Here is a 57,671-nt window from a genome sequence, read left to right as displayed (position 1 = left end):
TCATCACAAAACCTTACAGAATTATTTCTGTGAGCCGGTTTCGCTTTTTCCTTATCTTCTTCATGCTTTTAAAAAATTCAATCAACTATTCATGAAATTTATTCCTGTTCTTGTGGTAGCTATTGCGGCTATCTCATGCACTTCTACCCCTGATAAAAAACCATATAACCCTGAAGCTGACACCCTGAAATATGCTCAGGAAGTACATCTTCGCAATGTTCAACAGTTAACTTTTGGTGGGGATAATGCCGAAGCTTACTGGAGCTACGACAGCGATAAGTTGATTTTTCAATCCAACAATCCGGAGTGGGGCGTGGAATGCGACCAGATCTTTTACATGGATATTTCTGAAAAAGAGCCCGGCTTTGAACCGCCTATGATCAGTACAGGAAATGGCCGAACCACCTGTGCCTATTTTCTGCCCGGCGATTCTACCTTTGTGTACTCATCCACTCACGCTGAGCAAATGGAATGTCCCGCTACCCCTGAGCGTGGAGCGGGCGGTGCGTACGTTTGGCCCATTTACGACAGTTACGACATTTACAAAGCCGACCTGAACGGAAACATCATCGCCAAACTTACCGATGAACCCGGTTATGATGCCGAACCCACCGTTTCTCCGAAAGGTGACAAAATTGTATTCACTTCCACCCGAACCGGTGATCTGGAGTTATTCATAATGGATACCGATGGTTCAAATGTAATTCAGATTACGGATGAACTTGGTTATGACGGCGGGGCTTTTTTCTCGCCCGATGGCAGCCAACTGATTTTCCGGGCTTCCCGACCCGAGACGGAGGAAGAGATTGCCAAATACAAATCTCTGCTGGCAGATGGACTCGTTGAGCCGACCAATATGGAGCTTTTTATAGTGAATGTGGACGGAACCGACCTTCGACAAATTACCGACCTTGGCAATGCCAACTGGGCGCCCTATTTCCATCCTTCAGGCGAGAAAATTCTATTCTCTTCCAATCATCAATCCCAGCGTGGTTTTCCGTTCAACATTTTCATGATTAATGTAGATGGAACCGGACTTGAACAAGTCACCTTTGACGACGCCTTTGACTCCTTCCCCATGTTTTCCCCGGATGGTAAAAAGATCGTGTTTTCATCCAACCGAAATAACGGCGGAGACCGGTCAACCAACGTTTTTGTGGCTGACTGGGTAGATTAGAAAATTACTCTTAACAGATATCCTAAAGCCCGATTTATAATTTAAATCGGGCTTTTTAACTTTGAATCAACCCCCCAATTAGTTACTATTTAGCATCCCCTAACAGTCCGAGGGTGTTATGAAATTCAAAGCAAAATTATCTTTCCTTCTTTTTACCGGGCTTTTATTTGTGGGGTGCTCATCCTCTAAAAATTTACCAACCCGTACTGATTTTTCTTTTGAGTATAACCAAAACACCTACCATATTATCAGTATATCTGCTCCCTCAGGTGAAGGTTATAATTACCTGATTCAGTATGAGAATGACGAATCCGTACTCCGGTCTATGGACACCAACCAGGACGGCATCATCGACCTTGTGCAGTATGGGGAAATTTCTCTGGAAGAAGCCAATACCATTTATACGTATGGAATTCAGGTGGCCATAGAGCAGCAAAAGTTTAAAGCACGCAAAGAGAAACGTATCTTCACTCATACCGAAAACAACCTGAAGTACACCCTTCAAACCTTTGGGTATTACACCGACTTACTGTACAACAAATTTGAGATTACCAACCTTACCACCGGCGATGAAGAGCTTTTCTTTGATATGGACGCCGATGGAGAGTTGGATACCATCGAACAAAGTGACCGTACAGTCAAAGATGCACAGGAGATCTATCAAAGAATTCTTCAGATTGGAATAGACCGTGATATGGTAGTGTTCCGGTTTGATAAATTTATCGTCCTGATTATTCCGCAAGAAAAAGCTTCCTGATTTTTTGACCGAAATTTATTCGGAGAATCCTTCCTGATTTACTTATACTCTCACCTGTTACTTTTACTCAATCAGGCAAAAAATGAAGCTATCACTTTCCAATATTTCAAAAACATATAAAAACGGGGTTAAGGCACTGGATGATGTGTCTATAGAAATTGAGTCGGGGATGTTTGGACTGCTCGGGCCAAATGGCGCCGGTAAGTCTACCCTGATGCGAACCATCGCCACCCTTCAGGCACCGGATACCGGAACCGCTTACCTGGATGACATTGATATCCTTAACGACAAAAACAGCCTGCGGAAAGTACTCGGGTATTTACCCCAATCTTTTGGAGTGTATCCAAAGATGTCGGCCGAAGACCTGCTTCATTACTTTGCCCGGTTAAAAGGGATTGCTGACAAGAACCAACGTACGCAAATGGTGAATACCGCACTTGAGGTCACCAACCTGCTGGAAGTGAGGCGCAAAAGCGTAGCCGGTTACTCCGGAGGGATGAAACAGCGATTCGGAATTGCCCAGCTGCTGCTTAACGACCCCAAACTCATTATTGTGGATGAGCCTACCGCCGGACTCGATCCATCTGAACGCCACCGGTTTCTGAACGTACTTCGTGAAATCGGCACCAATCACATCGTGATTTTCTCTACCCATATTGTTGATGATGTGAAAGAACTTTGTACCGATATGTCGATCATGAACGGCGGGAGGATTCTGAGTCACCACACCCCGGGGCAAGCAGTTTCTGCCCTTGAAGGACAAATGTGGACGAAGAATATCGAGCGTGATGCTCTCGAAGAACATGAGGCTAAGTTTAATGTGATTTCATCCAGCTTCAACCAGGATAACACGCTGAACATCCGGGTACACGATACCCAGAAACCTGATGAAAGTTTTGAAGCCAAAAGCCCTGAGCTGGAAGACGTGTATTTCGTCACACTCCGGGAAGAAAAAGAAGTCGTAGCCGCTTAAGCCTAAATTCCTTTTATCATGTTCTATAACATCTTCACTTTTGAACTGCGGTACTGGCTGCGAAAGCCTTCTTTTTATGTGTACTCCGGCATTCTGTTTTTGCTGTCGTTATTTACCATGGCAACAGCTGCGGGTTTGTTTGAAAGCATCACCGTCAGCATCAACTCCATCACCATTGTAAACTCGGCTTCGTCCATTAACGGGTTGCTGAATGAGATGGCAATTATTGTGTACTTCCTGCTCCCGGCCATCATTGGCGGCACCATTTATAAAGACTATAAGCATGAGATGCACTCTGTTTTGTATTCCTATCCGTTTACAAAATGGGAATACCTGTTGGCTAAATTTTTGGCCGGAATTTGTATTGCCACCCTGGTAGTGGTTGCTGCTGCTTTTGGTGTATTTTTGGGAAGCATTTTCCCGGGAACCAATCCCGACCTGCTGGGGCCTTTTAAGCTGATCAATTATACCCAGCCTTTTATCTACTACATCATCCCCAACCTGATTTTCTTCGGGGCCATCGTTTTTGCTGTTGTCACCTTTACACGCAACATCAATGTGGGCTTTATTACCATTTTGGCGCTTTTCCTGATCCAGATTTTTGCCGGTAACCTTACCCAGGATCTTGATAACAAAATGCTGGCAGCCCTCCTCGATCCATACGGCTTTCAGGCCAATGCCTATTACACTGAGTACTGGACTATCTACGAACGCAACCAAAACCCACTGCCCTGGGGTGAAGTTATTTTATACAACCGGCTGCTTTGGTCCGGTTTAGGAATAGCCATTTTTGGACTGGTTTACCGGTCTTTCAGTTTTAGCCAGGAAGCATTTTCATTCAGCCTGTTTAGAAGCAAGAAAAGCGAACGGGTTACCAAGAAAAACTTCGGCAGTATCCTCACGGTCTCTCTCCCAAAAGTTGATTTTGATTTTTCATGGATCCAAAACCTGAAGCTGGCGTGGACGCTTTCTGATATTGACCTCAAATACATCATAAAAGGCTGGGCGTTCATTATTATTTCCCTGGTGGGATTGCTGATCTCATTAAGCGTGATTCTGCTCGGGGCTGAAATTTTCGGAACCGACACCCTGCCGGTCACCTGGCAGATGCTGCAGCTTCCCGGCACCTTTTTCAACCTCTTCATTAATATTCTGACCTTCCTGTATGCCGGGATGCTGATCCACCGCAGCCGGACTTCTAACATCGATCAGCTGGTACACGTTACCCCAACCCCCAACTGGACGATCCTGCTTTCCAAGTTTATAGCACTGGTCAAAATGCAGGTTATTCTGCTTTCAATCATCATGATTGCCGGCATCGGTGTTCAGCTTTTCAACGGCTATTATAACTTCGAAATCGGACTCTACCTGTTTGATCTGTATGCCATTTCCTTAGTCCACGTAGTAATCTGGGGATTGCTCGCCATCCTGTTCCATTCCTTTTTTAAGAACTACTACATTGGGTTTATCCTCTTGCTGTTAATCTCCATCGGGATTTCATTTTTGGACGGAATTGGTATCGAACAGGATATCTTTAAGTATAATCAGGGCCCCGGCACTCAGTATTCCGACATGAATGGCTACGGTTCATCCCTTGCCGAATATTATGTGTACAAAGCGTACTGGCTGTTACTGGGAATCGCCTTTTATGTGCTCTCCATAATACTCTTCCGTCGCGGATTGCCGGGAAGTCTTAAGGAGCGATTGCAAAATGCGAAACGGGAATTTACTCCTGCTCTTAAAGCTGTATTTACACTTTCACTGGTTGGCTTCCTCTCCATCGGCAGCTGGATATACTACGTGGATAACATCAAATACGAACGGCTTTCTTCCAAAGAAAGAGAACAACGGGCTGCACAATGGGAAAAAAATTACGGGAAGTTTAAAGGCATTCCCCAGCCTCGTATCGTTTCGTCGACCATTAATCTGGACCTGGCACCCGAAACGCGGGACTTTAAAGCGGCCGGTACGTACATCCTCAAGAACAAGACCGATGTTGCCATCGACTCCATCCACATCGACCATAACAATTTCATCAGTTCATTCAGCTTTAACCAGCCTTATGAATTGGTGTTGGAAGATGACTCCATGAATTACGACATCTACCGACTGGAAAATGCTCTGATGCCCGGTGATACTCTTCTCTTTTCCTTCGCCATTTCAAACAAGCCGAATGAAATCCTGCGTAATAATTCACCGGTTCGTCATAATGGTACGTTCATCAACAATGCCATCTTCCCGAGATTGGGCTATCAGGAGTCTATGGAGCTGTCTGGATCGGATGCCCGCGAGCGATATGGGCTCCCACCCAAAGAACGCATGGCTCCACCTACCGACAGTGCGGCCCGGATGAATAACTACATCTCCGGCGATGCCGACTGGATTGAATTTGAAACAACCATCAGTACTTCTCCTGAGCAAATTGCCATTGCACCGGGTTACCTTCAGGATGAATGGGAAGAAAACGGCCGCCGCTATTTCCATTACAAAATGGACAGCACCATGGTCAACTTTTATTCCTTTATTTCCGCGGAGTTTGAGGTGGTAAAAGACACCTGGAATGATGTTGCCCTTGAGATCTACTACCACAAAGGCCACGATTATAACCTGGACCACATGATGAACGGCATGAAGAAATCGCTGGACTACTATACTTCTGAGTACAGCCCTTATCAGCATCAGCAGGTACGCATTATTGAGTTTCCGAGAACCGGAGGAAGTTTTGCACAGTCGTTTGCCAATACCATTCCTTATTCCGAAGCCATTGGTTTTATCGCTGAAGTGGATACCACCAGCGAAGAAGGCGTGAATTACCCGTTCAGCATAACGGCTCATGAAGTGGCACATCAGTGGTGGGCACACCAGGTAATTGGGGCTAACGTTCAAGGGGCAACCATGCTATCGGAAAGTTTGTCGGAGTACAGCTCGCTTAAAGTGCTGGAAAAGGAACACGGTGAAAATCAGATGCGGGTTTTCCTGAAAGACGCCCTGGACAGCTACCTTACCGGCCGTACGCTGGAGTCCAAAAAAGAACTGCCGCTGATTTATAATGAAAACCAGCAGTATATCCACTACAACAAAGGGTCGTTGGTATTCTATGCCCTCAGTGATTATATCGGCGAAGACAATCTGAATGCAGCTCTTAGCGATTATATTGACGAGGTCGCTTTTCAGGAGCCGCCATACACCACCTCATTGGAATTGCTTGAGCACCTGAAGGCAGCCACACCGGACTCGCTTCAGTACCTCATTAAAGATATGTTTGAAACCATCACGCTGTATGATAACCGGGTAGAAGACGCCACCTACACCGAAGTGGAAAGCAGCACCTATGAGGTAAACCTGACGCTTCAGGTTTCCAAATACCGAACAGGTGAAACCGGTAAGCGTATTTACCAGGATGAAGCTGGAGACAGCCTGGCCATCGAAATTGAAGATCGCCGGCTTCCGGTTAAGTCACTTCCACTCCAGGATTGGGTGGACGTAGGAGTTTTCGGAACCGATTCGCTCGGTAATGAAACCGTGCTTTATTTCAAAAAGCATAGGTTTACCGAGATTCTGAATGAGCTGACCATTACCGTGGATAAAGAACCCTCCTCGGCCGGTATCGATCCCTATAACAAGCTGATCGACACCATTTCGAATGACAATCGCCGGCCTCCTTCCCGGGAAGACAGCAATTAAGTAAGAAATTCCGTTTCATGGTTGTCTAACCTGCTAAACAGACAGCCATGAAACTTCTCTTATCGATTTTACTGATTGTAAGCTCTGCCGTCTTCAGCGGACCTAAAGTCCATAACTTCAAGCTAAAAAACCTGGATAACCGCACCACTTCCTACGAAGATGTAAAGGGAGAAAAGCTGACCGTAATCGACTTTTGGGCTACATGGTGCAAGCCTTGTATCAAATCCATCCCCAAGTTTGTGGACATGTATGATGAGTTTGAATCACAGGGTGTACAATTTGTGGGCATCAGTGTGGACGGCCCCCGAAACCTTTCCAAAGTAAAACCTTTTTCCAAATCCCTCGGCATAGATTATCCGGTTTTACTGGATACCGACAACAATGTGATGGCACGCCTACGGGTTCAGGCTGTACCCACCTTGCTTATCGTAAACAGCGAGGATGAAGTCGTGTATTTTCATGAAGGATACACTCCGGGTGAAGAGAAGATGATAGAAGCTGAAATCAACAAATTGCTAAGCGAGTGATGCTGCGGTTGCTAATCATATCATCGGTAATCGGACTCCTTTATAGTTCATCCGCTTTTGCCCAGCTTTATGGCACCAATACCTTCGAGTTTCAATATGGGAATCTGCCTTATGAAGAGAATACGGACCTGACCACATCGTACGATCAGCTCAATCTCTTCTATGATCAGGGAAAAATCAGTGCCTACGGACGATTTGAACATTTTCTTACCCCCTTTAATGACCGCAACTACTTTCTTCTGTCGCAAAAGCGCCTGCAGTACGAAGACGACCATTTTAAAGTGAGAATCGGGAATTTCTATAAAACCATCGGTCGCGGACTGTTACTTCGCAGTTATGACATCCCCGGATCCGTGTATGAAGACTCTTTTTATCGCACCCGATATGCCTTCAACCGGGACCAGGAGGGCGTTGACATCAGCTATAAGAATGATTGGATTGAAGCCTCCGTGATCCGAGCCCGTCCACTTTTTAACCCGCTTCCACCCAACTTTAAACCGGATAGTGCCCGCCGCCCCGATTTAATTGAGGCTATAGAGTCTGATTTTTATCTCACTGAAGACCTCAGTATTGGCGGAGCCTTCATGAGAAGCCGTTCCGACGGGCGTGACGATTACCGCGAACTGGCTTCACTAATGTATAATTACAATCTCCCTTTCAATCTGCAGGTTTACGGGGAGTATGCTTTTGATACCGATATCGCCCTTTTTCAGTTTGAAGAGGAGGATTCCTATGCTCTTTATTCCGGGCTGAATTATTTCTACGGATCTTTTGGCCTCAGTGCTGAATACAAGAACTACAATCAATTTCGGCTGGGTTCGGGATACAACGATCCACCCTCGCTCATCAAAGAACATACCTACCCGGTGCTGAACCGAAGTACGCATGTGTTGAGCACCGCCAATGAATCCGGCTTTCAAGTGGAGGGCTTCTATAACTTTGAAGACGGCCATTCGGTGACGGCAAATATCACCACCGCTAAGAATGAGATTGCCCGAACCAACTATTACCGGGAGTATTTTTTGGAAGGATATTACCAGGCGAGCGACTTCCTTTCTTTCAAAGCCTTTGTGGACTATGCAACCGATGAGCGCAAGGGAGAAGAAAACCGCATTTCGGCAGGGTTGATTTCGGAAAAAAGCTTCAACTATGAATGGAGCCTTGCTTTGGATGTTCAGTTCCAGACCTATTACAAAACCGCCTTCTCCCAAAACGTTGAAAATTATTACGCCTCCATCGCTTACAGCACGATCCCCGATTTAACCGTCAGTCTTGTATTCGAAGCCACCGACGACTTATTGATTACCGACAATCCCAACACCTTTGATATTGAGGACGAAACGCGTACCTGGCTGGGCGGAAATGTAAGATACAAGATCAACCAGTCTCACACGTTAGATGTTTTCGCAGGCAAAAGACGCGGAGGACCTGCCTGCACATCCGGCATCTGTTATGAGATTCTGGATTTTGAAGGAGTTGAATTAAGATTCACCACACGGTTTTAAACAGGAAATACCATGAAGTCATTTTTACTGCTCTTACTTGTCGTTCTTTTTTCAGCTCCGGTTTTTGCCCAGGTAAATACTGGTGATCCGGCTCCCGGGTTTACCTACACATCACTGGATGGGGATGAGGTCTCCCTTTCTGATTTTGAAGGCAAAGTGGTCTATATCTTTTTTTATGGAGCCGGTTGTCCACACTGCCTCGATAATGGCCCCATCACGGAGAACGACATCTACCAACCCTATATGGAAGACACCGGCTTCGTTGCCCTGGGCCTGGATACCTGGAACTTATCCCGGTCGGCAAACCAAAGCTTTCAATCGGAAACCGGAATCACTTATACTTTACTGCTGAATGCCCGCCAAAGCCTGGAAGATTACTACGGAAATACCTCCTCTTACGACCGGTCAGTAGTAATCTCCAAAGAGGGAGAAATCGCCTATAAAGGAACGGGATTTGTTGACACAGATACCGAACAGGTAATCGCTGTAATTGAGGAAGAATTGTCTAAAACCATCACCTCTGCGGAGCCAACCGGTCAGTCTCCGGAGCGAATCAGCTTAGCTCAAAATTACCCGAATCCGTTTAACCCGGTCACCACGATCTCATATGCTCTGGATAAGCCGGCTCAGGTTTCCCTCAAAATCTACAACATGCTGGGGGCTGAAGTAGCCACATTGGTGAATGAGCGCCAATCGGCCGGACAAAAAACCGTAAGCTGGAATGCGTTGAGTTCATCAGGAAGTGCAGTCCCTTCCGGGATGTACATTTACCAACTCCGAACAGAAGGTCAGGTGCTCACCAAAAAGATGACGCTGATTAAGTAAACATCTGTTCAATTTATAGCATGTCATTGCGAGGTATTGCCCGACCGAATGGGAGCAAATACCGTGGCAATCTCCCGATTTACATTATTAAGTGTAATTAGGGAGATCGCTTCGTCGCAAAAAACTATGCCCTGCTTAAACAAGTGAGCTCCTCGCGATGACGTGCTGATTTGATCCTGCTTGACAGATTATTGTTCAAAGAAGGCAGCCATCCCGTCTTGCAAAATTAAGCCAAGGTGTTATCTTAGGAATTAATAAGGGGATGGAATGTGAGAACAACAGTTCGGAGTACATCCCAAAAATCTCCTTATACGAATAGAACAGCTGAATGGAGCGTATAAGAGCACGTTGGCGGTGTTCGCCCTGACAAAATCCTGTTCGTCTAATATTATGTTATACGCATTACTTAAAACACCTTTAATATGGATTTAATTGAACTACTTAAATCAGAATATATATCGATAATATTCGGTGGTATTGCCGGTATCCTAACAGCATGGGTGACTCAGCGAGTTTTACATAAACGAGGTGTATTTAGATATTTTGTAGAACATAACCGGATAGGAATGTCTGCGAATGATAACATTTTTGGAAATGTCCAGATAATCTGGAACGAGACAAATCTTCAAGATCTATATTTATCCACTATTGAATTAAGAAATGACAGCCTTAATGATTATGAAGATGTTATTGTTCATACTTTTTCTGACAACACTAATTTACTTACAGAAAGAACAGGAATTTCCAACTCTCCAAGTATTTTGGAATTCACTGATAGATATAAGCAGCTTCTTCATGTCCCAGATGGGCAACAGATAACTGATAATCAAAGAAATATTTATTTTGGACAAAGAGAATATTTAGTTCCAATTTTAAATAGAGGTGAAACTGTCAGTCTTACATATTTAAATACGCCAAAATCAGCTGAGGTTCCAGCTATTTGGTTGTCGTGTGAAAAGAAAGGAGTAAAAGTCAAATATAGCGAGCCCCAAAAACAAATCTTTGGAGTCTCTCAACTTCATGCGGTCCTTTATGGAATAATAATAGGACTAGTTGGTTTGATACCTGCTATGATATATACAACAAATAATTGGATTGTTGTCGCTGTCGCTTTTTTATATGGCTTATTTGTCACTGTGCCTGGGGCATTGGCAATAAAAGGAATACGGAAGTTTAGAGAAATCATTGGAGGTTGATCAAAGAAAATAGCGTATAACAAGCGCATCAACTGGGACGCGGACGTAGCTTCGATTTCCGGTGTTGTTTGTTTTAACTTTTTTAGCCGTTTATGCTCGTTACGGTGCTCTGCTCCGTAATGCCAACCGGAGGCTCCGCCTCAAACTATCTACCTGATCTGAACTTTTTAGCCCTTTATTGAGTCTTAATCCTAGTGCTGCTCAAACGCCAGGCCGTTATGTCGAAAAGAATCTAATTTTATGCCGGAACCCGATCCAACAAAAATCTTACCCTTTGCATCGTCAAAAGATCTCGGCCATTGGCTAAAACGGAATCATGCCACTGAGTATGAACTGTGGGTAAAAATATTCAAGAAGAAGACCGGGATTCCGAGCGTGACCTGGAATGATGTCGTGATTGAGGTACTTTGCTGGGGCTGGATCGACGGTATCCGGAAGTCATTGGATGAACAGGCTTATCTTCAACGGATTACTCCCAGGAAAGCCCGAAGCAACTGGTCAAAAAGGAACAGAGAACTTGCCGAACGTTTGATAAGCGAAGGCCGCATGATGGAATCGGGACTCAGCCAGGTTCGCGCCGCCCAATTGGATGGCCGATGGGAGAAAGCCTATGTGGCAAGCGAATTGGAAGTGCCGGCAGATTTCCTGGAAGCACTCCATGGCAAGCTGAAAGCAAAACAGTTCTTTGAAACACTCAACAAATCAAGTCGCTATCACATCGCCTATGGATTGACATCAGCGAAGAAGCCCGAAACCAGGCAGAGGCGATTTGCAAAATTCATGGATATGCTGGCTCGTGAAGAAAAACCGGCTTGATCTCTCTCCGATGCTCTACAGCTGAGCATCTTCATTAGCTACGCACCGTTTAAACGCCGGGTTATTAGCCGCCTTAACCCCACCGCTGCTATACTTATGAAAATTTCTTGGCGTTAATTAAATTGTTGTTGTTAACAAACCCGCCTGCCATGATTACAAAAGAGAAAGTAAAAAAAGAAATAGATCGACTCTCTGACACGGAATTGGAAAAAGTATATCTGTATTTGTCTTCTCTCAATAAGGCTAAAAAAACCAAGCTAAATCTACGGTCGTTGAAACTTAAGGGGAAACTGGATAACCAAAATCTGCGATCTGTAGCCTACGAGTAGAGTACTTATCGATAAATCAGTACAGGAAATTTCACTTTCCAACATATAGCGGCTGCTAACAAGACCTTATCTCAAAGCCTTTCCGCCCTCTCCACAGAAACATACCCCAAAATCTCTTTCAGTTCATCCGCTTCCACAAAGCCCGAAATATGAAACAGGTATTCTCCCTCCGGGGATAAGAAAACAATAGCCGGTACATTTTGTACGCCGAACTTCTGGGCTAATCGTAAAGGAGTGATTCTGTATTGCTGATAGGTTTTTTTATCCTCATTATCGTCCCGGTTTAGTCGGGTAAGTACAAAGTCTTTGCTGAGTGCTGCGCTAAGCTCCGGGTATACTTCCTTCTTCATTTTCTTACACCAGCCACACCACGGTGCCCAAACATCTACCATGATGGGCTTGCCCTCTTCTTCCGCCAGCTTCAGAGCTTGTTCAAAGGAATGCCATTCCAGTTCTGTTGTCTGAGCATAAACAGAGTTTGAAAAAACCACCCCAATCAGGGTAAAAATAACCGACAGGTAAAACAGGTTGCTGGATTTCATCTCTACCTCAGGTTTAATCTTGCGCCAATTGAAAAGGTACGGCCGATGATTGGTCCCCAGGTATAAATTGTATCAAACTCAGGACCAAAGGGATTCCCGGCTCCCACTAACGGGCTGCCCTGCGTGTAGTTGAAAATATTTTCCGCAGACAGGTACGCCTCAAAACCGATTCCCTTTTCGCTGTTCACGTTGGTGAATTCCTTAGTAATCTTTAAGTCGTGCGTGGAGTAAGCCGGTGACTTGGAAGATCTCCCAAAATCTTCAGCATAGTTAGCCGGCATGCGTTTTGGACCCACCAGGTTCCCGTTATAACCAAGGGAAAGATCCAGCGACCGAAAGTTGTAGGTGGCTCCAAACACGCCGGTATATTCCGGAGCATAGGCCAGAGCCTGTCGCTGTCCGTTCTCTTCGGTGTACACATCCATAATGGTGATGCTGGCATTGTAGGTAACAGGCAGAGCCGTAAAATTCTGCTCCAGCCCAACCGAGAAGCCTTGCGTTACGGAGAACCCATCCAGGTTTTCGTACACAATCAGGTTTGGGTCCTGATCGTAATCCGGGATAATTTTATTGGAGAAACGCGTATAAAACCCGTCCAGACTTACCGTCATTGGGTTTGTACCAAATGGGATAATCTGCTCGAGGCTCCCCGTTATGCTTTTGGATTCCTCCGGCTCCAGATCCTCATTAAATACCACTTCCCGGGAACCCGTCAAGGCAGCATGGTCTTCCGTAAATACATTCACCACCCGAAATCCGGTTCCGGCACTGATTCTGAATGTCGTCAGGTCTGATGGGCTGAATTTCGATGATAATCGGGGTGCAGTTACAAACCCATGCTCGGAATGATGATCAACCCGGATTCCACCCAGAAAGGTAAAATCACCGGCTTTTAGTTCTCCCTGTGAGAATACTCCGGGAATCCACCTTTTGTCGGCTCCGGATGAAGTAGCCGGAGTGTTGTCGTTATAAGTTTCGTAGCGAATTGTGGTTCCTGCCAGCAGCTGGAAGTTCTCACCAATGGGTTGATCCCACGTAGCCTGACCAAATGCAATTCCCTGCTGCGCATCGTACCAATCGGTTCCATAATAACTATCCTGATCATGATGCGTGACGGCACCGCTGATCCTGAGTTGTTCATTCAAGCCGGCCGGCCGGTATTCCGTCATAAACTCAAACCGGTTGGTATAAATAGACTCCCCATAAATCTGATCGGAGCCACGAAGGTCATCGCTGAACGCTTCTAATCCTCCCGTTCGGTTCTCGGTGTAGTACTTCGTTGCAACATTCAAACGCTGCTCCATATTCTCACCAAGCAGCGTTCCTTTTCCAAATAGCGATACCCGCGATTGTTTAACCAGGTCGTTGAAGTTATCGCCGTTTTCATCAAAGTAATTTTCGAGATGCAAAATATTTCCACTTACAAAGCCTTCAAACCGACCAGCCCTGGGAGAGTATGCCAGATTTATATTCCCCTCTTCGGTGCTTTTGGCATACACATCCGCTGAAAAAGTGGGTGTAATAGCCGGGTTTTTGGTGATGATGTTCACCACCCCGCCCAGTGCCTGTGTTCCATACAAAGTAGATTGGGGACCTTTAATCACTTCCACCTGATCGATGATTGAAGGACTGATTCCATTCAACCCATACACCGAAGCCAAAGCACCCATAATCGGCATGCCGTCAATTAATACGGCTGTATTTGGTCCTTCCACTCCGTTAATCCGAATAGCGTTGGTTCCGCAAACACCACAGTTAAGCTGGGTTGAAAGTCCGTTTACACTGCTGATCAGGTCCATGATATTGGAACTGGTTCTCCCTTGCTGAAGCTGGGCCGCTTTCACCACATTCACCTTCACCGGAGATTCCTTTACATAGGTTTGGCGCATGGTCCCGGTAACCACCATTTGCTCCAGCTCCAAACGCGTCTCTTTTATCCTGATGTCAACAGTCGTAGTCTCGCCGGACTTCACACTTATTCTCTTAATTACCTTATCAAAACCAACAGCAGTGATTTGAAGCTTATACTTTCCGGCAGGTACATTTTTTATTTCAAATGTTCCATCTACGTCCGTGGGACTTCCTTTCTGTATTTCCGGGATGCCAACATTTGCGCCAACCACAGGCTCTCCCTCCGAGGTTACTTTTCCGGTGATTGTTCCACTGCCGGATTGTGCAAAAAGGATTCCATTAAAACAGAAAAAGACGGCTAAAACCAGCGACACTTTTTTCATTTGTTATTCTGAACTATTTAATTTTTTAGCTTAGGCTAAAAATAGGTATTGACAGTCCTGAATTGCAAGAAATATTTAAGTTAGATAATTATATTTTTAGCCGGGGCTAATTACTTGATTATTAGCCCTCTCGGCTTACAGGGGATACTAATAAGACCATTTCAGTCTTATGAAAAATACGTTTGGTGTCTCCACAGAGTTGGAAAAAGCTTCTCCTTTAAGCAGCTGAGAAACCAGTAAAAGGTCGAGGTTTTCATCCAGGGAATAACTCACCTGTGGGAAAAGAATAAATAGTTTTTGAGTAAAGCTGCCCATAATTCCAAGATTGCCATTGAGCAGTGGACTGGCCGGATACGAACCATTGATAAGGTAGCCGGTTTTTGAAATAAAAAGGTTGTCTGCACTTGGGGGTTGAGTGAGTGAAGACAGACTTGCATTCCGGTTTTGATACCCACCGTTGTATAAAACCTCTGCCTGTGCGTAAATGGAGGTTTCAAACATATAATCGAACCCAAGCGTAGCAGAAAGTGATCCCGTATTGTTAAAGAATTCATCTTCGGGATGAAAATAGGAGGCCTCCCCTTTAAACCCTGCATCTTTAATATAACCGGCCCAGCCAATTCCCAGCGCTGCTTTGTCCTGGTAATGCCCGGCTATAAGCTGTAAATCATAGGTTTTATAATTAACCCGATACATGCCTGCGATTACCATCTCATCAAATGAGTCAGCCAGCTTAATACCGGCTTCTATGCTGGAAGCAAAATCTAAATTATATATGGCTGAAATGGCATCAACGCCGGGACGTTCCTCATAGTCAAAATCCAGAAACGCATAATTGTTAAAAAGATCGTTGGGGTTCCATGCCAGGGTTTTCCCCCAGTTTATTCTTTGACGGCCGGCATATAGCTCAAAGTCTCCATTATAATAGCTGATGTGAAACCGATCTATCTGTGAATGAATCAACGCCTGATCTGTATCGATCCAAACCCAGGACATATCTATGAGATTAGGATCTTTTTCTAAAAAGCTTGCCAAACCAATCGCATTCCGAACGGTATATCCATTGAGTAATAGTGTTCGAAGGTCGGCATTAAACTCCAGGTTTTCTGTAAAGGTCCACTCGGTTTCAAATCTGCTATGAAGAATATTATCATAGCGAAGCTCAGAAAAATCATTACTCGCCGAAATCTGTCCCAACTCCTTCATATATCCACTGATATCTACGATTTCCTTCAGCTGTGCATTAGATTTATTAGGAAAAAGGAAAACCGTGATAAACACAAAAAGAACGCAGGCTCGAAAAAATGGCACTCCGATATTCAATGTTCCTTGTTCAGTAATCAACATTCATCCTCTTTTCTCATCAGAATCAATTTTCCCATCTACCAGGGTAACCACTCTTCGAGCCCGGTCAATCACGCGCTGGTCGTGAGTGGAAAATACAAAGGTCATATCCTCGCGCTTATTCAGATCCAGCATCATATCCAGTAATTCGGCCGTAGAAACGGAATCCAGGTTGGCGGTGGGCTCATCAGCGAGGACAAAGTCCGGCTTGGATGCCAATGCTCTTGCTACTGCAACTCTTTGTTGTTGCCCACCTGAAAGCTCGGAAGGTCGTTTGTGAATTTTATCTTCAAGTCCAACTTCTTTTAACAATGCCAGGCTTTTCTCGCGACATTCAGCGGATGGGCGTCCCTGCATTTGCATTACAAAAGATACATTTTCAATAGCTGTCAACACCGGGATCAGGTTATAAGCCTGAAACACAAACCCAATATGATTGAGCCTGAATTTGATGAGCTCGCTGTCTGACAGGGTGGTTAAATCCGTGTCTTTAATAAACGCTTTGCCTTCCGTTGGTTCATCAAGTCCGCCAATTATATTCAGCAAAGTTGTTTTTCCTGAACCGGACGGCCCTACGATAGCAGTAAACTCCCCCTTCTCAATTGTTAAATCTACTCCATTCAGTGCATGAACCGGCACTTTATCCGGATCCGGATTGTACACTTTCGTAAGGTTTTCGGTGGTTATGACAGACATAGCTTTATTAATTGAATTTTCTAATGGCCTGAACAGGGTTTAGCTTAAGCGTTCGAACAGCAGGGTAGATCGCTGACAAAAGTGCTGCAACAGCAATAAGTAGGGTGATATTCAAATAATAGGTAGCGGACAGCTCAGGATAGATTATTGTACTAAAGCCATACTCACTTAATCCTTCTGAAAAAGCACTTAAATCAATACCGGAATGTGAGAAATATGAGATGGTAAGCCAGCTAAACAGAAGGCCTAAAGGGGTCCCTGCCATCGTAAGGAAAAAAGTTTCCAACATGATCATGCTAAACGTCCTGCTTTTATTCATCCCAATTGCGCGCAACATCCCAAGTTCTCTTGTACGCTCAAGTACAGCCATCAGCATGGTATTTATGATGCTGAACACCAAGCCAATTGTTATAAGCACCATCACCATGTATAAAGAGATATCCATCATATCAAAGATGTATCGAAGGTCAGGAGCAATATCTCTCCAGGTTTTGATTTCCAACTCCGGAAACTGTTCGCGTAATTGCCGGGCATATTCATCGGCACGCGATAGGTCATCTGTATCTACCCGGATATTATGAACAGCTTGCCCGCTTCCTATTAACCGGTTCAAATCATCCTTAAGTACAAATACTGTGCTCTCGTCATATTGATTGCTGAAGGAATCAAAAATCCCCGCCACCCGAAATGCCCCTCCGGTTATTTCTCCATTAATATCCTGAAAACTCAGCACCATCCGGGAGCGCATACCAATATCCAGCCGCTCGGCAAGTTTACGTCCAATCACAATTGGGTTTCGGCGGTCTGAGGTAAGAAATGTACCCTCTGTCATGTATTGCTTGATAGCGAGCAAAGTATCTGTTGCCGGGCTTACTCCATTCACGGTAACCCCGTAACTGTTTCGTGTACTTTGAGCCAGTCCGGTTACCAAACTTTTGACAGAAATATCTGTTACATACGATTCATTCTGAAGGGTTTCTATTACCTCATCCGCTTTATCCACCTGGTACTTAGGATTGTAGAGGTCATCAAACCGGGGATGCATAATCTGAATATGCCCGACCGAAAGTTCTATCTGATTACTCAGAGAATCCTGCATCATACCATTTAAAAAACCGGCCGAGAAAATACCCGCCCAGGTTCCCAACAACACAGCTACTATAACCACGCTGCTTCTCATGGGGTTGCGCCAAATATTTTTCCATCCGAGCTTAATGATCTTCATCAACATATTAGGACCTCAATGCTTTTACAGGATTCAACCTGCTCGCCCTTATCAGCGGGATTATGGTGAAGATCAGAGTGATGATAAACACTATGACAGCTTGTGAGTAGAAAATGGATGGATCTGTAGCAAACTGTATAACCGGTTCCATACCATACCCTTCCATCACTTCGGTCATACTATCTGGCAGTTGAATAGGATTGATATTGAAATACCATGAGATGGGAATAGAAATTAAAACCCCAACCCCCACCCCGATAAAGGTGATGACCAACATCTCGATGGCAAGAATTGACAAGATGGTAACCCTGGGGGTTCCCACGGCCAGCATCACACCTAATTCGTACGTTCGCTCACTTATCATCATAAGCACGGTACCCAGGATACCAAAGCCTACTACCATATAGAGAATGAATATCATAATCAGTCCGCTGCCACGGTCTGCTTCAATGCTCTGCATCAGTTCCGGCATTAATTCCTGCCATCCCATTATTTCATAATCGCCGGCTGAAAGTTCCTTCTTCAGCTTAGTTACAACTTCTTCTACCTGATGTGCGTCATCAAGCATTAAAGCAATAGCCGTAACACGGTTATGGGAAGCAAATAGGTTTTGAGCCGTCTCCAAAGGAAGCATCACCATGTTCTTATTCATTTCAGAACTTGGGAACCGAACCGAGCCTTTGACCTCGTATAGCCCTGTTGCACTTTGCCCCCGAAAACCCTGACCAATTAAAACCAGGCTATCCCCCGGTTGTACGCCAAGGCGTTGCATCATCTCATTACCTACCAATACCGACTTCTCATCATTTGAGTCAAAGTACGCACCGGCTTGTAATCTTTCCCTGGCATTGCTGAGATGCTGCTCTTTGCTTACGTCAACCCCTAAAATCAATGCCGGCCGACTTTGGCTCTCTCCCGCAGCCAGTGCAAAAGACTGAAGCCGGGGCACAACATGGGCAACCTCATCATTGTTGTTCAGCTTACGAATTAGGGAGTCGGAAAAAACCAGAGTGTTATCAAGAGTCTGGTCTTCCCAATATCCAGCCTGATGAATTTGTATGTAGCCGGTAAAGGTGCCAACGGTATTCTCTATCATGTCATCATACTGACCTTCCTGCATGGCCCTCATCACGGCTGATAACATCACTGCCACCACAATAGACAGAATCGTGATAAACGTGCGACGACGATTCCGCCAGATATTTCTCCAAGCTAAGTTTAGATACAGCATTTCAGTTTGCAGTTATCAGTTGGCAGTTAACAGTTCACAGTGATCATTAACCAGTGATCAGTGGGTGTGGGCAAAGGTTTTTCTTCTTTCACTAAAAAATCTTGTAAGGATTTCTTTTGACATTGCTCTAACAGGGTACAATGTACAACGAAGTAATAGTATCATGAGAGGTAATAATCTATATGAAAAGGCGTACGCATTTGCCGTTCGGATAGTAAAAGCGTACCAGTTTTTAAGCTCTGATAAAAAAGAGTTCATTATTTCAAAACAACTTTTAAAAAGTGGAACCAGCATCGGTGCAAATATTGCCGAAGCTAATGGTGGTATTTCAAAAGCTGACTTTTCAGCAAAGTTATCCATATCATATAAAGAATGTCTTGAAACAAAATATTGGCTTTCTCTTCTTAAAGACACTGACTTTATTGATGAAAAACTGTACAACAGTATGTACGAAGATGCTGATGAACTCGCCAAAATCTTATTCTCCATTCTTAAAACAACACGCATTAATCGATAAACAGGGTGCAGTTAGCAGTTAGCAATTAGCAGTTAGCAGTTAGCAGTTAGCAGTTAGCAGTTAGCAGTTAGCAGTGTATGCTAAAAAATTTACCTATACTATCTAATCACTGTTTACTGTTCATTGTACAACTGTTTACTGATCACTGTATTCTTTTCATATTCTGTATGCTGAAAAACTGGTTAGAGATATCGATATTGAAATCCAGGTTTTGGTAGGTAACGATGGTTTTGTTACCCTCATCTTCCAGCGGTATCATTTCCAATTTAGTGGGGATTAATCTTCCTCCTATCTCTTTCACTTCTGAACCCTTCATGATTCTTACTAAAAAATCATCTTCATCATAAAACTCAGATCGCAACTGCAAATATTCATCTTTAGAAATAAAGGTATGAACCTTTGCCCATACGATGGGCGCTTCCGGTTTCGGTATCATTTCAATTCTGTAACAATCGTACCCGTTTATAGTGGTATCCTGCAAAAGCTTGTGGGTATAATCGGTAACGATTGAAGATTCCCTCACCAAATCGTTGTTTGAAAAGTCTGAACCCATCCAGGACTGACTCATCATAGACGGGGGCATTTTAATAGTTCTGTTTACATCCGGCAGCCAATTCCAGATTTCATTCTCTCTCATTAGAAAAGCTGTACCCTCGTCTCTTGCAGGAGCTGTAATCAAAATAAGGCTGAAATCTTCTCCTTTGCTCCAGCTCTTAAAAGAAACACTTCGCTCCCAATTCGGACGAACAATCTGCATGGTCATCTCAGCTTTTGAGCTTTCACCCTGCATCCTTTCGTTAGCTTGTTCAATAATTTGTGTAGCGTCCTGTGCCGGCAAGCATTCACATAAAACAAATGCGGCTAATAAAAACAGTGATAGTGACTTAAGCATCATAAACCTCCTGATTTTGCCCCTATTTAAGCAAATGATGGAACAAAACAAATTACACACCGGAGGTTAAGATGTGATGAAGAGAAAAGTGTTTATACCCGACTTAATGTGCAGCTTAAATCTTCACTTTTTCAGGGGAGTACACCATGTCGAGAAAGTTTTGCAAAATCATGGATCCCACGCTGCCTGATTTTTCAGGGTGAAATTGTACCCCAACGAAGTTGTCTTTGGCAACGATGGCCGAAAAATCATTGATATAGTTACAGGTTGCCAGGGTATATTCACCTACCGGTGCGTAATAGCTGTGCACAAAGTAGAGGTAGTGTTTGTCAATCAGGTTTTTGAGAATAGCATGCTTTTGGGGATCATGTAGTTTATTCCACCCCATGTGTGGTACTTTCGCCTGGGTCTCGTCAAACTTCTTTAGGGAGCCGGGAATAATCCCAAGGCCAACCGTATCACCTTCCGTGGAGGACTCAAATAATAGCTGCATTCCCACACAAATTCCCAAAACCGGTTTATCTGTAAGTTTCAGCCATTGATCCACTCCCTTTTCTTCGAGCGATTTCATAGCTGCACCGGCGTGTCCAACACCGGGAAATATCACTGCTTTTGCCTGTTCCAGCTCTTCAGGGGTTTCTGCAAAGAAAAATTGTGCGCCCAGTCTGTCCAGTGCATTTGCGACAGAGGCAGTGTTTCCGGCCTTATACTTGATGATTCCTATCATAAATAATCTACAACGTCCCTTTTGAACTTGGGATCAGATTTTTGATGCGCCCGTTCTGTTCTATAGCCATCTTTAAAGCCCGGGCTAAACCCTTAAAGCATGCTTCAATTTTATGGTGATCATTTTCACCTGAAAAGCTAACATGAATCGTTGCCTTCAAGTTCATTGCCAGGCTATAAAAAAAATGTTTAATCATCTCGGTAGGCATATCGCCTACATACTCTCTCATGAAGTCGCCTTCAAACACTAAAAACGGACGCCCGGACAGGTCTATCGCCACTGTAGCCTGTGCTTCATCCATCGGCAGAACAAAGCCATAGCGCTCAATTCCCTTCTTATTTCCAAGGGCTTTGGTAATCACTTCACCCAATGCGATGGCCACATCTTCAATGGTATGATGTTCGTCCACTTCCAGATCCCCTTTGCAACTCAATTTAAGGTCAATTAACCCATGGCGTGCAATTTGATCCAGCATATGATCAAAAAAGTTCAATCCGGTAGATATATCGGCCTTTCCGGTTCCGTCCAGGTTTATATTGATACTGATATCCGTTTCATTGGTCTTCCGCTGAAGAGATGCCTTTCGGGCTTCCCGGGTAATGAACCTCACCACAGCTTCCCAGTTTTCAGAGGACAGCAGCTCGTTCTCTACTTTAAGCAGTTTCAGCTGCTGTTCAGAACCGGAAATCACTAAATCAGCTTCTCCTTCTTTTTCATAGGAGATGTGCTCTTGGTCCAACAATAAAGCCTGTTCTTCAGAAATCTCCGCATCCTCTATCAATAAAGTATGGCCGGACTCACAGATCCTTTTTAATGAGATAAGAGAATTCTTCCTGAAACTGAACTTCTCATCAGGATCGGAAAGTGCATTTTTTGTGATAGCTATTAACATGGGTCCAATTTTTAATCTGAATCTATAATAATCCGAATGCCGGTATCATCCGGCTTCTATTTAATCTTATCTAAGGCTTCGAAAAACCGGTCGTTTTCTGCCTGAGTTCCAATGGTCAGCCTCAGACAGTCTTCGCAATGAGGTTCATTTCCCCGGTATCGAATGATAACCCCTTCTTCAGCCATTTTTTTATAAACATCCATGGCATTTTTAATCTTAAAGAGAATGAAGTTCGCATCGGTCGGGTACACATAGTCAACGGCCTCATACTTAATCAGCTTGTTGATGACCCGTTCCCTTTCTTTCAAAATGGACTTAATATTTGTAGTGATATTCTCCAGGTTGGAAAAGGCCTGTATTGCTTTTTTTGAGGTCAGTTTATTCACATTGTAGGGAGCCTTCACCTTCATCATGTATGAAATAACCTCCGGGTTGGCCAGTGCAATTCCGAGTCTGATTCCCGCCAAGCCAAACGATTTAGACATGGTTTGCAACACTACGAGATTTGGAAAATCATTAAGGTTATTGGCCAGACTTCCCTGCCTGCTGAAGTCGATATAGGCTTCATCTACCACCACAATTCCGTTAAAACCTTCCAGCACCCTCACCACATCCGAAATATTCATGCTGTTTGCCGTTGGGTTGTTGGGCGAACAAATAAATATGATTTTTGTTTCGGGCTGAACCGCATCCAGAATCTTTTCCGGCTGAAGCTGAAATCCCTCGGTCAGCAGCACTTCATCCACCTGAACGTCATTTATATTTGCCGATACTTTATACATTCCGTACGTAGGCGGGTTTACAATCACCCGGTCTTTCCCGGGGATACAAAACACCCGAAACAACAAATCAATGGCTTCATCACTGCCTACTCCTACAAATACATTTTCTTTATGAACATCTCGGAAGGCAGCTATTTTTTCCCGCAACTCCTCCTGGTACGGCATCGGGTAACGGTTTAGCTCCAAATCGTCCTCAAAAGGAGCTCCCATACTGTTTTCGTTGGCATCCAGCAAAATTCCCCGGTCAAAGTCGTCCCGTGCACTTCGGTAAGGCTTCAGGTTTCGGATGTTTTCCCGTACTAAGGCGTCAATATTTATTTTTTTGCTCATATACTTAAAAAGTCATCATGAGCATACCTGCGAAGGATCTTTGCTTGAAATAGTTACCATCAATTTTCATGCATACCTCTTCGCTTTCACTCAAAACGACACTAATTAGGTTTACTTATTGTATGTCTTTTAACCGGATGCTTACAGCATTTTTATGTGCCTGAAGCTCTTCCAATTCTGCGAGTTTTTCCACTGTGGGACCCAAATTTTTTAACCCTTCTTCACTCAGTACCTGCATGGTTACCGATTTTTGGAAGGCCGCGAGGTTTACCCCGCTGTACATCCGCGCATACCCATAGGTAGGCAGGGTGTGATTGGTTCCCGATGCATAATCACCTACGCTTTCCGGCGTCAACTGCCCCAGAAAAACAGAACCGGCATTGGTAATCTTTTCCATATAACTTTCTGCTTCTTCCACATTCACAATTAAATGTTCAGGAGCATATTCGTTTGAGAAGTCAAAGGCCTGATTCAGATCCTCTACGTTAAGTATAAAGCTATGTTCGAGGGCTTCTTTGGCAATGTCTTTTCGTGGAAGTTCCTGCAACTGATCTTCCAATTGCTGTTCCAGTTTTTTCAGATCAAAAGCAGCCGTGGCAACCAGTACAACTTGGCTGTCTTGGCCATGCTCGGCCTGCGAAAGCAGATCTGCGGCTACATAAGCCGGGTTTGCCTGCCCATCCGCTATAACCAATACTTCAGAAGGACCGGCCGGCATATCAATACTGATTTGAGCTTCCGAGTTTTGTAGAATCATTTTTGCTGCCGTCACATACTGATTACCCGGCCCGAATATCTTATCCACTTTTGGGACCGATTCCGTACCGACAGCCATCGCTGCTACCGCCTGTGCTCCGCCGGCTTTCAAAATCGTTTCCACACCGGCTTTTTGTGCGATATAAATAATTTCAGGAGCTATACTACCGTCTTTTCCGGGTGGAGTTGCCAGCACTTTTGTTGAGCAGCCGGCAATCATAGCAGGTATGGTCAGCATCATAGCTGTTGATGGTAATACCGCCGTTCCACCCGGCACATAAAATCCTACCCGTTCAATGGGTCTCGCCACCTTCATACATCGTACGCCCGGCATGGTTTCAATTTCTAACGGAGCCGGAACCTGCGCTTTATGGAAGGCATAAATATTGTCGAATGCCGTATCAATAGCCTCTTTTGCTTCTTTTGATAACGATACTTCCTGCTTCATCGGGTTGAAACAGACCTCATCCAAATCTACCCCATCAAACTTATGGGTAAACTTTCTGACCGCTTCATCCCCATCGTTTTCAACTGCTTCAATGATAGGTTGTACCGTACTAAAAATAGAGGCAAAGTCGATTTTCGGTCGCTTCAGCAACTCCGTGAGTTGTGCCGGTTTTAAATCTCTATAGTTATAAGTTCTCATTTCAATTTTATTATAGTTGAAGTAAGTGCCTCCAGGTAACGAAACGAACTGTAATGGGACAAGGAATAGTGTTCATGTATCTGACTTGATAACACATGTTTTTCTTTATTCTCATAGTCGTTTTTGAACGCAAAGTCTTCGCAAAGCTGGCTATGTTTTCGACTAATGCACTTTATGAATCAAATCACCCTTCAATATTGAATGTTCAATGTTCCTTGTTCGATATTCTACAGGATCATGCTTTCAATGGGCAGCATTACGATATCCGAAGCGCCTGCTTCTTTTAGTTCTTCCATCACTGTCCAGAATTTATCCAGGGGAATCACGGTATGAATAGCTACCATATCGTTATCCGCCAACGGCATCACCGTAGGGCTTTTCATGGAAGGAATAATTTCCTTAATCCTTTCCACATTGGATGTGGATGCATTCATCATAATGTAGCGGCTTTTCGCAGCTTTTTGATAGCCGTCCATCCTCACTAAAAACCGTTCAATCAGCTCCTTTTTGCCGGGTGAAAGTTCTTTGTTGGTTCGGATGAGCTGGGTTTGTGAGTGCAGAATGGTATCCAGCTCAACCAGTCCGTTTGCTTTCAGCGTGCCTCCGCTGGAAACCAGATCCACAATGGCGTCGGCTACTTTAAGCTGAGGGGCTATTTCTACAGCTCCGGATATTTCAACAATCTGAATATTTATATCTCGTTCTTCGAAGAAACGACGGGTCAAATTTGGATAGCTCGTTGCTACTTTCTTCCCTTCAAAATCCTGTGGCGACTGAATATCTCCGTCTTTAGGTGCTGCTAATGAAAGCCGGCACTTCCCGTATTGAAGATCCCGAATCGGGGTTACATCTGCGCCTGTTTCCTGGGTTTCGTTGGCTCCCACAAAACCCAGATCGCACACACCATCCTGTACATACTCGGGGATGTCATCATCGCGCAGCAATAAAAGCTCAACATCAAAATTTCGGGTTTTAACAATCAGGTTCCGCTTATAGTTATCGAACTCTATACCGATGCCCTCCAGTAAGTCGATGGTCTTATCAGTCAGGCGACCGCTTTTTTGAATAGCAATACGTAAAGAGGTAGAAGAATCTTTTGTTCTGTTCATGAAATTAGTAAGTAATAAGAATTAGAAAATAGGTAGATAAAAGGTCAAAAAAGGTGCAATTAATGCACATGGATATGATGATGTCCGCGATGGGCATGATGGACATCGAGCGAAAGATGATGGATATGTAGGAGTGCGTCTTTCATTGCTTCAAATATAGGCAAAGCTTTGTTATTGGGTCAACTGTTTTTATTCGTCTTTATAATTTGATAATTAAACTGGATTGATCACTTATTTCGTTCAGTTAAGGCTCTCAGCTTTAGTAATCCTTTCCGTGGTTCAACAGCTTTCATTTCTTTACCTTCCTTCAAAGTGAATTAACTAACCTGATATTTATGAAAATTGATGTAACCTGGCTTGGCAAAGACTTCCACATGGAAGCAGAAAACGAAACTGATGGAAAAATCCGAATTGATGGCAAAAATAATATTGGCGGACTCGAAGGCGGATTAAGCCCCATGCAATTGTTGCTGGCCGGTATTGGCGGGTGCAGCGCTATTGATGTAATATCGATCCTCGAAAAGCAAAAACAAGACCTCACCGATCTTAAAGTAGAAGTGGATGCCGACAAACAAAAGCTGGATGCCGGTTATTCTGAGTATAAAACCATACACCTGCATTTTATCCTGTCCGGGAATCTGGATCCCAAAAAAGTTCAGCGTGCCTTAGATTTGTCCATCACCAAATACTGCTCGGTTTCCAAAGCACTGGAGAAAGGCTCCGAGATTAGCTACGACTACGAAATCAAATAATTAAAAATGAAAAATTAAAGATTAAAAATTACTCCTGAGTTCAGGTAATTTTTAATTCTACATTTTGAATTTTTCATTCCTAAACCGCTCAGAATTGCTTAAAAGCAGCATTTTGGCTATACTTGGAGATAGTTAATTACCAATAAATCAGATACTTACCTATGGCTAAATGCGAGTTATACCAAGACGTTAAAGGCGAATGGAGATGGAGACGAGTCTCCAAAAGCGGAGATATTGAGGCCTTTTCAAGTCAAGGTTTTGAAAAAGAAGAAGACGCCCGCAAAGATGGTAAAGATTGCAACGAATGCACCAGTTACCTGCGGAAGTTTTAGAACAACTTTTTTGTAGAACTTTAAAAGCCTCACCAAATGGTGAGGCTTTTTTTATGCTCTTGAATTCTATTTCCCTATCCACTGCTACATAGCAAGGGCGAACAATTTTGTTTGCAAGAATACGTATTTAATATATATTCAATACGTATCATAATTTCACACACCATGAAGGAAAAACTAACTCTTTCAATTGAAAAGTCTGTAAAGGCCAAAGCCAAGCGTATTGCAGGTAAGAGCGGCAAAAGTGTATCCGGACTGTTCGAAGATTTTATCATTGAATTATCTAAAGAGGACTATTGGAACCCTCCAAAAGAATCAGCTACAGAACAAATTTCCAAAGCAGTTCCTAATAATAAAAAAGTGAATAGTTACGATTACAAGTCGTTAAAAGGAAGAGCCCTTCAAAGTAAAATGAAAAGGTTCTGATGTCCCGCTATTTATTGGACACCAATGTTTGCCTTGATGCTGCATTATTGCGCTCAAATAATGAATCGGCTCTCAGAATTTTATCCGCTTCTGAAACAGGTCAGATTGAAGGTATAATTGCCGCCCATGTACCCGATACGATCTTCTATATAATTGCTCATCAAATAGACAGACAGGCAGCTTACGAAGTGCTCGAGGGTTTGGCCCAAACCGTGAGTATTGGAACCATAGACCAAGAGGTTTTCACTTATTCATTGCAGGCTAAATGGAAAGATTTTGAAGATGCCCTCCATCATTTCTGCGCATTAGATAATAAGTGTGATGCGATCATTACCCGTAATAAACGGGATTACAAAGCATCCAAACTTCCCGTTTACACTCCGGAGGAGTTTGTGACAAGGTTCCTGACTGAAGAATAAGTTAATCCACATGTTACATCGGCGGGTATTTGTAGCGAGAGCCACCGTCCTCCTCAACCTATTTCCTATTCCACCTACTGCTCATCAAAAGCTACAATGGCATTTCGTATCATTCGAACGGTTCCTTTATAAAACTCCTGAGGAATGGTTTCGAAGTCATCCGTATGGCGATGATAGTGTTCATGATCTGCCACCCCGAAGTACACAAACGGAACCCCTTTTTGGTGAAATGGCCCGTGATCTGATGCATAGGTCCAGTCATCTAGCCCGCTGTCAGGGTTATCGTGGCCAAATAGTAAATTGATTTCACCGGTTTCTACATTTTCTAATACTGGTTTCAGTTCCGGATAATGAAAAGTACCAACCGCATAGATCTCATTTGAATCATTTTGCGCAATCATATCCAGGTTGATGTTCAGTTTCACTTTTTCAAGGAAAACAGAATCTTCTACAAAAGCTCGTGCCCCCTGTAAGCCCATCTCTTCGGCATCGAAAGCGGCAAACACCAGGGTATGATTGGGTTGAGTCTGGCTAAAATAGTCGATGTAAGCCAGCAGAGCTGCAGTGCCCGAAGCGTCGTCATCCGCTCCGTTATAGATCAGGCTGTCACGAATACCGAGGTGATCATAATGAGCGGTAATCACCATCACTGAATCCGTCTTTCCTTTGATTTGGCCAATTACGTTCACACCGGTCATCTCCTCGCCGCTTCTATTAGTAAAGGTGAACTCATGGGTAAAGGAATTCTGAAATGGCTGAGCTCCATCTTCTTCAAATCGTTGCAGCAGATACTCCCGGGCTTTACGGTTGCCTTCCGTTCCTGCACGCCGCCCTTCCATCTCATCGGAAGAAATCACCCGAAGATCTTCAATAAGCTGTTCAGTATCTAACGTTACTTGCTGCTGCTGAGTGGTACAGCCCAGGCTGATTACTAATAATGCAGCTAATAAAAGCAGTGATTTCTTCTTCAAAATTTTGAGTTTTATGTTGAGTGTCTGTTTGTTTTACTTAAAAATACTCTTAGGGATATGCATGGAAACCAACATATGAGGCACATCCACCACTTCAGCTATTTTCAGGTCTCCGGCCAGCGAACATAGCGCATATGCATCCTGTCGATCCATTCCTTTCTCTTCCTCTAAGAAATCAATCATATATCGGGTGGCTTTCTTGGCCGCCTCATCAATGGTGGTTGCAAAAGCAGTAACCGCGTAATAGTCGTCTGTCTCATATTGCGGCTCACTGATTGACCTTCCACCTTTAATCACTTCCACTTCATAAATAATATTCATGGGTGCTTCTATAGCAGTACCACATACTTCCCCGTGTCCCTGGGCGGCATGGGTATCTCCTATTGAGAATAAGGCCCCTTCCACTAACACCGGGAAATAAACCACGGAACCTTCGGTGATGTTTGGGTCATCCATATTCCCACCATTTTCCCTGGGTGGAATGGTCGAAAGCATTTCTTCGGTATCAGGAGCAACTCCCATCACACCCGGAAACGGCTTTAGTGGGATCTCAATATTCTCAGAAAATTTCGCTGTCTTTTTATCTTTACCCAGCTCAAACGTTTTCAGGTAGGGCTCAGTGAATTCATCAGCCAAAAATCCAAAACCGGGCACGATGGCGGTCCAGCCCCAATCGCCCATCTCAATTTTGTGAAGCGTTACTTTAAGTACGTCTCCGGGCTCGGCATTTTCCACATAAACGGGGCCGGTTAACGGATGGATGGGATCAAAACTCAGATTGGCTAAATCTTCTAAGGTAGAATTTACATCCAGTTGTTGATCAGAAGCCTCTTCAGTTCCAACTTTTATGACTGAACCTGATGGAACCGTCAACACCGGTTCAATGGCGCTGCTCCAGCGGTTATGTGTTTGATCGGATGTAAGCTCAAAATCAACTTCAGGAGCCTGAGTTGTTGCCTCTTTTCCCATATCTACTTCCACACAACCTGAAGCTGCAAACATTAACAGTGCCGATAAAATATAAAATGGTACCCTAAACATAATTCTTCCTCATTTTTTTGGTGTGTAGAAATGTGAGGAGATCAGCTGAGTTTTACAAGTAAACAGACATAAAAAAACTCCTGCCTCTTTCGAAAGCAGGAGTTTCAATAAAATACCAAGTCCGGTGAAACGAGTTCACCAATACTTGCTTAACAGATTAAACGATCTTGGTAATTAAATCAGCGGTTCGTGCAGAATAGCCGGCTTCATTATCATACCATCCGATAATTTTAACCATTTTGCCATCTACTTTCGTAAGCTGACTGTCGTAAATATTTGAATGTGGGTTTCCAACAATGTCAGAAGAAACAAGTTCCACATCCGCATACTCGAGGATTCCTTTCATAGGTCCTTCGGCAGCCGCTTTAAACGCCGCATTTACTTCTTCGGCAGTGGTTTCTTTTTCTACTTCACATACAAAATCAGTCAAAGAACCGGTTAGGGTTGGAACACGAACAGCTCCTCCATCCAGTTTACCATCCAGCTTAGGAAGTACAAGTCCAACTGCTTTAGCTGCACCTGTTGTAGTAGGTACAATGTTTGCAGCGGCTGCTCGGGCACGGCGAAGATCTTTATGCGGGCCATCTACCAACTGCTGATCACCGGTATAAGAGTGAATAGTGGTCATGAATCCTTTTACCAACCCAAAGTTGTCATCAAGTACCTTGGCCATAGGTGCCAGGCAGTTGGTAGTACAGCTTGCGTTGGAATAGATTTCTATATCGTCAGAAATCTCTTCATCATTAACTCCGAGAACGATGGTTTGAATATCGCCGGATGCCGGAGCTGAAATAACTACTTTTTTGGCACCAGCTTCCAAATGTTTTCCGGCACTTTTGGCATCACGGAAAAAGCCGGTTGACTCCACAACAACTTCAGCGCCGAGCTCTCCCCATTTCAGATTCGCGGGATCTCTCTCAGCACTCACATCAAAGCTCATTCCATCGATGGTCATTTTGTCTCCATCCACAGAAACATCTCCGGGATACGTACCCTGGGCTGAATCGTACTTGAAAAGATGAGCCAGAGTTTTGGTATCTGTCAGATCATTTACTCCAACAATTTCAATTGTATCTTTATGATTAGTTAGGATTGAACGGGTCACCATTCTACCAATACGGCCAAACCCGTTAATTCCCACTTTAATTTTTGCCATTTCGAATCCTGTTTATAATTGAATTTTTTATTCTTCTAACTTCACTAAGTAAGAATGTAAAACAGACTTGTAAAGTTCTTATGAATCGTTGAAAGCTACCATTATCGCGCCCTATTTTCAATGTTTTCGGCTACCTGGCAGGTTTAATATCATCGCCTTTGAATTGGGAGCGCTTTTCTGCGTATCTTTAGTGTAACAAAGCTTAAAATTCATCAAAAAATAATTCAAAACCATGCCCGACCAGACCTTAGAAAAGTACAAAAATGAGACGTACTTAGATTTTTCTGATCCCACTAACGATAAAGCTCAAAAAAAAGCACTTGAAGAAGTCCGGTCTGATTTTGGCCAGGAGTATGACCTCTACATCAATGGCGAATTTGTTAAAGGTGATGCCGGTACTTTTGAAAGTAAGAACCCATCCAACCTTTCTGAGACTATTGGAACTTTCCAGATGGCCAGCAAAGACCAAGCCTTTGACGCTTTAGAAAAAGCCTGGGATGCTTTCGAAAGCTGGCAATATGTTTCTGCCGAAAAAAGAGCAGAGTATTTATTCAAAGCAGCCGATGTAGTTCGCCGCCGCAGACTGGAAATTAATGCCTGGATGATCAGCGAAGCCGGTAAAAGCTACCTGGAAGCAGATGCCGATACCTGCGAAGCCATCGACTTTATTGAGTATTACGCCCATGAAGCTCTCCGTATTGATGACGGAATGGATGTATTATCTGAAACCTGGGGCGATTACAACAAAACCATTTATATGCCAATTGGCGCCGGTATATCAATTTCTCCGTGGAACTTCCCTTTCGCTATTTTTGTGGGAATGGCCGTTGCCCCAATCGCTGTAGGTAACACCGTTGTAGCTAAGCCTGCCCCTGATACTCCGCGCATGGGTTCCATCCTCACCGAGATTTTCGAGGAAGTGGGACTGCCAAAAGGCGTATTCAACTTTGTAACCGGTGGCGACATTGAAGTAGGTGAGAACCTGGCCAAGCATCCTAAAACCCGGTTTATTTCTTTCACCGGATCTAAAGCCGTAGGCCTTCATCTGAATAAAATTGCAGCTGAAGTAGCTGACGGACAAAAATTCCTTAAGCGAATGGTCTGTGAGCTTGGCGGTAAAAATGCAACGGTTGTAGATGCCGATGCCGATATTGAAAAAGCTTCAACCGAGATCGTGAAAGGTGCCTTTGGGTTCCAGGGACAGAAATGCTCAGCAAGTTCACGAGTAATTGCCCATCAGGACATTTATGATGAACTGCTGGAGAGAGTGGCTGAAAAAACTAAAGCCCTCTCTGTTGGTGATGCCAAAGAAAACCATATTGCAGGTCCTGTAATCAATCAAAAAGCCGTGGATAAAATCATGAGCTACATTGAGATTGGTAAAAAGGAAGGCCGATTAGTAGCCGGTGGTAAACGTGCTGAAACTGAAAACGAAGGGTACTACATTGAGCCTACCGTTTTTGCGGACATTAGCGAAGATGATCGAATTGCCCAGGAAGAAATCTTCGGCCCTGTAACGGCTTTCATCAAAGCCAAAGACACTGACGATGCCCTTCGCATTGCCAATGGTGTTGACTACGGACTAACCGGAGCTTACTTCTCACAAGATCCTAAGAAAATAGACCGGGCATTGAGAGAATACCGCGTCGGTAACCTGTACATAAACCGCAAGTGTACCGGAGCCCTTGTTGGAGCCCAGCCATTTGGTGGCTTCAAGCTAAGTGGTACCGATGCAAAAGCAGGTGGACGAGATTACCTCAAGTATTTCCTTGAGCCGAAATCAACCACACTGCGTCCGGCTGATGGTGTTGATTATGAACTCGAAGATTTTGAGTTCGCAAATAAGTAATCCAACACCACAACGATTGATAAAATTAAAGCCCCGCTCATCAAATGATGTGCGGGGCTTTTTTATATCTGATATCAAAATGAGGGGTAGATAGAAATCAACCTAAATTAGGTCATTAATCCATAATCAAGGTGATCCCAAAGAATTTCTAGTCGTGGCTCAAGTGTGTAGAATTAATCGTCCAAATCTACATCATCGGGGGCATCGTCATCATCAGAAACCAGGTCGTCCACATCGGGCGTATCATCCAGGTCAACGTCTTCATCTTCATCCGTAACAGGAGCAACTTCTTTCTTAGGCTTGGATTCGGCTTTAGCTCCCGCTCTCCTAAGGATTAGGGCAATGTCATCCTGCTCATTATCCATGGCGATCATCATAGCAGTATCCCCATTCTTATCCCGTAGCTTAACATTGGCACCCTGGTCAATCAAATACTTCACCACATCTGTGTTGCCTTCTTTTGCGGCCAGCATCAGTGCTGTGTGTCCCCAGCGTTGCTGGGCATCAACATCAGCGCCGGCTTCTACCAATAATTTTACGGCTTCAAGATTTCCAACTCGGGAAGCTGCAATTAAAGCAAGGTTACCAATACTGGCTCCTTTTTCGAGGAAATATTTCAACAGCTCCAGGTTCGCATTTTCAGCTGCACGGTTTAATGCTGTTCCCCCCATCTTGGTTTCTATATTCAGATCAGCTCCCTCCTCTACAAGAAACTTAGCCACTTCGGTGTGGTTTTTTTCAGAAGCCAGGATCAGAGCAGAGGCACCACTCTTGTTGGTTTCATTGATATCCATTTTGCCTTTCAAAAGCTTTTTCAGCTCTTCCAAATTACCGGCTTTTGCTGCCTCAAAAATTTCAGATTGCTCCATAATATGCTATGATTTTAGCTTTGCAATTGGCGTGATGATAAAAAACCGAACGTATATCTCAAATTAATTCTTCAAGAAAATTAATTCAGCACTCCCTCAACGTCGTAGCCTCTTAATAATTCCTCTCCTGTCAGTCTTTTTGTACCGGGAAGCTGCACTTCGGTCAATTCTACCGTGCCATCCAGGCACCCAACAAGCAGCTTATCGTCCTTAACCAACAGCTCTCCGGGATCTACATTGGCGGCAATCCCTAAACGCGACCGATACATATTGAACTTCTCTCCATTCCAATTAGCCCAGGCTGTTGGAAACGGGCTCAGGCCTCTTATTTTATTATGAACATCTGCTGCAGGTTTATTGAAGTTGATGTGGCAATCGTCCCTGAAGAGTTTGGGCGCCGGGGTAGCTTTGGAGTGATCCTGAGCGGATAAGGTATAATCCCCAGAATCTATTTTGTGGATGCTCTCCAGCAGTAACTCGCTTCCCATGTCCCTGAGCCGGTTATACAATTCTCCGGTCGTTTCATTATCTCCGATTTCTGTTTTTTGCTGAAGGATGATATTGCCGGTGTCCACTTTTTCATCCAAAAAGAAAACAGTGCAGCCGGTCTCATCTTCTCCATTAATAATGGCCCAGTGAATAGGAGCCGCCCCCCGGTATTTGGGCAACAGGGAAGCGTGTAAGTTAATAGAGCCTTTTTTCGGGATACTTAGAACCGAGGTGGGTAAAATACGGAAGGCTACAACCACAAAAAGGTCGGCTTCCAGTGCTTTCAGTTGTGTTCCGAATTGCGGAGATGAAAGGTCATCAACCTCAATTACAGGAAGTCCCAATTCCAGCGCTTTCGCCTTAACAAGTGTCGGGGACTTCTTCGAACCCCGCCCTCGCCTTTTGTCCACATTGCTGATCACCGCCTTTATGGTATGTTCAGAATTATGAATTTGCTCCAGGCTTGGAATCGCAAATTCGGGTGAACCCATAAAAACAATATTCATCGCTATGCTTCTTCCTGTTTGGGGACTACCGGGTATTTTACCTTTTTATTGCCTTCATCAATCTCTTTAAGCTCTTTTTTGTGCATTCTTTTTTTGAAGGCACTCAGGTAATCCAGAAATAGCACTCCCTCAAGATGATCATATTCATGCTGAATTACTCTTGAAGTCCAACCGCCGGCTTCCAGCCTATGCTTGTTAAAATCTCGGTCAAAAAACTCGATAATCACCGTTTCGGGGCGAAACACTTTGTCGTTCACTTCCGGGATACTCAGGCAGCCTTCTTCGAGTGGCACCTTATTTCCTCTTTTTTCCAGGATCAGCGGATTGATAAAAACCATAGGACCGTAAGGAACTTCACCATCTTCGATCATAGAGTCGGTATCCATCACAAACAATTTGATAGACCGGCCAATTTGCGGAGCAGCCAATCCAACGCCATCAGCGTTATACATAGTCTCCAGCATATTATCGATCAGGGTTTGCAGTTCCGGACTGTCTTCTTCTATTTCATCTGCTTGTTTCCGTAAAACCGGATCATCGTACGTTACAATTGGTAATATGGGCATATGTTATATTAAGAATTCGAATCTAAGTAGTTTTGTAAAATGATGGCAGCAGCAATACGGTCAACCCGCCCCTTTTCGCGTCTCTTTTTCTGGGGGAATCCGGCCTCAATCATAAGGCTGCGCGCCTGGTTCGATGTGTATCGCTCATCAACTTTTGCAATGTCTATATTTGGGAAAGAATGGCGCAGTTTTTTTATAAAATTATTAACCATTTGTGTGGCCGACCCTTCTTCTCCTTTAAGAGACAAAGGCCAACCAACAACAAATTTTTCTACAGAAGCGTTTTCTGTGATTTTCTGAATTTCAGATAATGCTTCCTCAGGGGAAAAAGTGCCGACCGGTGAAGCTATGGTTTTGAGTAAGTCGGTTTGAGCAATACCCACTCTCTTTTTTCCAACATCTATACCGACAAGCCGTGCATATTCCTGCAACTATTTGTTTACCCCTGAATTATTTATCCTTCTTTACGTCCTCTAAAGGCTGTCGCAGAAACTTCTTCATCAACTTACTGGGCTTGAAGTGTGTTTTGCGATGCGCCGGCACGTAAATTACTTCGTTTGTTTTAGGATTTCTGGCCTTTGGTTTAGCTTTTGTTTCCTTTACTTCAAATACTCCAAAGTCACGAATTTCGATTCTGCACTCTGTATCAGCAGACATCATAATTTCTCGTAAAGCTACAATCACAGCATCAACCCACGGCTCTGCTTGAATCATAGGTTCATCCATTGCTTCTGCAACCCGACGTACAACGTCTCGTTTTGTGTAAGTCATCATAGTTTTTATAGATTATGTTAAGTGCCTTTTATTTACTTGTGGCACGTTTGTCCTTCCATAATTATTCGCAACTTTGTTTTCCTTAAGCTGTTTGACCTATAGCGAATAATCTTTCAGCATTGTAAAGATAACTTTAATAAAAATCTACCTAAACTGCATTAGAAAGGGTTACTCGTAGCGCAGAACGTTTTTAACGCCTTCTACTTTTTCAAGTCGTTTCATGATCTTGCCGAGATGAGAAATACCGTCAACGTAAAGAGTGATAATCCCCTCAAACATGCCGCTGTCGCTGCTAACGTTGATACTTTTCATATTAGTCTCAAGCGATTTCGACAATACGTCCGTGATATCATTAATCATACCCACCCTGTCGCCGCCGATAACCTTAATGGCTCCAAGGAATTTGGTATCAATATTCTTGGCCCAATTTACATCCACAATGCGTTCTGCTTCTGTCTTTAACAGATGCTGAGCATTGTTACACATGGTCCGGTGAATTTTGACATCCCCGGTTCGGCTTATAAACCCAATCACATCATCGCCGGGAATTGGGTTGCAGCAATTTGCGTAGGAATATTTGATATTGCTAAGCTCGCCATTGATAAAGAGTGACTTGCCGTCACCCACCGACCGGGCTTCACTGATGTATTTATCCTGAATTTCTTCTTCAGTGATGGGATTGACTTCCACCTGCTCGTTATCTTCAATCCGGCCCGTACTCTTGAACTTCTTCACTTCCCGGAACAGCTCATTTACGTCAAAAACGCCAGAACCGATATCAAAAAACAGCTCCTGGGTCGATTCATACTTAAACCTTTTAGCAAATCGATTCAGCTCCTGCTCCGAAATTTCAATATTGCCGCGGGCCGCTCTCTTGTTCCATATTTCCCGTCCCTCTTCGGCAACTTTACGCTGCTTCTGCTTTATAAACTGTCGGATTCGTGACTTCGCTTTATGGGTAACCACATCATCAATCCAGTCCGGATTTAGATTGATCTTATTGCCGGTGATAATCTCAACCTGATCCCCATTCTGAAGTTTCTGGCGAAGCGGCACCATCTTCCCGTTCACTTTGGCGGCCATGGCACGTTCCCCGATTTCACTGTGAATTTCAAAAGCAAAGTCTATAGGCGTTGCATCCCGGGGCAGGGTTCTCAGTTCGCCGTCAGGAGTAAAAACATAGATCTCATCCTTATACAGGTTCAGCTGAAAATCTTTTACGAAATCGGTGGCTGCATCGGGACGTGGATTATCCAGTACATCCCGAACCCAATTCACAAACTTGTCGAGGGTATCGGAGCCTTGCTGGGCTCCTTCTTTATATTTCCAGTGGGCGGCAAGGCCTTTTTCAGCAATGTCATCCATCCTGCGGGTTCTGATTTGAACCTCCACTTTCCGGCCTTTATTAGTAATTACCGTAGTGTGTAGTGATTGATAGCCGTTCGCTTTTGGCACCGAAATGAAATCCCGGAATCGTTCAGGTATTGGCGTGTACCAATCGGTGATGATGGAATACACCCTCCAGCAATCTTCTTTTGTATGCTGACCTTCCAGAATAATCCGAATAGCAAAAAGGTCATAAATTTCTTCGAAGGGTTTTTGCTGCCGCTGCATTTTCCGGTAGATAGAGAAGATGTGCTTGGGCCGGCCTTTAATTTCAAACTTAAAGTTCATTTTGGTCAGCTCATTTTGAATAGGCTGCATGAACTCATTAATAAATTCTTCCCGGTCCTCCCTTTTCTCCCTAAGCTTTCGGGCTACAAACTTGAAGGAAGTCGGATCTATGGTTTTGAAACACAGATCTTCCAGCTCGTTCTTAATCCGAAACAACCCAAAACGATGAGCAAGCGGGGCATACAAGTCCATGGTTTCCGAAGCAATCTTAATCTGCTTTTCCCGCTTCAGGTGTTGGATGGTTCGCATGTTGTGCATGCGATCGGCAAATTTAATCAGCACCACCCTGATATCTTCCGCCATGGAAAGCAGCAGCTTCATAAACGCTTCGGCCTGCTTGCTATCCCTGCTTTTAAACACCCCTGTAATTTTAGTAACTCCATCAATAATGACGGCCACTTCATCCCCGAACCAGTGCCGGATATCATCCAGGGTTACATCGGTGTCCTCTACCGTATCGTGCAACAGGGAGGCAATAACAGAGATATCATCAATATTGATTTCACTGGCTACAATTTTGGCCACTTCCACCGGATGGTAATAATATGGCTCCCCGGAGGCTCGCTTCATATCTTCGTGCGACATGTAGCATAGTTTAAAAGCATTCGTCACTGCTTGCTCATCCACCGAGTCAATGTGATCACGGCACACGGTCAGTAACTGCTTCAGATCTTCTCTCTGAGCCTTCTTTAATTTATAACCCTCAAGGTCATATTTATCTATGGAAGCAGTATCACTCATAAACTAATCCAGCCTAACACCCTTTTAAGGTAGGTATAACCCTCGTTTAAAGCACTTACTTATATTTTCTTGTACAAAAAAAGCGGATATGGAGTTCACATCCGCTGTAATACAATTAACTGATTTTGTTTAAAAACTTAAAGACACACCAAACATAATTCTGCCGTTTTGAGCATCAGCCAGAGTAGGCTCGGCCAGCTCCTTGTTAGAATATCGATATTCAACAAAGGGCTTTAACACCGGTATCACCGTTACTTTGGCGCCAACCGATAGATTCCAGTACAAGTTACTTTCATTTCCGTCTTCCGGACGGTTCCCCGGCAGGCCATTGTAGTCCTTAACTGCTTTTTCATAATTCTCGGTCCCAAGTCCCACGCCTACGTAGGGTTCAAGAAGTCCTACAGAAACACCACCAACTGCAGCTACTCCTACATCATAATTGGTCAGGTCTTCTGAATAAGAGAAGCTCTGGTTGTTGGGATCCACGTTGTTCTCTTCACTGAAATAACTTCCGTGCAATCTAAGCGAAAGGTTCACCACCGGCAGTTTTTCAAGAATTCCTTTTTCGATTCGAAGGCCAAATCCATTCTTAGGCTTTTCATCACGAAGCTCGTAGGAAGCTCCGATCTCAAGCTGAGCCAAACTGCTTGCTGAAAAAATAACGGCCATTAAAATAGTAAGGGGTATAAATCGTCTCATAGCTTCTCTTTTAGTTGTTATTTGCCCAAAGTTACGAAACGCAGATGTGGATTCAATATTTGTTTAAATCTTTATTGAAGTAGTGAAAGGTAAAGCCGTATATTTGGCGCCTACCGGAAAGCCGCTGTGGTGGAATTGGTAGACACGTTGGACTTAAAATCCAATGGGTATTAAAATGCCCGTATCGGTTCGAGTCCGATCAGCGGTACAAAGCCTGCTTCTCAGAACAGAGAAGCAGGCTTTTTTTATGCAATCCTTTCTCTACAGCTTATAAATTGACTATTTACTCTATTTAACCACTAAATTTTTTTATTAGAAAATTTCGTTTAATATTAATTCATGTTATTATTTAGCCTGTTGCTTATAAGGCAATGAAAATTAATGGAACGAGATGGACAAGAAACAGAATAAAACAGTCATGATCGTTGAAGACGATCTGATTCTGAATCTTCTGTATGAAAGCTACCTGGAAAAATTGGGGTATGACGCGGAAGGGGAACTCGTATATGGTAAAACAGCCATAGAAGTGGCACAGAAGATTAAGCCCGACCTCATCTTAATGGATATTTCTCTTGAAGGGGAAATAGATGGCATCACAGCCATGAAAGAAATTCGCAAGTTTTCAGATGTGCCCGTTATCTACATCACCGGGAATTCTGATCCTCACCACGTTCAAAGAGCGAAAGAAACCGAGTATCTCGATTACCTGGTGAAACCCATTGAATTTAACGACCTGAAAGAATCTATAGAGAGAAATTACAAGAAGATCCATAAATAGATTCACTTCACTTTTACTACCACCTTCCTTCCTGACTAACCTAATTCTACCTAATCATGAAATCATCGCTTTCAGGATTCCTGATCTTTATAATCGCCGCTTTTACTGCGTGTTCACCATCAAAAACCACGACTTCGCCTGCTACTTCTGACGCTATTGAACAGAGCTTCAAACCTGAACGCCCCATTCCCTACGAGATCGAAGAGCCCTGGGATTTTAAACAAGCTGTTGCAGATGGATTCCGATCCTATAACGGAACTCCCGGCCCCAACTATTTCACCAACACCTATTCCTACAAAATTGATACCGAACTGGTGCCGGCCGATACCATGCTATACGGTGAGGCGGATATCACCTACACCAATAATTCGCCCGATACTTTAAACTATATTCTTTTTGAACTGGCTCAGAATCTCCACAAAGAAGGTGTGCCCCGTAAAGAAATCGTGGAGATTACCGGTGGCATGAATATCACACGGGTTTCTATTGATGGTGAAGACATTGCCGGCATGAAACGAAGTCGCCCGACTTATGTAGTTCAGGGCACGAACCTGGTTGTATATCCTAACGAAAGGATTTTCCCGGGACAGACTACCGAAATCGAAATTGACTGGAATTTCAAAGTTCCGCAAGCAGGTGCAAGCGGACGCATGGGCTACAGCCGAAATAATCTGTACTTCATTGCCTATTGGTTTCCGCATGTTGCTACTTATGATGACGTTCACGGATGGTTTGGAGACGACTTTACCGGAAATGCCGAGTTTTATCACGATTTTGGAGACTACGAAATTAATATCACCGCTCCTGAACAATGGCTGGTTATGAGTACCGGTGAATTTTTGAATCCGGAAGAAGTCTTGGCTCCAGCTGTCCTCGAGAGATATAACACAGCTCAGCAATCTGACACTGTGGTTTCAATTGTTGAAATCAATGATTTTGGAAGCTCAACGGGATCCGGTGAGGACGGAACTTTAACCTGGCGCTTTAAGGCTGAAAAAGTTCGTGATGTTGCCTTCAGTGCTACCTCTCAATCACAGTGGGATGCCATGCGGACTCCGGTTGGGGATGTGGACGGTGACGGCAGCGAAAACTATTCCCTCATTAATGCTTTTTGGAGAGAATCAGCCCCGCTTTGGGAAGATGCCGCAGACTACACTGCTCACTCTATTTCATTTTTATCTGATTATACCGGCATTCCGTATCCGTGGCCACACATGACTTCCGTTGAAGGAGCCGGCATTATAGGCGGCGGGATGGAATTCCCGATGATGACGGTAATGGGCAGCTACAACAACCCGAACCCGAATATTCCCTTATCACAAAAAAAGCAGGCGCTGTATAATGTAACCGCCCACGAAATTGCCCATATGTGGATCCCGATGATTGTGAGCAATAACGAACGCCGACATGCCTGGATGGATGAAGGAGCTACCACTTTTCATGAAGCCCACGCCCGCTGGGATAAATTTCCGGAAAGCTTTAGCAGGCTGGATGAATTCAACAGTTACCTGCCCATTGCAGGCAGCTACCTGGAAGGCGAAATCATGAGATGGTCCGACTACCACTATCCCGGCCCGGCTTACGGCGTCGCTTCGTATCCAAAACCTGCTACCGTTTTAATTGCCTTGCAGGGTGTGTTAGGTGATGATTTGTTTAAAGAAGCATGGACAAGTTTCATGGACCGCTGGGCATATAAACATCCCACACCTTATGATATGTTTAATACCTTTGAGGATGTTTCAGGAAGAGAACTTGACTGGTTTTGGCGATCCTGGTATTTCGAAACGTGGACCCTGGACCAGGCCATTGCTGATGTTGCCCAAAACGACGATGAGGCTACCATAACCATCAAAGATTTAGGCAAAGTTGTGATGCCTGTTGATCTTACCATTACTTTTGAAGACGGCTCCAAAACTACAACCCGCATTGGCGTGGATGACTGGATGATGGGCAAACGAACTACTTCCGTGACCTTAGATGCGCCGGCTATGATTTCCCGGGTAGAAATTGATGCCGACCACTACTTCCCGGATACAAACCGCGAGAACAACATTTGGGTACGATAGGGCACTTAACGAACAGCGAATCTCTTATTTTAAGTTCAGAAAGCTCTTCTCACCGAAGGGCTTTTTTTATTGGCCATTATTTTTACCAAATTTGAGTTCTTACAATAACGTTAAGTGCTATATTCAGGCGCTAAGTTTCACAACTATTTCACATGAAAATTTTACAAAACAGAGCTTTTCGCTGGATTCTTTTGATGCTTGGGCTCTCGGCTATTATTGCGCTTACCGGGATGAACGTCCTTTCGTTGTATGACCTCCGAGACCGCATGGTTGAAAGTGAAGAAGAACGCCGGATTGATCAACTGGATGAGATCAACGACACGATAAGAAATCAGATTCTTGAGCCTCTGCGTGGGCTATCCCGAATCGAGCTTGAGCCCATTGAAAACTCCCTTCAGCAAACCGGACAGCTTCCTGATAATTTTCAGGATGTACTGGCCCGATCATCCAAAAGTCCGTTTTTTAATAGCATTTATTTCACCCCTGAAAATGTTGACCCCTGCAATCCTGACAACTCTATTTACAGGTTTGATCCTGAGAACCAACAAATCACCCCTACTAATGACTACCCGGATTTTGTTTGTGACGGTGTTGGCCTGGCACGCACCAAAACCAAGATTCAGCTTAACGATTTCAATTACCGTTGGAATAATAACTTTGAGTTTGATACCCATCGCAGCCTGAATATCGGACTCATTAATCTTTCTGAAAGCCGGATGATCGGCTACATAACCCTCACATTAAATGAGGATTATATTGTAAATGAGGTCCTTCCTCCTATTCTCACCAACTATTTTGGTAAAAGTGAGGAAACCGGGATTGTGGTTTGGGTTCGCGACTGGACCAATAACAAAGTGTTGGCCACTAATGATACTACCATACAATACGACCGCGACCTGAGAGACCATGTGATGGGGTTCTCCGGCTCCGGCTTCTTCGACAACTGGTCGTTGAATCTTGCTTTTCTGGATGCGCCGGTTACTAATGCCTATAACGAAACCCTTATCAAAAACCTGATTGTACTTGGGGTGGCCGTGCTGTTCTTACTGGGGGCACTAATCTTCATGTTTGTGACGGCACAGCGCGAGCGACATTTAGCACAGCGGCAGGCCAGCTTTCTTGCTAATGTAACCCACGAACTGAAAACACCCCTGGCAGTGATGCAGGCTGCAGGCGAAAACATTTCCGATGGGCGGGTCACCGAACCCAAACGGCTGAAGCAGTATGGCGAACATATTTATAATGAGTCTATCCGGCTAAGAAGCATGATTGAAAAACTTCTGGATGTAGCCCGTGTAGACTCTGGTCAGAACATGATTAAAGCCGCTCCTTACAGTATTCACAATCTGATGAACAAGTTCCTGAATGAAAATCGGGAGTATATTGAAAACAAGGGATTTGAAGTGAAGTTTAAATCTTCTGCTGAAGATGCTATGTGTTTGATCGACAGCGACAGCTTTGAAACTATCGTCCACAACCTTACGGAAAACGCCATCAAATATAGCAAGGATGAGAAATGCATCGAGTACCAGATTTCATCCAACAAAGACAATGTCTTTTTCAGCATCTCGGATCATGGAATGGGAATTCCTAAAAAAGAACAAAAGAACATCTTCAAAAAGTTTTACCGGGTTGACGATTCCGATTCAAAGAGCACCAAAATTAAAGGACATGGATTGGGATTAAGTATCGTACGGAATATGGTTAGCCTGAATGGCGGAAAGATTGAAGTGAAAAGTAGTTCGGGCAAAGGCACAACATTTATTGTGAGATTTCCTAAATTGGATGGAGATGACGTTACGAAAGAACAGCTGCAAAACGTACAGACTGCTTCCTCGCCAACAGAAAATTTAAATAAGCACACGAAATATGTCGGATAAACGCATGAAAGTGCTCGTTGTGGAAGACGAGCCAAGCCTTGTTTTTACACTTCGGGATACATTGGAAAGTGAAGGGTACGATGTTTTAGTAAGTGAAGAGGGTACGCAAGCCGTGGAAATGGTAAAAGAGCATAAGCCGGATATCATGATTCTGGACATCATGCTTCCCGGTAAAAGTGGCTATGATATTCTGGAGGAAATCCGGGATAACAAATTTACTTTCCCCGTTATCATGCTTACAGCCAAAGATCAGGAGCCGGATAAAGTTAAAGGGCTGAATCTTGGCGCCGACGACTACCTCACCAAACCGTTTGGGGTGAAGGAACTCCTTGCCCGCATTGAAGCCCGGTTACGACGCGCCGGCACGTATTCCACTTCCGGCGAAGTGGACATCTTGCAATTGGGTCCTATAAAAATTGACCTTCATGAGTCTGTTGTTCACCGCCCGGATGGACAGGAAATTGAATTGACTTCCCGGGAAGTCGAACTGATCCGCTATCTGCTGAAAAGTGCTAACGAACCGGTATCGCGAGATGAACTGCTGGAAAAAGTATGGCGCTATGAGTTTAGCACAAATACCCGAACGGTGGACGTTCACATTTCAAAGCTGAGAGCCAAAATTGAAGTTCACCCCGACGATCCACGTTACCTAATTACTTTACACGGTGTTGGATATATGCTTCGAAACGGGTAATTAAACCAGCTGATCCATTTCTTTTTGCTTTACGGATTCTACGAACTTCACAAAGTTTTCCACTTGTGATTCGAGTAAGTTTTGCTGGAAGTCATCGTTAATTCCCTCTGTTTCCGAGAACTCTTTTTCTACCCGGGAGATAAAAACCCGCTCCGGAAACTGAAGTGCATTCCTGTAATTTGCAACCATCTGAAATTGCTCGACGGCACGCAATCCACCAAAAGCACCGTTTGCCTCACCGATAAAAGCCATTGGCATTTTTTCGAAAGCTTTTGGAAAAGGCAGATAATCCACAAAAACTTTTAAAATCCCCGGAAAACTGCCGTTATATTCCGGGATCACAAATACCAATCCGTCTGCTTCCAACACCGGCTTTCTGAACTCCTCAATAGCAGGAAGCTTTTTACCATACCTTCCGCCTACAACTTCTTCCAAGGGGAAATCCTGCAGGCTGATTACTTCCACATCCGCTCCCTTTTCTGCATACAATCCCTGTACATATCGGGAAACTTTAAGGGCATTTGAGTTCGGGCGATCGGTACTGCTGATAATTTTTAGATTCATTAATCCTGTTTTAAACTGACTTTGCATTCTCCTTCAACATACCAATTACTTTAAAAAAACATTCCAATTCATTTTTCGGTGATCAGTGAATTTTAAATCTCACCGGTTTTTGAGTTTATCGGTAATGATTTACACTTTTACTCCTAATTAGCAGCAAACCGAATCGGCATGAAGATATCTATTGAAAATATAAGCATTGAATGTGTGCAAGGCGATATTGCTTCCCAGGATGATGTGGAAGTCGTTGTAAATGCCGCCAATGCTCAGCTGACAACCGGTGGCGGGGTGGCCGGAGCCATTCACCGTGCGGCCGGCCCGGGATTAGCTAAGGAATGCCGCACCAAAGCACCCATCACTCCAGGTGAAGCCGTGATATCCGGAGCCCATGACCTCCCCAATGACTATGTGATTCACTGCCTTGGCCCTGTTTATGGGCGGGATGAACCAAGCGATCAACTTTTGGCTTCCTGCTACAGAAACGCACTGAGACTGGCCGAAAAACACAAGATTTCTTCCATTGGCTTTCCCGCTATTTCGACCGGGGCTTTTGGATACCCGATGAGAGAAGCAGCTACAATTGCATTTAACACCCTAAAAGAAATGGCCCCGGAATTGGAACAGGTAAAAACCATCCGGTTCATTTTATTTGATGAGGATGATTTAACTGTCCATCAGCAAATCATGAAAAAAATATTCACTACCTGACACCCACCGTAGAGATACAAGATTTTGTGTCTCTACGGTGGGTGTCACGGATGAGCTGTATTATTAAATCAGCTTAGATCGGCTTAAAACATGTCATCCGTGTTCTATCATTTTTCCGGCTTTTGGTTTTTTATCTCCTGCCATTTTTTCCACAGCAAGGCTTCTCTTCCCTGGGTGCCGGCCTCGTACCATTTCTTGTCTTTTAAATCGTCCGGCAGATACTGTTGATCAACCCAATTATTCGGGTGGCTGTGTGGATATTTATAGTTCTCGGAAGCATTCTCAACACCCAGGTATTTTGCCCCTTTCTTATTGGCCGTTTTGTCTTTCAGATAGGGTGGAATATCCTTAACTCCCCGATCGCTGATTTCCCGGTTCACCTCAAAAATAGCTTTGGTGCTGTTACTCTTCGGGCACTGACTCAAATACAAACACGCATGCGACAGAAAATACATCCCCTCCGGCATGCCACACTTCATAAAAGCCTCCTGGCAAGAGTTCACAATGGTGATGGCATTCGGCTCGGCAAGGCCCACATCCTCACTGGCAAAAATAAACATGCGCCTGAAAATAAAATTCGGATCATCCCCGCCTTCCAGCATCGCATTCATCCAGTACAAGGCCGCATCGGGATCAGAACCGCGCATGGATTTGATAAAGGCAGAGGCATAATGATAATGCTCATCCCCGGTTCGGTCGTAGCGCACATTTCGCCGTTGGATACTCTCTTTGGCTACTTCCAGACTGATGGTAATCTTGCCGTCATCATCGGGGGTGCTGGAAAGGACGGCAACCTCCAGCGCATTTAGCGCATTTCGAATATCGCCCCCGGCCATTTCTGCCAAATGGTTAAAGGCATCTTCGGTAACTTCGATGTTCTTATCTCCCAGGCCGCGCTCACTATCCTCCAGAGCCCGGTTCAGCATCAGGCGAACGTCTTTGGTCGTCAGAGGATGGAGCTCAAATAACTGGCATCGGGAGAGCAACGGATTTACCAGTGAATAAAAGGGATTTTCTGTAGTCGCCCCCACAAGAGTGATAATCCCGGATTCCAGGTGTGGTAGCAAAGCATCTTGTTGGGCTTTGTTCCAGCGGTGAATTTCATCCACAAAAAGAATGGTCTTCCGTCCGTTAAGCTTTCTCAATTTCTCCGCCTTATCCACCACATTACGAAGCTCTTTAATCCCATCCAGCACCGCATTGATCACTTCAAACTGTGCTTTAATCTCTCTTGAAATTACATGAGCGAGCGTGGTCTTACCTGAACTGGGAGGACCGTAAAAAATCAACGAACCAATAATGCCGGTATCAATCATCCGCTGCAGCATTTTACCCTCACCAACCAAATGCTCCTGTCCGGCAAATTCATCCAGCGACTGCGGACGCATCCGGGTTGCCAACGGCTCGCTAAACTGCGGATTTTCTTTTTGGGAAGAAGATTGAAAACCACCAGACTTTTTTTCTTCGAAAAGATCCATGAATTGGGCTTGGGAATTAAATCATATGTAAGATATGTGTTTTAACAGGTGGAAACCATCAAGAATATAGTGGTCTTAATATGGGCAGCCACCAACCGTAGGGGTAATTCATGAATTACCCCTACGGTGTTTTCACAATAATGATTTCTGATTTCCGAATGTATCCAAATACTGCTTCAGCTTTACCTTCTTACGGGTTGTATCGCTGGTCATGTAACGGAGCTTGCCGAAGGTGAGATACGATTCTTCAATCAACTGAAAAGCTATACAGCCCCTGATTTGTTGCTAATAGTACCGTCTCCTGCCCATTTATTTCCGTAACCGCCAGGTCGTTAACAATGGCATCATTGGGGCCTTCCTGGTAGAAAAATGTTTGCCAGTTTTTTCCAAAATCAGGTGTGAATGCAATGTAGAGCCTTCCGCTATGTTCACCCCAATAAATTCGCCCCGATGCGTACACCGCTTCATCGGTCACTGTTCCCCGTTCCAGGGCAAAAACAGCTTTGTCCTCATATATTCTTTCCCAGCTTTCACCGGAATTTTTGGTTAATTGTATACAGTCTGCCATCCCAACCATTACCTTATCATCATTGCTTTGAGCAAATTCCACATCCCGCAAGGGCCCTCCGCCGTATCCATCTGCAAAAATGGGGTTATATATTTCCCAACTTTCGCCTTTGTTGAGCGTCCTGATAATTAAGGGGCCGGTAGTAATACCACTGCCTATGCTCCAGATTACATCGGTATAAAATGGATTCACTTTGATAAAGGATACGTTGGTCTGAGGCTCCCATTTTTTATCTTCATTACCCCAGTGTAAGGGCGACCAGCTTACGCCACGGTCTTTAGATTGAGCCACGTTACCGGCGTGGCCCGCATATATGGTCTCCATGTTCGGTTCTGCTGCTACATTTCCTACATTAGCTCCGTTTTCGGTGAATTCATTATATAGCGGCTCCCAGGTCTCCCCTCCATCTGTAGTTCGAAACAAGGATACAAAATTATCCCAATAATCTTCATGTTCTTCAGGTGACTCGTCATATTTGTACAACACAACCCCTAAAATTTCTGCCTCATTAAATACAAGAAAATCCCGGATACGTTCTCCCTCTTTCAATACTTGGCTCATATTCTTTGACGTCCAGCTCGAAAGATCAGCAGCATCACTTTCATAAAGTTCGGTTTCGGTAGCAAGAAAAATACCTTCACTCCCTGAACGGACAAATTGTACATTTTCCCCTTCAAATCCGACAACATTCCATTCCCCGGAAATAGAAACTTCTTTCATGGCATCGGTTCCACAACCGGCAATGAATAAGCAAATCACAACCAGCAGCAACCAACCTTTTCCAAAGGAATTACCATTAAGAGATGAGCTAATGGCGGTACAGTATTCTATTTCAGAAAAGTTGTTCATTGCAAAAAATTCCAAAACTTATAATTGTTGCAAAATATGTGTTTCGAGAAATATAGTCAGTAACAACAAAATTGTTAAACCCCTTTATCTCATCTATGGCTTGAATAGGAAGTCAGAATTATTCGTGCTTAAGCATAGATCCCAGCTCATAGAGATAGCTATCAAGTCCTATGCTTGAACCCACTCACTAAAAGTAATTCGGAATTCTGAGTCCTGACTCCTGACTACTTCTTCTCCCCAATCACTACAACAAACTCTTCTGATTCCCAAACTTATCCAAATACTGCTTCAGCTTCACCTTTTTACGGGTTGAATCGCTGGTCATGTAGCGGAGCTTGCCGAAGATCGGCCGTTCCTGCCAGGCGCGGTCAAAGCGGCCAAAGCACCAGAAAATTCCGGAATAGCTGTTGGGGTCTCGTCCATCCAGCGCATATTTGTTATTGAGCTCGATCATGTAATCCAAAGCCGTGCGGTAATCCGGTGTCCATTCGATGATTTTCTTTCCCCACAGCATCCGTAAGTAGTTATGCATCACCCCCGTTTCACGGAGTTCGGTTTGGGCTGCATTCCAGATTTCATCATGCGTTTGGGACTGCTCGAATTCTTCCAGGCTGTAAATCCATTCCCGTTTGTCCCCTTCATGTTTCGAGGTGGTTTTCTTAACCCAATCCGGTAAACTTTCAAATTGATCATAATCCGGACGGTGATGCGCATAATGAAAGCCAACTTCCCGCCAGGTGATCACTTCATCCAAAAAACTTTCGATGTTTGGGTCTCCATTAAAAAAGCCCGAGTTCTTTCCGTTGTTAGGGGTGATGGAATCCAGGTCCCACCCTTCCGGCTGGTGATCAAGCACCGTTTTCACAATTTCATACTCGCTGATTTTTCCAAAGTGCAGCCACGGACTCAATCCACTGGAAGCCTTTGCATCCGGGTCGTTACGTTTATCATCATACTGATGGAGATTATGCGCTACAAAATGCCCCAATTTCCCTAAAGCAGCCTGCCGGGTGCCGTCTAAATCAGCCGGTTTAACCGAATGGTCAATAGTCAGTTCTGATACCGTTTGCTCAATATTTTCCAGCTTCTCATCTGCGGGGGGATATTTCTTCAGGAAGGAATCCGGTAACTCCACATTCTTCTGAATCTCCAAATCATCCACCGGATTTTGCCTGGGTGGATGAGTATAGGCTTCCAGAAAATGCTCCTGCATCACCTTTCGGAAAAGGTATGCTGAATAGGGATCTTTATCCGTGATTCCCAAGGGGATTATACCATTAGAATCGATGGTAACGTACGGCACATCAACCTTGTCAGCTACTTTCTCGTTATGTGTCCGGATGATGAAAACCGGGTATTCATCCGAAACAATGGCAGCGGCATGATCAGCCAGTTCGTAAAAAAGTCCGTTACCGGCTTTGGCCTCAGGCTCCAGGTAGCTGAAGTAGTTCAGATCTTTTTGCACTGCATAGTCGAGATTCTCCTTCATCCCTTGCATGATGAAGGTATGCAGCCTGTCGGATGCCCAGGGATAATCCACATTCAATCCCTCGTAAATTAGCAGGGGCTTTTCATATTTGTTGGAAAGCGCGACGGCATACTCAAGGGCGTAGTTGTACTGAAACCGGCGGTTGACCTGCATCCAATACAAGATATACTCTCCCTCCGGGTTCACTTCCTTGTCGTTGCGCTTAAACTTTCGGTAGCTGTTGATGTTTTTCATAATTGGTTTGCTTTCTGTTCGGGCAAACCAAATTCAGGATCAACTAATTCCGTTGTTTTATAACACTTTGGTTATATGGACGCACCTCCATCGTAACGGTAACTTCCGGCTGGTCAGGTATTGATCCTACTAATGTTATGAGCGTATCAAACTGCACACTTTCAACCGTATACTGAAACTTAAGTCCTTCCAAATTGAGGTCTTCCACCTGAAATGATTCGTCTATGCCGTCTTCCAAAATTTCATATTGAGCCAAAGCAAATCCTACTTCGGCAAGTTCCGTTCTCATCATATCGCGCTGCCTGCTTTCGGCTGCACTAGTTTTGGTATTCGCTAATACCTTTTGCTTCATGATTTCGCTTGGAATAATTAACAATGATCCGATACACAAGGAAGCCCCAACATACCAATACCAGGGTTTGGGCCGGTTCTCCTGATGTTTAGCTTTTTTATATCCCATCAGAAATAAATAAGGCCCCAGCATCAGATATAATACGACATTTAGATACATTGAAACTGACCTCCAGCTCCATGAATAATCCACAGGACTATTACCGCTAAATATATCGATAGCATACATAGTATTATGCCCTAGAATTACGGTAGCCGGTTGAATATTGAATACATAGTGTAGATCATTTGGCAGGAATTTTAGCTCGCCACGAATATAATAGAAGAGTGCAGGAACCAGAATTACTATCATTATCACAATCAGCCATTCATTGAATCTTCTAATTGAGAACTTCATATCGTACCCCCTCTTCGTTCAGTGTGAACAGCATTTCATACTTTCCCTTTCGTCCGTCGTAGTTCTCATATTCCGGATCTTCTCCTAAAGAAATTTCACCAACCACCATTACTTTAATCTCATCGGCTTCCTCATCAATTTCATAGAAGTGATTTATACCCTCACTTTCACCCGGTTCCGGATTAGTCCCCATTTTAGTGTTTTGCAGATCGAAATCAGATATATATACTCCGTTTTCCCCTAATTTTTCAGGCATCAGCTCCCGGAACGTTTCCACAACCGATTCCCGGTCGTTTTGATGATACTGGCCGAGTACGTAAATCAGCTTCTCCTGAACATCCGCTTTGGTTACACCGGTATCGATAGTCTTCCTGATTTCAAGAAGAATGTTTTTTTGAAAATCCCGCCGGCCATAGTCGTTGGCAAAAGCAATGGCATTAAATAAAACGACCAATATTACCAACCCGTAAACTACCCGGTAAGCATTTTGAGATTCGAATGTGTTTTTACTCAGGCTGACCATTCTTCCCAGGAATATGATGCCGATGAGTAACGCAATGAACAGTGCCATCCAGGCTTTGCCGAAATAAAGCGGAATGAAGAAGCCGATGGCCCCGAGCACCACTGCCCCGGTTAGCAATTTTGTTTCCTTTTCCATAAAACCCCGTTTTTTAGTGTGTTATGGAATAAGCGGAAATTCAGCGATTTTTGCAAAAGAAGTGGTCGGCTAATGTAGCCTATCAATGAATTTCTCCGAGCTTTCCCAAATGGCCTTTTTATCCTCCTCCGATTTCTTATCAAACATATTCACCATAAAATTAGCCCGGCCGTTTTGAGTGAACGTTTCCCGTTGCTTGTCGATAAAATTCCAGTAGAGATAGTTAAAAGGACAGGCATCATCCCCCGTTTTCTTGCTGATCTTATACTCGCAATGCTTGCAGTAGTCGCTCATTTTGTTGATGTAATTCCCACTGCTCACATACGGCTTGGATGCTAAAACTCCTCCATCCGCAAAGGTTGACATCCCCAGCACATTGGGCAGCACCACCCATTCGTAGGCATCTACATAGGCCAGGTGAAACCATCGGTTCAGTTTTCGAGGGTCGGTTTCAGTAAGATTACTGAAATTACTAAGCACCATCAGCCGGGGAATGTGATGCGAATAGCCTTTTTCAATAACCGGCTTCAGGCACTCGCTCATACAGTTCATGTTGGTCTCTCCCGACCAGTACATTTCCGGGAGCTTTTTGGTGAAATTGAAGTGATTGGCCTCGCGGACTTCCGGCATCATTCCTTCATAATAGATCCGTACATATTCCCGCCATCCTATAATCTGTCGAATAAAACCTTCAACTGAATTTAACCGGGCACTCCCCTTTTCATAGGCCTCTTCTGCTTTATCGCAGGCTTCTTTGGGGAGAATAAGTCCGTTGTTCATATATAAAGACAAGTGCGAATGAAACAGATCGTATTCACCCTGGGCCATCGCATCCTCGTACGGCCCGAATTCATCCAGTCGTTCATCAATGAATTCGTTGAGACGGTATAAAGCCTGCCGGCGGGTTACCGCATATGTAAAGTCTTCGCTCTTTCCGAAATGATCTGGAAACCACTCTTCCACCATATCGATTACTTCCTGTGTCACTTCGTCCACTTCCGTCTCCGCTATCTCAGGAACCGGGTGACCTTTGGGAAGTTTCTCACGATTCTTTTCATCGTAATTCCACTCGCCGCCCTCGGGCTGATCGCCATTCATCAGGTAGCCTGTTTTACGGCGCATTTCGCGGTAGAAATATTCCATCACCCAGCCATTGGCTACTTTCTCCTTGTATTCCTCGGCATCCGCCAGGAAAAAGTTGTTGGGGATTTCCTGCACCCGTTCTTCATACGCCGATTGAACCTGCCGAAGCCGCTCTCTTGAATCCCATTCGGAAGGAGTCATATAGGTCAATTCCAATCCGGGATTTTGTGAAAGGATATCCTTCAGCCCCTCATCATAATGTTTTTTTGTGGAATGATAGAGCACTGGAAATCCGGCATCGGCACATTCAAGGGCAAAGTGCCGCATGCTGCTCAGCAGGTAAATCAATTTCTTTTTATTATAGGGCAGGGAATTCCCCTTCTTGGCTGACTCTATAAATATCAGCAACGGTTTTTCTTCACGAACCCGGCTGGGCCAGGCATCCAGATTCAGCTGATCATGCAAAATAAACACAGCCTTTTGATGGTTTCGCAGATCTTCCTGCTTTATAGATGAATCTATGTGAGTTAAATATGTACGGCTCATGCCTTAGAAATTGATAATTGCATGCAGAACGTTCCTTACTCGAATCTTAACGCGCTTTAAAGTATCATTCAATATGGATAAGAAAATAATCATCGGAATAATGGGCCCCGGTTCAAGCGCAACCGATAACGATCTCGAAGTAGCTTTTGAACTGGGCAAGCTACTGGCTGAAAACCACTATTATGTATTAATCGGCGGGCGGGCTTCGGGTGTGATGGAAGCCGCTATGAAAGGAGCAAAATCGGCCGGAGGAACCACTTTAGGAATTCTGCCATCCGAAAATGGAGAGGATCAATCCGAATTTGTAGATATCCCCATTAAAACGGGAATGGGCAGTGCACGGAATAACATCAATGTTCTTACGGCTGATGTAGTGATCGGGGTTGGTATTGGACCGGGTACCGCCTCGGAAATTGCTTTGGCCATCAAAGCACAAAAACCCATCCTTTTACTGAACCAAAGTCCGGAGTCGATTTCCTTCTTCCAGGAATTTAGATATAAAGATCTCGTTATCACAAATAAGTTGGAAGAGCTTTTAAAGCATATCGATGCTGTTTTATGAATAGAATCTTGAACTTTAATTAAATACTATTATATTAGTATTAACTAATTCAGACTTAGACCTATGAGAAAATCATTGACACCCCTTGGAGAATCGGAAATGGAAATCCTGCACCACGTGTGGGAAATGGGGGAAGCTACCGTTGCTCAGGTGCAGGAAGAAATCCTGAAGGAACGTAAAGTGGCTTATACCACCGTCATGACCATCATGAAGAATTTAAACGACAAAGGATATTTAAAGTATCGTAAAGACGGCGTGACCTATGTATACAGCGCCCGTAAAAAGCCGGAAGAGGTGCAGTCGAGCCTGGTATCCGGCATGATTGATAAAGTATTTAAGGGATCAACCTCTGCCCTGGTGCAAACGCTGGTGAAGAGAGAAAACCTCAGCGAGGAGGAACTGAAGGAACTCCGCGACATGATAGACAACATGGAGGACAAGTAACATGTATGAACTCACCGAACTGATCAAAGTAATTGGTAATGTAAGCCTGGATACCTTTTGGTTTCCCATCATGATTTGGACTATTTGCTGTGCCCTGGCTTTTCTGTTTCTGAAAACGCGTGAAAAACTGAATCCGTTGTTTCATTATCATCTGAGAACAGCAGCCATCCTTTCCCTGCCGCTGGGCATAGCAGTTGCGGCCATCATGAGTAAAGTGCCGGAATGGTTTGCTTCATCCAACCTGGAGACCGCTTTTTTTGTAGTTCAAAATCCTATTGAGATAGTACCCGGTGCTAATCCTTCTTCTGCGGAACTATCTGCTATCCAATGGCAGGAACCCTCTTTTTTTATAGGAGCAGCCACCATAATAATTTGCCTGATCTCCATTTTTATGATCGGAAGACTCATCAGTAGTTATGCGGCACTGAAATCTTTATACAAAAACTTAAGCATTACGGAATTGCAGGAAATCCCGCATGAAATTGACCGGCCCAATAACAAACCGGTGAAATTGGCTTTTCATGATCATCCGTTGGTTCCATTCACATTTGGATGGAAGCAACCGGTGATTGTCCTTCCAAAAATTCTGCAACATGAACCGGAAAAACTGGACATGGCCCTGCAGCATGAGCTCATCCACATTAAGCGGGGTGATTATTTGCTGCAGCTGGCATTGTCCATGATCGAATCTCTGTTTTGGTTTCACCCGTTAATCCGATACGGCAACCAAGAGATCGACACCTATCGCGAAATCAGTTGCGATCAGGAGGTACTTTCCAAATCCGATTTCTCCATTAAGTCTTATGCCAATCTCTTGTATGAATTAGTGCCACTCAGCACCGGTGTTGGAAAACTCTCGGTGAGTATGGCAGTCAAAAATTCAACACTCAAAAAACGTATTAAGACCATGAAATATCACAAATTACATAAAGCATCGTTCAGGCAAAGCATCTTCTTTTTATTCCTGATGATATTGGGGATTACCCTGCCTATTGCCTGTTCTGATTTAAGAGGGCCGGAAATGGCTTCACTCGAGGAACTTGAGAATGCCAAAATTAATATTAATGATGCAACCCTCTCTATAAACGGAGTCTCATTAGATTATAGAAATCTAAGGGATATTTCAGTCGGAGGGCTCGGAGCGATTAGTATTGTAGCATCCGAATACGGAGCTTTTAAAATTGCACCCCAGAATTTTGACGGTGGAATTCAAGCTGGTAAAATTGAAGGCAATACACTTAGCTTTAAAATAAGTGAGCTTAGTGTAGTATTAAATTCATCTGCTGAAATCCTGAAGGGAATCTCTAATGCCCCTATTTGGGTATCGCATAACAGTAAAATATCAGAACAGTTTAAAAAATATCCCCCTCTGTTTTGGACATCTGAAAATGTAAACGCCAAAATTCCACCTCCACCTCCGTCAGTTCCTACTGCTGGTGATCAAGAAGATCTTGGCGATTACTTCGTAGTTGTGGAAGAGATGCCCAAGCTGAAAGGCGGTATGGCTGCGTTAATGTCTAAAGTAGAATATCCTGAAATGGCCCGTAAAGCGGGAATTGAAGGCAGAGTTACAGTGCAATTTATCGTAAATGAACAAGGTAATGTAGAGAATGCCAAGGTTGTTCGGGGCATTGGTGGAGGTTGTGATGAACAGGCGCTTGAAGTAATAAAACAAGCCCGGTTTACGCCCGGCTATCAAAAAGATCGCCCGGTTCGGGTACAATATGCGCTATCCATTAATTTTAAATTGGAGGACTCAGAGTTTTCGACTCCCCCACCTCCACCCGTTAAAAAATCAGAGGCAGAACGTAACGAAGGATAGAATACCAGCACTAATCAAAAATTTAAACATAGTAAATTAGCGGAGTTAGCAGCTCCGCTTTTTTATTTGAACTTTTTTTGAAACATCTTTTTTTAGATGGCGTACCGAAAGGTTAGATTATAATCAAACTAACTATATCAACATGCCAGCTAAATTAAGAAAATCAAGAACAGACAAAATGCTTGCCGGCGTTTGCGGAGGTTTTGCTGAGTATCTCGGATGGGACCCAACCCTTGTCCGTATTATTTTTGCTATTATCCTCGTTTCCAGTTTCGGGACGGCTGTACTGGCTTATTTTATTCTTGCCATTGTAATGCCCGACTGAACATCTATTCATCAGAGATTAACTTATTACACACCCCAAATTCCGCATTGTTGTAAAATTCCCTCCTCATTAGCATCTTGAGACCCAACTAAACGGGATCAAATTGCTTATGAAAGTTGGAATTGTAGGAGATGCAAAACGGGCAGTAGCCTGGGAGCAGCATTTACGCCCTCACCGCATTGTTCAGGAAGTAGAGCTTTGCCCGAGTATCAGGGAAGTTGGCACTGTTGATGCCTGTCTTTTAATAGATGAGACGGAACAGAACCTTGATATACTCCTCGAAGGCATTCAGTTGGGGTTGAACTGTTTTCTCATTTCCCGTCAGCCCACCAACACCCAAAAGCTGGAGAAAATCTATCGGGCTACCAAAGAAGCAGGCGTCCACGTACAGTTTTCCCATTGGCCAACTCTCGCCCCCGCCACTCAATGGATGATGGACCGTATGTCCCGGCCGGTTTTTCTAAGCATCACCCGTGAGGTCAACCATACTCAATTCCTTGGCACCGGTGAAGAATTTCGCCATTTTTGGATCGACGAACTCGGATTGTGCATGAAATGGATAGACAGCGGTATCCATCATGCAGAAGCCAAAGCCATCAATCTCGAAGGCAAACATCCTGTAACCATTCACATTTTCCTTCGGTTTGATAATGGCTCAACAGCCGATATCAGAATTTACACCGGGGCGGCCGAAAACACTCACAAACGCATTGCTTCCACCAAACAAGAGATCCTGGAATGCAATGTTCCCTCTCAGAATATTCGTATCGGCAGGCTCAATTCAGGAAACCACCTCTTTTTTGAAAAACAGGGCTTTGATCCTGCGAAATCAGCCGAGAAAACAGCCCTCATGTTTTTGAAGTCTATACAAATGGACAGGGAGACACCCTACACCGCTTATGACTCCTATCAGCTTTCCCTGCAAATTGAAAGCATAGAAAAACGCCTCTCACAGTTCCTCTGAGCCCTGTGTTAACTTAATGTTAACTTTTCGTTAACATGCCATTTACTTTAAGTTAACAATTCCTTAACATTGGGGTAGACACAACAAGAGGAAATCTATGAAGACAAAATTTTTACCCATACTGTTTATTGCCGTTTTTTCTACTGGTTTGTTTGCCCAGCAGAACGTTACCAATGAGAAACACGAGCGAGTGTTGGCACATATTGAAGACAACATTTTCAGCGTCAAATTTTATAAT

General features: G+C 44.1%; 56 protein-coding genes and 1 tRNA gene (1 of these 57 cut by a window edge). 28 read left to right on the top strand and 29 right to left on the bottom strand.

Features of this window, described 5'->3' with window-relative positions:
- The first annotated feature begins 91 nt into the window (after positions 1-91).
- From JJ941_RS12010 to JJ941_RS11965, 10 genes are all read left to right on the top strand, one after another.
- Positions 92-1,177, top strand: coding sequence for a hypothetical protein (locus tag JJ941_RS12010; RefSeq protein ID WP_290965499.1), 1,086 nt, complete (start codon positions 92-94; stop codon positions 1,175-1,177).
- 118 nt (positions 1,178-1,295) lie between these two features.
- Positions 1,296-1,934 carry a hypothetical protein gene (locus JJ941_RS12005; protein WP_290965497.1) on the top strand — a complete coding sequence of 213 codons (639 nt, stop codon included), beginning with the start codon at positions 1,296-1,298 and terminating at the stop codon, positions 1,932-1,934.
- 82 nt (positions 1,935-2,016) lie between these two features.
- Positions 2,017-2,907 (top strand): ABC transporter ATP-binding protein, encoded by an 891-nt coding sequence (locus tag JJ941_RS12000; RefSeq protein ID WP_290965495.1) that lies wholly within the window; start codon positions 2,017-2,019, stop codon positions 2,905-2,907.
- A gap of 18 nt (positions 2,908-2,925) precedes the next feature.
- Positions 2,926-6,591 (top strand): M1 family aminopeptidase, encoded by a 3,666-nt coding sequence (locus tag JJ941_RS11995; protein ID WP_290965492.1) that lies wholly within the window; start codon positions 2,926-2,928, stop codon positions 6,589-6,591.
- A gap of 47 nt (positions 6,592-6,638) precedes the next feature.
- Positions 6,639-7,118: a TlpA disulfide reductase family protein gene (locus JJ941_RS11990; RefSeq protein WP_290965490.1), complete on the top strand. Its 480-nt coding sequence runs from the start codon at positions 6,639-6,641 to the stop codon at positions 7,116-7,118.
- Entirely contained in the window at positions 7,118-8,623 is a 1,506-nt protein-coding gene (locus JJ941_RS11985; protein ID WP_290965488.1) for a DUF6029 family protein, read from the top strand. The genes JJ941_RS11990 and JJ941_RS11985 overlap by 1 nt, the downstream gene beginning before the upstream one ends.
- A 12-nt stretch (positions 8,624-8,635) precedes the next feature.
- Positions 8,636-9,448, top strand: coding sequence for a redoxin family protein (locus tag JJ941_RS11980; protein ID WP_290965486.1), 813 nt, complete (start codon positions 8,636-8,638; stop codon positions 9,446-9,448).
- Between the two features lie 422 nt (positions 9,449-9,870).
- Positions 9,871-10,644, top strand: coding sequence for a hypothetical protein (locus JJ941_RS11975; protein ID WP_290965483.1), 774 nt, complete (start codon positions 9,871-9,873; stop codon positions 10,642-10,644).
- Positions 10,645-10,884: 240 nt separating this feature from the next.
- Positions 10,885-11,460 (top strand): YdeI/OmpD-associated family protein, encoded by a 576-nt coding sequence (locus JJ941_RS11970; RefSeq protein WP_290965480.1) that lies wholly within the window; start codon positions 10,885-10,887, stop codon positions 11,458-11,460.
- Positions 11,461-11,609: 149 nt separating this feature from the next.
- On the top strand, positions 11,610-11,789 hold the full coding sequence (locus JJ941_RS11965) for a hypothetical protein (protein ID WP_290965477.1): 180 nt from the start codon (positions 11,610-11,612) through the stop codon (positions 11,787-11,789).
- Positions 11,790-11,860: 71 nt separating this feature from the next.
- On the opposite strand, the gene JJ941_RS11960 is transcribed toward JJ941_RS11965, so the two are convergent.
- The 6 genes from JJ941_RS11960 to JJ941_RS11935 form a co-directional block, all read right to left on the bottom strand.
- A complete protein-coding gene (locus JJ941_RS11960) occupies positions 11,861-12,331 on the bottom strand; it encodes a thioredoxin family protein (protein WP_290965475.1) in 471 nt (156 codons plus the stop codon).
- A 2-nt stretch (positions 12,332-12,333) separates the two neighbouring features.
- The gene (locus JJ941_RS11955) at positions 12,334-14,565 is read right to left on the bottom strand and encodes a TonB-dependent receptor (protein ID WP_290965473.1); all 2,232 of its coding nucleotides are present in this window, start codon (positions 14,563-14,565) and stop codon (positions 12,334-12,336) included.
- 147 nt (positions 14,566-14,712) lie between these two features.
- Positions 14,713-15,912, bottom strand: coding sequence for a hypothetical protein (locus JJ941_RS11950; RefSeq protein WP_290965470.1), 1,200 nt, complete (start codon positions 15,910-15,912; stop codon positions 14,713-14,715).
- Positions 15,913-16,605 carry an ABC transporter ATP-binding protein gene (locus JJ941_RS11945; protein WP_290965467.1) on the bottom strand — a complete coding sequence of 231 codons (693 nt, stop codon included), beginning with the start codon at positions 16,603-16,605 and terminating at the stop codon, positions 15,913-15,915.
- Between the two features lie 7 nt (positions 16,606-16,612).
- Positions 16,613-17,830 carry an FtsX-like permease family protein gene (locus tag JJ941_RS11940; RefSeq protein ID WP_290965464.1) on the bottom strand — a complete coding sequence of 406 codons (1,218 nt, stop codon included), beginning with the start codon at positions 17,828-17,830 and terminating at the stop codon, positions 16,613-16,615.
- A 7-nt stretch (positions 17,831-17,837) separates the two neighbouring features.
- Positions 17,838-19,061, bottom strand: coding sequence for an ABC transporter permease (locus JJ941_RS11935; protein ID WP_290965462.1), 1,224 nt, complete (start codon positions 19,059-19,061; stop codon positions 17,838-17,840).
- Between the two features lie 163 nt (positions 19,062-19,224).
- Here JJ941_RS11935 and JJ941_RS11930 point away from each other — a divergent pair, with 163 nt between their 5' ends.
- Entirely contained in the window at positions 19,225-19,578 is a 354-nt protein-coding gene (locus JJ941_RS11930; protein WP_290965459.1) for a four helix bundle protein, read from the top strand.
- Between the two features lie 142 nt (positions 19,579-19,720).
- Here JJ941_RS11930 and JJ941_RS11925 read toward each other — a convergent pair whose 3' ends face one another.
- From JJ941_RS11925 to hisG, 6 genes are all read right to left on the bottom strand, one after another.
- Positions 19,721-20,473, bottom strand: coding sequence for an outer membrane lipoprotein-sorting protein (locus JJ941_RS11925; protein WP_290965456.1), 753 nt, complete (start codon positions 20,471-20,473; stop codon positions 19,721-19,723).
- 112 nt (positions 20,474-20,585) lie between these two features.
- Positions 20,586-21,197, bottom strand: a complete 612-nt coding sequence (gene hisH, locus JJ941_RS11920) for an imidazole glycerol phosphate synthase subunit HisH (RefSeq protein ID WP_290965453.1) — start codon at positions 21,195-21,197, stop codon at positions 20,586-20,588.
- A 7-nt stretch (positions 21,198-21,204) separates the two neighbouring features.
- A complete protein-coding gene (gene hisB / locus JJ941_RS11915) occupies positions 21,205-22,089 on the bottom strand; it encodes an imidazoleglycerol-phosphate dehydratase HisB (protein ID WP_290965450.1) in 885 nt (294 codons plus the stop codon).
- 56 nt (positions 22,090-22,145) lie between these two features.
- Positions 22,146-23,201, bottom strand: coding sequence for a histidinol-phosphate transaminase (hisC, locus tag JJ941_RS11910; protein WP_290965447.1), 1,056 nt, complete (start codon positions 23,199-23,201; stop codon positions 22,146-22,148).
- A 115-nt stretch (positions 23,202-23,316) separates the two neighbouring features.
- The gene (gene hisD / locus JJ941_RS11905; protein ID WP_290965444.1) at positions 23,317-24,603 is read right to left on the bottom strand and encodes a histidinol dehydrogenase; all 1,287 of its coding nucleotides are present in this window, start codon (positions 24,601-24,603) and stop codon (positions 23,317-23,319) included.
- 227 nt (positions 24,604-24,830) lie between these two features.
- Positions 24,831-25,712 (bottom strand): ATP phosphoribosyltransferase, encoded by an 882-nt coding sequence (gene hisG / locus JJ941_RS11900; RefSeq protein WP_290965441.1) that lies wholly within the window; start codon positions 25,710-25,712, stop codon positions 24,831-24,833.
- A gap of 335 nt (positions 25,713-26,047) precedes the next feature.
- Here hisG and JJ941_RS11895 point away from each other — a divergent pair, with 335 nt between their 5' ends.
- The 4 genes from JJ941_RS11895 to JJ941_RS11880 all read left to right on the top strand — a co-directional run bounded on the left by JJ941_RS11895 (position 26,048) and on the right by JJ941_RS11880 (position 27,641).
- Positions 26,048-26,464: an OsmC family protein gene (locus tag JJ941_RS11895; protein WP_290965439.1), complete on the top strand. Its 417-nt coding sequence runs from the start codon at positions 26,048-26,050 to the stop codon at positions 26,462-26,464.
- 161 nt (positions 26,465-26,625) lie between these two features.
- On the top strand, positions 26,626-26,796 hold the full coding sequence (locus tag JJ941_RS11890; RefSeq protein WP_020404701.1) for a hypothetical protein: 171 nt from the start codon (positions 26,626-26,628) through the stop codon (positions 26,794-26,796).
- Between the two features lie 165 nt (positions 26,797-26,961).
- A complete protein-coding gene (locus JJ941_RS11885; protein WP_290965434.1) occupies positions 26,962-27,222 on the top strand; it encodes a DUF6364 family protein in 261 nt (86 codons plus the stop codon).
- On the top strand, positions 27,222-27,641 hold the full coding sequence (locus tag JJ941_RS11880) for a PIN domain-containing protein (protein ID WP_290965433.1): 420 nt from the start codon (positions 27,222-27,224) through the stop codon (positions 27,639-27,641). Before JJ941_RS11885 ends, JJ941_RS11880 begins: the two co-directional genes overlap by 1 nt.
- 74 nt (positions 27,642-27,715) lie before the next feature.
- On the opposite strand, the gene JJ941_RS11875 is transcribed toward JJ941_RS11880, so the two are convergent.
- From JJ941_RS11875 to gap, 3 genes are all read right to left on the bottom strand, one after another.
- The gene (locus JJ941_RS11875) at positions 27,716-28,612 is read right to left on the bottom strand and encodes a M20/M25/M40 family metallo-hydrolase (RefSeq protein ID WP_290965432.1); all 897 of its coding nucleotides are present in this window, start codon (positions 28,610-28,612) and stop codon (positions 27,716-27,718) included.
- Between the two features lie 33 nt (positions 28,613-28,645).
- Positions 28,646-29,614, bottom strand: a complete 969-nt coding sequence (locus tag JJ941_RS11870; RefSeq protein ID WP_290965431.1) for an acetamidase/formamidase family protein — start codon at positions 29,612-29,614, stop codon at positions 28,646-28,648.
- 196 nt (positions 29,615-29,810) lie between these two features.
- Positions 29,811-30,809, bottom strand: a complete 999-nt coding sequence (gap, locus tag JJ941_RS11865) for a type I glyceraldehyde-3-phosphate dehydrogenase (protein WP_290965430.1) — start codon at positions 30,807-30,809, stop codon at positions 29,811-29,813.
- A gap of 232 nt (positions 30,810-31,041) precedes the next feature.
- On the opposite strand from gap, the gene pruA reads away from it, so the two are divergent.
- The gene (pruA, locus tag JJ941_RS11860) at positions 31,042-32,658 is read left to right on the top strand and encodes an L-glutamate gamma-semialdehyde dehydrogenase (RefSeq protein ID WP_290965429.1); all 1,617 of its coding nucleotides are present in this window, start codon (positions 31,042-31,044) and stop codon (positions 32,656-32,658) included.
- Between the two features lie 173 nt (positions 32,659-32,831).
- Here pruA and JJ941_RS11855 read toward each other — a convergent pair whose 3' ends face one another.
- The 7 genes from JJ941_RS11855 to JJ941_RS11825 form a co-directional block, all read right to left on the bottom strand.
- Positions 32,832-33,527, bottom strand: coding sequence for an ankyrin repeat domain-containing protein (locus JJ941_RS11855; protein WP_290965427.1), 696 nt, complete (start codon positions 33,525-33,527; stop codon positions 32,832-32,834).
- 80 nt (positions 33,528-33,607) lie between these two features.
- Positions 33,608-34,522 carry a methionyl-tRNA formyltransferase gene (fmt, locus tag JJ941_RS11850; protein ID WP_290965426.1) on the bottom strand — a complete coding sequence of 305 codons (915 nt, stop codon included), beginning with the start codon at positions 34,520-34,522 and terminating at the stop codon, positions 33,608-33,610.
- Between the two features lie 2 nt (positions 34,523-34,524).
- Positions 34,525-35,088, bottom strand: coding sequence for a peptide deformylase (gene def, locus JJ941_RS11845; protein ID WP_255133102.1), 564 nt, complete (start codon positions 35,086-35,088; stop codon positions 34,525-34,527).
- Between the two features lie 8 nt (positions 35,089-35,096).
- Complete coding sequence (gene ruvX / locus JJ941_RS11840; protein WP_290965425.1) at positions 35,097-35,519, bottom strand: Holliday junction resolvase RuvX; 423 nt, start codon at positions 35,517-35,519, stop codon at positions 35,097-35,099.
- A 19-nt stretch (positions 35,520-35,538) separates the two neighbouring features.
- A complete protein-coding gene (locus JJ941_RS11835) occupies positions 35,539-35,862 on the bottom strand; it encodes an HU family DNA-binding protein (RefSeq protein WP_255133106.1) in 324 nt (107 codons plus the stop codon).
- A 168-nt stretch (positions 35,863-36,030) separates the two neighbouring features.
- On the bottom strand, positions 36,031-38,277 hold the full coding sequence (locus JJ941_RS11830) for a bifunctional (p)ppGpp synthetase/guanosine-3',5'-bis(diphosphate) 3'-pyrophosphohydrolase (RefSeq protein ID WP_290965424.1): 2,247 nt from the start codon (positions 38,275-38,277) through the stop codon (positions 36,031-36,033).
- A 129-nt stretch (positions 38,278-38,406) separates the two neighbouring features.
- Positions 38,407-38,976 (bottom strand): outer membrane beta-barrel protein, encoded by a 570-nt coding sequence (locus tag JJ941_RS11825; protein ID WP_290965422.1) that lies wholly within the window; start codon positions 38,974-38,976, stop codon positions 38,407-38,409.
- A 120-nt stretch (positions 38,977-39,096) separates the two neighbouring features.
- On the opposite strand from JJ941_RS11825, the gene JJ941_RS11820 reads away from it, so the two are divergent.
- The 5 genes from JJ941_RS11820 (at position 39,097) to JJ941_RS11800 (ending at position 44,394) form a co-directional block, all read left to right on the top strand.
- Positions 39,097-39,184 (top strand) — tRNA-Leu (locus JJ941_RS11820).
- 183 nt (positions 39,185-39,367) lie between these two features.
- On the top strand, positions 39,368-39,754 hold the full coding sequence (locus tag JJ941_RS11815; RefSeq protein ID WP_255133113.1) for a response regulator: 387 nt from the start codon (positions 39,368-39,370) through the stop codon (positions 39,752-39,754).
- Between the two features lie 56 nt (positions 39,755-39,810).
- Positions 39,811-41,820: a M1 family metallopeptidase gene (locus JJ941_RS11810; RefSeq protein WP_290965421.1), complete on the top strand. Its 2,010-nt coding sequence runs from the start codon at positions 39,811-39,813 to the stop codon at positions 41,818-41,820.
- Between the two features lie 152 nt (positions 41,821-41,972).
- Positions 41,973-43,700, top strand: a complete 1,728-nt coding sequence (locus JJ941_RS11805; protein WP_290965418.1) for a HAMP domain-containing sensor histidine kinase — start codon at positions 41,973-41,975, stop codon at positions 43,698-43,700.
- Positions 43,690-44,394 (top strand): response regulator transcription factor, encoded by a 705-nt coding sequence (locus JJ941_RS11800; RefSeq protein ID WP_290965416.1) that lies wholly within the window; start codon positions 43,690-43,692, stop codon positions 44,392-44,394. The genes JJ941_RS11805 and JJ941_RS11800 overlap by 11 nt, the downstream gene beginning before the upstream one ends.
- On the opposite strand, the gene JJ941_RS11795 is transcribed toward JJ941_RS11800, so the two are convergent.
- Positions 44,395-44,958, bottom strand: a complete 564-nt coding sequence (locus JJ941_RS11795; protein WP_290965413.1) for an NAD(P)H-dependent oxidoreductase — start codon at positions 44,956-44,958, stop codon at positions 44,395-44,397.
- Positions 44,959-45,126: 168 nt separating this feature from the next.
- Between JJ941_RS11795 and JJ941_RS11790 the strand changes: the two genes are divergently transcribed.
- Positions 45,127-45,663: a macro domain-containing protein gene (locus tag JJ941_RS11790; RefSeq protein ID WP_290965410.1), complete on the top strand. Its 537-nt coding sequence runs from the start codon at positions 45,127-45,129 to the stop codon at positions 45,661-45,663.
- A gap of 107 nt (positions 45,664-45,770) precedes the next feature.
- Here JJ941_RS11790 and JJ941_RS11785 read toward each other — a convergent pair whose 3' ends face one another.
- The 6 genes from JJ941_RS11785 to JJ941_RS11760 all read right to left on the bottom strand — a co-directional run bounded on the left by JJ941_RS11785 (position 45,771) and on the right by JJ941_RS11760 (position 53,316).
- Complete coding sequence (locus JJ941_RS11785; RefSeq protein ID WP_290965407.1) at positions 45,771-47,141, bottom strand: replication-associated recombination protein A; 1,371 nt, start codon at positions 47,139-47,141, stop codon at positions 45,771-45,773.
- A gap of 247 nt (positions 47,142-47,388) precedes the next feature.
- Entirely contained in the window at positions 47,389-48,573 is a 1,185-nt protein-coding gene (locus tag JJ941_RS11780) for a hypothetical protein (RefSeq protein ID WP_290965404.1), read from the bottom strand.
- Positions 48,574-48,802: 229 nt separating this feature from the next.
- On the bottom strand, positions 48,803-50,281 hold the full coding sequence (locus tag JJ941_RS11775) for an FAD-binding domain-containing protein (RefSeq protein WP_290965401.1): 1,479 nt from the start codon (positions 50,279-50,281) through the stop codon (positions 48,803-48,805).
- A 43-nt stretch (positions 50,282-50,324) separates the two neighbouring features.
- Entirely contained in the window at positions 50,325-51,029 is a 705-nt protein-coding gene (locus JJ941_RS11770) for a hypothetical protein (RefSeq protein WP_290965398.1), read from the bottom strand.
- A complete protein-coding gene (locus JJ941_RS11765) occupies positions 51,013-51,687 on the bottom strand; it encodes a hypothetical protein (RefSeq protein ID WP_290965396.1) in 675 nt (224 codons plus the stop codon). Before JJ941_RS11765 ends, JJ941_RS11770 begins: the two co-directional genes overlap by 17 nt.
- A gap of 69 nt (positions 51,688-51,756) precedes the next feature.
- Positions 51,757-53,316: a cryptochrome/photolyase family protein gene (locus tag JJ941_RS11760; protein WP_290965394.1), complete on the bottom strand. Its 1,560-nt coding sequence runs from the start codon at positions 53,314-53,316 to the stop codon at positions 51,757-51,759.
- A gap of 73 nt (positions 53,317-53,389) precedes the next feature.
- On the opposite strand from JJ941_RS11760, the gene JJ941_RS11755 reads away from it, so the two are divergent.
- The 6 genes from JJ941_RS11755 to JJ941_RS11730 all read left to right on the top strand — a co-directional run.
- Positions 53,390-53,878 (top strand): TIGR00725 family protein, encoded by a 489-nt coding sequence (locus tag JJ941_RS11755; RefSeq protein ID WP_290965393.1) that lies wholly within the window; start codon positions 53,390-53,392, stop codon positions 53,876-53,878.
- A 63-nt stretch (positions 53,879-53,941) separates the two neighbouring features.
- Complete coding sequence (locus JJ941_RS11750; protein WP_255133136.1) at positions 53,942-54,322, top strand: BlaI/MecI/CopY family transcriptional regulator; 381 nt, start codon at positions 53,942-53,944, stop codon at positions 54,320-54,322.
- A 1-nt stretch (position 54,323) separates the two neighbouring features.
- The gene (locus JJ941_RS11745) at positions 54,324-56,144 is read left to right on the top strand and encodes a M56 family metallopeptidase (protein ID WP_290965390.1); all 1,821 of its coding nucleotides are present in this window, start codon (positions 54,324-54,326) and stop codon (positions 56,142-56,144) included.
- Positions 56,145-56,286: 142 nt separating this feature from the next.
- Positions 56,287-56,469 (top strand): PspC domain-containing protein, encoded by a 183-nt coding sequence (locus JJ941_RS11740; RefSeq protein ID WP_255133140.1) that lies wholly within the window; start codon positions 56,287-56,289, stop codon positions 56,467-56,469.
- A 109-nt stretch (positions 56,470-56,578) separates the two neighbouring features.
- Complete coding sequence (locus JJ941_RS11735) at positions 56,579-57,433, top strand: hypothetical protein (protein ID WP_290965384.1); 855 nt, start codon at positions 56,579-56,581, stop codon at positions 57,431-57,433.
- A gap of 97 nt (positions 57,434-57,530) precedes the next feature.
- Positions 57,531-57,671, top strand: partial view of a hypothetical protein gene (locus JJ941_RS11730; RefSeq protein WP_290965381.1) — the start only. It continues 261 nt past the right edge of the window; 141 of the gene's 402 nt are visible here — the first part of the coding sequence; the start codon lies at positions 57,531-57,533; its stop codon lies beyond the right edge, outside the window.

It is taken from the genome of Gracilimonas sp. (assembly GCF_017641085.1).
GTDB lineage: Bacteria > Bacteroidota > Rhodothermia > Balneolales > Balneolaceae > Gracilimonas.
Note: the sequence above shows the minus strand (reverse complement) of the source record. Positions and strands in the feature narration are given on the sequence as shown.

Excerpts from the sequence above, each read along its gene's own strand:
- JJ941_RS12010 (WP_290965499.1), top strand. The coding sequence starts at position 92 with ATGAAATTTATTCCTGTTCTTGTGGTAGCTATTGCGGCTATCTCATGC.
- JJ941_RS12005 (WP_290965497.1), top strand. The coding sequence starts at position 1,296 with ATGAAATTCAAAGCAAAATTATCTTTCCTTCTTTTTACCGGGCTTTTA.
- JJ941_RS12000 (WP_290965495.1), top strand. The coding sequence starts at position 2,017 with ATGAAGCTATCACTTTCCAATATTTCAAAAACATATAAAAACGGGGTT.
- JJ941_RS11995 (WP_290965492.1), top strand. The coding sequence starts at position 2,926 with ATGTTCTATAACATCTTCACTTTTGAACTGCGGTACTGGCTGCGAAAG.
- JJ941_RS11990 (WP_290965490.1), top strand. The coding sequence starts at position 6,639 with ATGAAACTTCTCTTATCGATTTTACTGATTGTAAGCTCTGCCGTCTTC.
- JJ941_RS11985 (WP_290965488.1), top strand. The coding sequence starts at position 7,118 with ATGCTGCGGTTGCTAATCATATCATCGGTAATCGGACTCCTTTATAGT.
- JJ941_RS11980 (WP_290965486.1), top strand. The coding sequence starts at position 8,636 with ATGAAGTCATTTTTACTGCTCTTACTTGTCGTTCTTTTTTCAGCTCCG.
- JJ941_RS11975 (WP_290965483.1), top strand. The coding sequence starts at position 9,871 with ATGGATTTAATTGAACTACTTAAATCAGAATATATATCGATAATATTC.
- JJ941_RS11970 (WP_290965480.1), top strand. The coding sequence starts at position 10,885 with ATGCCGGAACCCGATCCAACAAAAATCTTACCCTTTGCATCGTCAAAA.
- JJ941_RS11965 (WP_290965477.1), top strand. The coding sequence starts at position 11,610 with ATGATTACAAAAGAGAAAGTAAAAAAAGAAATAGATCGACTCTCTGAC.
- JJ941_RS11960 (WP_290965475.1), bottom strand. The coding sequence starts at position 12,331 with ATGAAATCCAGCAACCTGTTTTACCTGTCGGTTATTTTTACCCTGATT.
- JJ941_RS11955 (WP_290965473.1), bottom strand. The coding sequence starts at position 14,565 with ATGAAAAAAGTGTCGCTGGTTTTAGCCGTCTTTTTCTGTTTTAATGGA.
- JJ941_RS11950 (WP_290965470.1), bottom strand. The coding sequence starts at position 15,912 with ATGTTGATTACTGAACAAGGAACATTGAATATCGGAGTGCCATTTTTT.
- JJ941_RS11945 (WP_290965467.1), bottom strand. The coding sequence starts at position 16,605 with ATGTCTGTCATAACCACCGAAAACCTTACGAAAGTGTACAATCCGGAT.
- JJ941_RS11940 (WP_290965464.1), bottom strand. The coding sequence starts at position 17,830 with ATGAAGATCATTAAGCTCGGATGGAAAAATATTTGGCGCAACCCCATG.
- JJ941_RS11935 (WP_290965462.1), bottom strand. The coding sequence starts at position 19,061 with ATGCTGTATCTAAACTTAGCTTGGAGAAATATCTGGCGGAATCGTCGT.
- JJ941_RS11930 (WP_290965459.1), top strand. The coding sequence starts at position 19,225 with ATGAGAGGTAATAATCTATATGAAAAGGCGTACGCATTTGCCGTTCGG.
- JJ941_RS11925 (WP_290965456.1), bottom strand. The coding sequence starts at position 20,473 with ATGATGCTTAAGTCACTATCACTGTTTTTATTAGCCGCATTTGTTTTA.
- hisH (WP_290965453.1), bottom strand. The coding sequence starts at position 21,197 with ATGATAGGAATCATCAAGTATAAGGCCGGAAACACTGCCTCTGTCGCA.
- hisB (WP_290965450.1), bottom strand. The coding sequence starts at position 22,089 with ATGTTAATAGCTATCACAAAAAATGCACTTTCCGATCCTGATGAGAAG.
- hisC (WP_290965447.1), bottom strand. The coding sequence starts at position 23,201 with ATGAGCAAAAAAATAAATATTGACGCCTTAGTACGGGAAAACATCCGA.
- hisD (WP_290965444.1), bottom strand. The coding sequence starts at position 24,603 with ATGAGAACTTATAACTATAGAGATTTAAAACCGGCACAACTCACGGAG.
- hisG (WP_290965441.1), bottom strand. The coding sequence starts at position 25,712 with ATGAACAGAACAAAAGATTCTTCTACCTCTTTACGTATTGCTATTCAA.
- JJ941_RS11895 (WP_290965439.1), top strand. The coding sequence starts at position 26,048 with ATGAAAATTGATGTAACCTGGCTTGGCAAAGACTTCCACATGGAAGCA.
- JJ941_RS11890 (WP_020404701.1), top strand. The coding sequence starts at position 26,626 with ATGGCTAAATGCGAGTTATACCAAGACGTTAAAGGCGAATGGAGATGG.
- JJ941_RS11885 (WP_290965434.1), top strand. The coding sequence starts at position 26,962 with ATGAAGGAAAAACTAACTCTTTCAATTGAAAAGTCTGTAAAGGCCAAA.
- JJ941_RS11880 (WP_290965433.1), top strand. The coding sequence starts at position 27,222 with ATGTCCCGCTATTTATTGGACACCAATGTTTGCCTTGATGCTGCATTA.
- JJ941_RS11870 (WP_290965431.1), bottom strand. The coding sequence starts at position 29,614 with ATGTTTGCAGCTTCAGGTTGTGTGGAAGTAGATATGGGAAAAGAGGCA.
- gap (WP_290965430.1), bottom strand. The coding sequence starts at position 30,809 with ATGGCAAAAATTAAAGTGGGAATTAACGGGTTTGGCCGTATTGGTAGA.
- pruA (WP_290965429.1), top strand. The coding sequence starts at position 31,042 with ATGCCCGACCAGACCTTAGAAAAGTACAAAAATGAGACGTACTTAGAT.
- JJ941_RS11855 (WP_290965427.1), bottom strand. The coding sequence starts at position 33,527 with ATGGAGCAATCTGAAATTTTTGAGGCAGCAAAAGCCGGTAATTTGGAA.
- fmt (WP_290965426.1), bottom strand. The coding sequence starts at position 34,522 with ATGAATATTGTTTTTATGGGTTCACCCGAATTTGCGATTCCAAGCCTG.
- def (WP_255133102.1), bottom strand. The coding sequence starts at position 35,088 with ATGCCCATATTACCAATTGTAACGTACGATGATCCGGTTTTACGGAAA.
- JJ941_RS11835 (WP_255133106.1), bottom strand. The coding sequence starts at position 35,862 with ATGATGACTTACACAAAACGAGACGTTGTACGTCGGGTTGCAGAAGCA.
- JJ941_RS11830 (WP_290965424.1), bottom strand. The coding sequence starts at position 38,277 with ATGAGTGATACTGCTTCCATAGATAAATATGACCTTGAGGGTTATAAA.
- JJ941_RS11825 (WP_290965422.1), bottom strand. The coding sequence starts at position 38,976 with ATGAGACGATTTATACCCCTTACTATTTTAATGGCCGTTATTTTTTCA.
- JJ941_RS11815 (WP_255133113.1), top strand. The coding sequence starts at position 39,368 with ATGGACAAGAAACAGAATAAAACAGTCATGATCGTTGAAGACGATCTG.
- JJ941_RS11810 (WP_290965421.1), top strand. The coding sequence starts at position 39,811 with ATGAAATCATCGCTTTCAGGATTCCTGATCTTTATAATCGCCGCTTTT.
- JJ941_RS11805 (WP_290965418.1), top strand. The coding sequence starts at position 41,973 with ATGAAAATTTTACAAAACAGAGCTTTTCGCTGGATTCTTTTGATGCTT.
- JJ941_RS11800 (WP_290965416.1), top strand. The coding sequence starts at position 43,690 with ATGTCGGATAAACGCATGAAAGTGCTCGTTGTGGAAGACGAGCCAAGC.
- JJ941_RS11795 (WP_290965413.1), bottom strand. The coding sequence starts at position 44,958 with ATGAATCTAAAAATTATCAGCAGTACCGATCGCCCGAACTCAAATGCC.
- JJ941_RS11790 (WP_290965410.1), top strand. The coding sequence starts at position 45,127 with ATGAAGATATCTATTGAAAATATAAGCATTGAATGTGTGCAAGGCGAT.
- JJ941_RS11785 (WP_290965407.1), bottom strand. The coding sequence starts at position 47,141 with ATGGATCTTTTCGAAGAAAAAAAGTCTGGTGGTTTTCAATCTTCTTCC.
- JJ941_RS11775 (WP_290965401.1), bottom strand. The coding sequence starts at position 50,281 with ATGAAAAACATCAACAGCTACCGAAAGTTTAAGCGCAACGACAAGGAA.
- JJ941_RS11770 (WP_290965398.1), bottom strand. The coding sequence starts at position 51,029 with ATGAAGTTCTCAATTAGAAGATTCAATGAATGGCTGATTGTGATAATG.
- JJ941_RS11765 (WP_290965396.1), bottom strand. The coding sequence starts at position 51,687 with ATGGAAAAGGAAACAAAATTGCTAACCGGGGCAGTGGTGCTCGGGGCC.
- JJ941_RS11760 (WP_290965394.1), bottom strand. The coding sequence starts at position 53,316 with ATGAGCCGTACATATTTAACTCACATAGATTCATCTATAAAGCAGGAA.
- JJ941_RS11755 (WP_290965393.1), top strand. The coding sequence starts at position 53,390 with ATGGATAAGAAAATAATCATCGGAATAATGGGCCCCGGTTCAAGCGCA.
- JJ941_RS11750 (WP_255133136.1), top strand. The coding sequence starts at position 53,942 with ATGAGAAAATCATTGACACCCCTTGGAGAATCGGAAATGGAAATCCTG.
- JJ941_RS11745 (WP_290965390.1), top strand. The coding sequence starts at position 54,324 with ATGTATGAACTCACCGAACTGATCAAAGTAATTGGTAATGTAAGCCTG.
- JJ941_RS11740 (WP_255133140.1), top strand. The coding sequence starts at position 56,287 with ATGCCAGCTAAATTAAGAAAATCAAGAACAGACAAAATGCTTGCCGGC.
- JJ941_RS11735 (WP_290965384.1), top strand. The coding sequence starts at position 56,579 with ATGAAAGTTGGAATTGTAGGAGATGCAAAACGGGCAGTAGCCTGGGAG.